The sequence below is a fragment of the Candidatus Doolittlea endobia genome, from assembly GCF_900039485.1.
GTDB lineage: Bacteria > Pseudomonadota > Gammaproteobacteria > Enterobacterales > Enterobacteriaceae > Doolittlea > Doolittlea endobia.
On sequence record NZ_LN999833.1, the window covers coordinates 634,385 to 692,055 of the forward strand.

The following is a 57,671-nucleotide window of genomic DNA, read 5'->3' on the forward strand; positions in this document are numbered from 1 at the left end:
GGCAAGATGCAAACCTTCGTTGAGCTGATCGTTGGCTTTGTCAACAACAGCATAAATGACGTGTTTCACAGGACAAGCAAGCTCATTGCGCCTCTGGCGCTGACTATCTTCGTCTGGATATTCCTGATTAATCTGATGGATTTGCTGCCTATCGATTTTCTACCTCACCTTGGCAAACACATTGCTAAGCCTACCAGCGCTACGCGGGGTTCCCTCGGCTGACATCAATATCACGCTATCGATGTCACTAGGTATATTTATACTAATATTATATTACAGCGTGATGATGAAGGGAGTTAGTGGCTTTATTATAGTCTAAACCAGTCTCGTTACGTCTTCGGTTGTTTGGCAACATGTATGCAAATGAGTTGATTTTCATTCTAATTTCTGGTTTGTTACCGTGGTGGTCGCAAGGATGCTGCATGTACCTTTGGCTATTTCCCATATCCTGATTATTACGCTGTAAGTTTTATCTTCATGATCCTGACGATTATTTATCTCGCGATGGCATCTGAAAAACATTGATTGTTATTCACTTTAATACTGCGTTTGACTGAAAGAAACTGGAGATTGTTATGGAAAAACTGAATATGGATCTTCTGTGCATAGCTGCCGCTGTAATGACGGGTCTGGCAGCAATCTGTGCTGCAATCGGTATCCTAGGTGGTAAATTTTTGGAAGGCGCCGCCCGTCAACCTGATCTGTGACCCCTTACTACGCACGCAGTTCTTTATCGTTATGGGTTTGGTTGACGCCATTCCTATGATCACTGTGGCCTAAGCTTGTATGTGATATTCGCCGTAGTACAAGGTATTACATATGCAAACTAACCAACATTAAACCGTTAACGTTACAAAAGGCATGGTACTGTGAATCTTGATTCAACAATTTTCAGACAGGCTATCGCGTTTATCTTATTTGTGCTGTTTTGTATGAAATATATATGGCCACCATTAATGGCTGCTATCGAGAAGCGTCAGAAAGAAATTGCTGACAGCTTAGCTTCCGCAGAACGCGCTAAAAAGATTGAGATATCGCCAAAGTCAAAGTAACAGATCATTTGAAACAAACAAAGATAAAAGCCCATACAATCATCGAAGGGGCTAACAAACGTAAAGCGCAAGTGATTCATGAAGCAAAAATCAAAGCAGAAGTAGAGCGCAAAAAAAATTTTGGCACAGGCGAAAAAGGGAATTATCGCCGAACGCAAACGAGCATGCGAAGAATTACGACAGTAGGTTGCCATGCTGGCTTTAGCGGGCACTACAAAAATCATCGAACGTTCCGTAGATGAAACTACCAATAGCGACATCGTCGATAAAATCGTAGCTAAACTGTAAGGTAAGAAAGGACAATGTCTGAACTAGTAACTATAGCCCGACTCTACGCGAAGGAGGCTTTTGACTTTGCCGTCGAGCACCAGTTTGTAGCGCACTGACAGACAATAATGCTGAGGTTTATGCTAAAGTGAGCTGCAATGAGCGGATCGCTGTATTATTGTCAAAAGCGGTTGCACCAGAAAAACTGGCGAAGGCATTTATCACGGTTTGTGACGAGGAACTTAATCTTGCCGGTCAGAACTTGATACGGGTGATGTCGGAAAATGGGCGCCTTACGGTTTTCCCGGACGGGCTAAAACAGTTCATCCTTTTACGTTCGGCGCAGGAAGTAACCGTAACCGTGGATGTTATTTACGCTAGTATATTGAAAGAAAAACAACTAGAAACAATTAGCTCCGCGATGAAACAACGTCTATCACGTAAAGTTAAGCTTAATTGCAAAATTGATAAAACTATCGTGGCCGGGATTATTATTCGTATAGGAAATATGCTGATAGACAGCAGTGTACGTGGTCGTCTGGAACGCTTGACAAGAAGCGTCTTGCAATTTTAAATGGATTGAAAATGCAATTGATTTCCACCGAAATCAGCACGCTGATCAAACAACGCATTGCTCAGTTTCATTTAGTAAGCGAACTTTATAATGAAGGTACGATTGTTTCTATCAGCGACGGGATCATCCGCGTACACGGTCTGACCAAAGTTATGCAGGGCGAAGTAACCCTGTTACCAGGCAACCCGTTCCGCCATTGCACTAAACTTAGAACGCGCTCCGTCTGGACAGTGTTTATGGAGCCGTGTTCTGATCTATCCGAAGGCATGAAAGTCAAATGCATCGGTCGTGGCTTGTTTGACCGCGTGGTGAACACTTTTGGTGCGCCTATCAATGGTAAAGGCCAGATAGAGCACAACGGTTTTTCCGCTGTTGAAGCGATTGCGCCGGATGTGATCGAGCGTTAATCGGTCGATAAGTCTGTACAGACCGGTCATAAATCCGTCGACACCATGATTCCTATTAGACGAGCTCAGCGTGCGCTTATTATTGGCGACCGTCAGACCGGTAAATCGACGATAGCGATCGATACCATCATTAATCAACGCAACAGTAGTATCAAATATATTTATGTCGCTATTGGCCAAAAAGCGTCGACTATCTTAAATATAGTGCGCAAGCTGGAAGCGCACAACGCGTTAGTGAAATACCATCGTCGTAGTCGCCACCGCGCATCAGAAGACGCTGCATTGCAGTATCTAGCGCCGTATGTCGGGTGCACCATGGGTGAATACTTCCGCGATCGCGGCGAAGATACGTTGATTATTTATGATGATCTCTCTAAGCAAGCTGTGGCGTATCGTCAAATCTCCCTTCTTCTCCGCCGGCCGCCTGGTCGTAAGCTTATCCAAGAGATATATTCTACCTGTATTCTTGTTTGCTAGAGCGGGCATCCTGCGTCAACGCGGAATACGTTGAAAAGTTCACTCATGGAGAGGTGAAAAGAAAAACCGGTTCGTTAATCGCGCTGCCTATCATTGAAACCCAAGCTAATGACGCTTCTTCGTTTGTTCCGACTAACGTGATTTCCATCACCGATGGTCAAATCTTCTTAGAATCGAGCCTGTTTAACGCTGGTATCCGTCCTGCCGTTAACCCGAGGATCTCGGTTTCCCGCGTCGGTGGCGCTGCTCAAACTAAGATCATGAAAAACTGTCCGGCGGTATTCATGCTGCTCTAGCGCAGTATCGTGAATTGGCCGCACTTCTCCCAGTTTGCTTCTGATTTAGATCACGTAACCTGCAAGCAGCTGGATCATTTTCAGAAAATAGCCGAGCTGCTGAAGCAGAAATAATATGCGCCGATGTCAGTCGCCCAGCAAGCGCTGGTACTGTTTTCGGCGAAACGCGGCTATTTAGAAGATTTCGAGCTTGAAAAAAATTGACGATTTTGAAGCCAGTTGATGACCTACGTGGACCACGAGCGTGCGAATTAATACAACAAATTAACCAAACCGGTACTTATAACAATGATATCGAAGATAAGCTTAAGGGCTTTCTCGATATAAGGGCTTTTCGATACTTTTAAGGCAACCCAATCCTGGAAACTCACTATAAGCCCGCGTGACTAGTTCATAAAGTAAGTGAGGTGAAGCAGAAATGGCCGGCGAAAAAGAAATGCGTAGTAAGATTACTAGTATTCAGAATGCACAAAAAATCACCAAAGTCATGGAAAGGATCGCTGTCTCTAAAATGCGTAAAACTCAGGCACGCATGGTGTCTAATCATCCTTATGCAGAAACGATACGCAAAGTGATTGCTCATCTTGCACTGGGAAATCTGGAATATAAACACCATTATTTAGACAGCATGACGTAAAGCGCGTAGGTTACTTAGTAATCTCAACCGACCACGGGATGGCAGGCAGTTTGAACATTAATTTATTCAGAAAACTACTACCTGACATGAAGGAGTGGCAAGGAAAAAGCGTAGCAACCGAACTGGCGCTAATTGGCATTAAAGCAGTTTCTTTTTTCAATTCGGCCTAGAGTACAGTGGTTGCTCAAGTAACGAGTATGGGGGACAACCCTACGCTGTCTGAACTAATTGGGCCGGTAAAAGTCATGTTACAAGCCTGTGATGAAAATGCTTAGATAAGCTTTATATTGTTAGCAACAAACTTGTTCATATCTTGTCTCAAGTACCGCAGATTCTGCAAATCCTGCTTCTGCCTCCTGCTGGAAAAGCAGATTTAAAAATTAAATCTTGGAATTATCTATATAAACCCGATCCACAAACGCTGCTAGATACTCTCTTGTGTTCGTTATGTAGAATCACAGGTTTATCATGGCGTCGTTGAAAACCTAGCTAGCGAACAGGCTGCGCGTATAGTCGCAATGAAAACTGCAATGGATAACGGCGGAACCTGATTAAGGAGATGCAACTTATTTACAATAAGGCTCGACAAACCAATGTCACTCAGGCTCTCATACGTAGAGGATGCAAAATGGCTACTGGAAATATTATCCAGGTTATCGGTGCCGTGGTTAATGTCGCATTCCCGCAAGACGCCGCCCCAACAGTATACAACGCGATTGAAGTAAAAAACGGTGATAAAAAATTGGTGATGAAGGTAGAACAACAGTTGGGCGGCGGTAGCGTTCGCTGCATCGCGGTCTTAAAGTCACTGACCTCAAACGCACTATCGAAGTACCGGTGGGTAAAGCTACCCTTAGTCGCATTATGAATGTACTTAGCGAACCAGTCGACATGAAAGGAGATATTGGAGAGAAAGAGCGCTGGTCCATTCACCGTCCGGCACCGAGCTATGATGAACTAGCCAGTTCTCAGAATTTACCGGAAACCGGTATCAAGGTGATCGATCTGATGTGTCCGTTTGCCAAAGGCAGTACAGTTGGTCTTTTCGGCGGTACTGGCGTGAGTAAAACTGTAAACATGATGGAGCTTATCTGCAACATCGCTATCGAACACTCAGCACACTCGTGAAGGTAATGATTTCTATCATGAAATGATCGATTCTAACGTTATTGATAAGGTGGCGTTGGTGTATGCTCAAATGAATGAGCCACCAGGCAACCATCTGCGGTAGGTTACCAACCGACCTTAGCGGAAGAAATGGGCGTGTTGCAAGAACGTATTACTTCCACCAAAACTGGGTCTATTACATCAGCGCAAGCTGTTTATGTTCCTGCAGATGACTTAACCGACCTTGCGCCTGCAACCACCTTTGCTCATCTTGACACGACTGTGGTTCTGAGCCGTCAAATTGCCTTACGGGGCATTACCCGGCGATTGATCCGCTTGACTTCACCAGCCGTCTGCTAGATTCGTTAGTAGTAGGCCAGGAGCATTATGATGTGGCCGCGGCGTGCAGTCGATTTTGCAGCACTATCAGGAATTAAAAGACATCATCGCTGCGCTGAAAGACACAATCCGTGGATTTAAGGTATCATAGACGGTGAATACGATCATCTGCCAGAACAGGCTTTCTACATGGTAGGTTCTATCGATGAAGCCGTGGAAGAAAGTAAGACAATGTAACAATTTGAGATGAGGGTGATATGGTTGAAAAACTTACCATCTGGATTTAGTCAGAGTTGAAAAACAAATGTTTTCTGGAATGGTTAAAAATTCAGGTGACGGCAGCGAAGGCGAACTGGGAATTTTCCCCGGTCATGCGCCCCTGCTCACCGCCATTAAATCTGGGATGATTCGTATCGTTGTTAAAGAGAACGGTGATGAAGAGTATATTTACCTATCCGGTAGTGTGCTCGAAGTTCAGCCAAGTACAGTTACCGTGCTAGCCGATACTGCCATTCGCGGTGAGGATTTGAACGCAGAAAAGCAATGGGGTCTAAGTGTAAATCAGAGAAGCATATCCACCATGCTCATGGTGATGTTGATTATGCCAAGGCTGCTGCTGAGCTTTCCAAAACGTTGGCGAAACTGCAAATTATCGAATTGACCAAAAGCTATGCAATTAATAAAACTATATAATTAATATAGTGAGCGCACGTTAAATTGTGACTTAACACCTTAGGCAAACGCTTGCTTATGTGTTATGAAATTATTCTGATATTCATAATCCTGACTTGAAAAGTTAACTAATAATGATGAAGCATCATGCGATGTCGTCACAAAATAAAAACATTAATAACATAATTAATAATATATTAATATCATATAATACACTTAGTATAAAGATATCATTCTACCTTTTGGGTTTCTCTGATCTTTGAAAAAACGTAGACGAAATGTTCATTTAATCCGCGGCGTATCCAGCTGTTGGTAAGGCACGCTGTCCAACCGGATTAATAGAACAGAAAATCAAAAATGCGCATAAAGTCGGCTAGAATGATAACCGACGGTAAGTATGGTCAATAGCTTCTATCTCATCGGCCGCGGGCGCCTAAGTCCACAGGTACCGGCGCGATGACTGATGACCACGGCGATCTAAACCGAAACCTTGCGTTGCTGACAAGCAACAATTAACGCTTGCAAATTGCGCCTGAAATCAGTACGACGGATTTCCACAATGGAATTACCTGATGCTCTCAGCGAGCTGCACGGCAACAACAACCATTTACATTACTGGCCTGCTGTAGGAAAAAGAAAAGCCACTAATGCGCTGCCAAGCGTTCATTGATATTTACACCTGCGTCTTTGTAATTAAGAGAACTTTTATCATCGCAAAACCTCTACGGAGGTAACTGTAGATTAAAAGCAAAGGTCGAAGAGAGTAAAAGTATAGTGAAGTGATATTAAGTATTTTCAAGCAGTATAATCAATTAGCCTCTCTTTCGAGAATGAGTAATCTGCTATCTTTCGCGATACAAAAAAGACAAAAGAAATTTCTGATCTCCACTTGGAGATGTCGTATCAATAATTAATCTACCCATTATCAAAATAATATCATAACCTTACATTTTACGATAATATTCCGTCAGGTGTACAGCTTCCTATGTGTCTTACCTAAAAAAGAAGAACTATTGTCTTTAACTCGTGATAACGTCTCTTATGCTGAAGTCATTATCTGCTGTGAAGCAGATGACGATCTTAGTATATGCTGGTATTCTAATAAAAAATGCGCTTTTATTTGTTTTTAGCCAGAGAAACGCACAGACATTACAGAAATTTATATGATATACAGTTTTGTTAGCTCCACTAGAATCATCTAGCAATCAAAAGTATACTATAACATAACTTAAATGTAGGCACTTACATTAAACGTCTTGTTCGTAAAAATGAAAATAGAAAAGCATAAATAGCCTGAGATGAAAAAATTTTATGCTGAAAGAAGAAACCTTGATACAGTCAAGCGTTTAGATTATAAAAAGGAGAAAACAGCCCTCTGATGGACCTCTCAATTTGGGCGGGATTGCTGACCCTGATCGTCTTGGAGATCGTGCTCGGCATAGACAACGTAGTTTTTATTGCGATCCTGGCAGACAAACTGCCGTTTAAAAAGCGCGATCGCGCGCGTGTGATAGGTCTCTTTATAGCGCTTATTATGCGTCTTGGCCTCCTGTCGTTAATATCCTGGATCGTTACTCTAAGGCAATCGTTGTTCACTCTGGGTGGATTTTCTTTTTCCGGTCGTGGCCTGATTTTACTGCTCGGCGGGGTTTTCCTGTTGTTCAAAGCTACCACAGAGCTGCATGAACGCCTGGAACACAAGGAACACGATAGCAGCACCACTCGTGGATATGCCAGCTTTTGGGCAGTGGTAGTGCAAATTGTTATCCTTGACGCAGTATTTTCTTTAGATGCAGTAATCACTGCGGTGGGAATGGTCAACAATCTACCAGTCATGATGACCGCTGTAGTTATCGCCATGGCAATAATGCTACTGGCGTCCCGCTCATTAACCCGTTTCGTTGACCGTCATCAAACCGTGGTAGTGTTGTGTCTTAGCTTCTTGCTGATGATAGGTCTTAGTTTGATTGCTGAAGGATTTGGCTTTCACATTCCGAAAGGCTATCTGTATGCCGCTATTGGTTTTTCGATTCTTATCGAAATGTTTAACCAAATAGCGCGCCGTAATTTCATTAAAAGTCAATCCGCCAAGCCGATGCGTGAACGTACGGCTGAGGCGATTATGCGGTTAATGGGCGGAAGGTCACAATGCGAAACCGGTGAGGATGATATGGCTGAAACTTTCAAACAACAGGCGCACTTTGCCGAAGAGGAACGGCATATGATTACCGGTGTGTTGTCGTTAGCTTCGCGGACGTTACGCAGTGTTATGACCCCGCGCAATGAAATTACCTGGCTAGATTGCCAACGGCCGGTTACAGAGTTGCGCGTAACATTAATGGACACACCGCACAACATGTTTCCAGTCTGTAACGGTGAGCTAGATCAGCTGATTGGCATAGTGCGTGCCAAAGATTTAATGGCGGCGGTTGATAACGGCGAGAAAGTCAAGGCTTACGCGGCCGCTAATCCGGCGATTGTTGTACCAGAAACTCTAGATGTGCTTAAGTTGTTGGAAGAATTGCGTAGAGCAAAAGGAAGCATGGTAATGGTATCCAACGAATTCGGTGTCGTACAGGGCTTAGTGACACCGCTGGACGTTCTGGAAGCAATTGCTGGTGAGTTTCCTGATGAGGATGAAACGCCAGAAATCGAGGTCCATGAGGACGGGTGGCTAGCGAAAGGCAGTACCGATCTGCACGCCTTACAGCTGGCGTTGGGCACCCAAGCGCTGGCGCGCGGGCGAGAAAACGTCGCCTCTTTAGCCGGATTGCTGCTATCACAGTGTGATCAAATTCCGGTGGAAGGGGATGTGCTAATCCTTGATGAGTGGCGGTTTACTATCCGTCAAATGGTCGAGTATCGCATTGAGCTTGTATGGATTGCGAGATTGGTGCCACAGCATAGGATGGATGCGAAAGAATAACTCTAAATGCTTACAGGGTTAATAATTTACTCATCAGTTACATGTACATTACGCCACTTCAAGGTCTAGGATTATGACTTAAAATCAGGTGTGATGTAAACGTGTAGTAAAAGAGGAAATCAAATCACGATTTGATTTCCTCTTTGCCGCCTTTTTCCTGCAGCCACTTTCGACGGTCTTCCGAACGTCTTTTTGTTAATAGCATGTCCATCATTGATAGCGTCTTCTGCATGTTGTCTGCATCGACCGTTAACTGCACTAATCGACGAGTATTGGGGTCAAACGTTGTTGCACGAAGCTGCAACGGGTTCATTTCACCTAAACCTTTAAAACGCTGTATATTGGGCTTGTCCTTTTTATACTTCAACTGCTCTAGTACATCTCTTTTTTCTTCCTCATCAAGAGCGTAATACACTTCTTTACCTAGATCGATACGGTAAAGCGGTGGCATCGCTATATAGACATGCCCCTCTTCCACTACTTTGCGAAAGTGTTGCATAAACAAAGCACATAGTAGCGTGGAAATATGCAGACCATCGGAATCAGCATCCGCCAGGATGCAGATTTTACCGTAACGTAGTTGACTCAAATCGTTACTATCTGGATCGATGCCTATCGCCACCGAAATATCATGTATTCCCTTGGAGGCTAACACTTTATCGGAAGAGACTTCCCAGGTATTAAGGATTTTCCCTTTTAGAGGCATGATTGCCTGATATTCGCGGTCTCTAGCCTGCTTAGCGGATCCACCGGCTGAATCTCCTTCTACTAGAAAAAGCTCCGTACGCACCAGATCTTGAGCATTACAGTCAGCCAGCTTGCCGGGCAGCGTCAACCCGTTAGTTAGCTTTTTACGTACCACTTTTTTTGCCGCACGCAGGCGCCGCTTGGCACTGATGATCGCTAGTTCTACCAGTTGTTCAGCCACTTGTATATTCTGGTTTAGCCATAGAATAGAGGCATCTTTAACCGCTCTAGAAACAAAGGCGGTGCTTCTCCGCGATGATAGGCGCTCTTTAGTCTGGCCAGCGAATTGCGGATCCTGCATTTTCACCGAGAGCACATAAGCACAGCGTTCAAAAATGTCGTCTGCCGATAGCTTGACGCCGCGCGGCAAAATATTACGGCACTCGCAAAACTTGCGCATCGCCTCTAATAATCCTTGACGTAGCCCGTTTACGTGCGTACCCCCTTGTGGGGTTGGGATCAGATTGACATAACTTTCTGTTAGAAGCTCTCCCCCTTCCGGTAGCCATAATAGCGCCCAATCCACCGTTTTAGTGTTGTCGCTAACCGCACCGACAAAGGGCGTCTCTGGCAACGTAATCATCCCGTTAATCGTTTGATGCAGGTAGTCAGTCAGACCTGCTTCGTAGCACCAGCGCTGCTCGGTTTGATTCAATCGATTTTGAAAAACAATTGTTACGCCAGGGCATAATGCCGCTTTTGCTTTCAACAAATGGGTCAAGTGCAACACCGAAAATCGGGGATTGTCGAAAAAGCGTTCGTCTGGCCAGAAATGCACACAGGTACCGGTATGAGAATTAGGACAGGTACCGATCACGCTCAGATCTTCGACTTTATTGCCGTTTTCAAACGCGATGCGGTATACATTGCCATTGCGGCACACCTTAACTTCGACCCGGGTTGATAGGGCATTGACGACCGAGATGCCCACGCCGTGCAGGCCACCGGAGAATTGATAGTTTTTGTTTGAGAATTTACTGCCAGTATGTAGCTGGCACAGAATTAGTTCTACCGCCGGTATACCTTCTTTAGGATGAATATCCACCGGCATACCTCGCCCGTCGTCGGTAATTTCCAACGACTGATCCGAGTGTAAAATCACATCGATACGCCGAGCGTAGCCAGCAAGCACCTCGTCGACACTGTTATCGATAACTTCTTGCCCAAGATGATTAGGTCGTGAGGTATCGGTATACATCCCAGGGTGACGACGAACTGATTCTAGTCCTCTGAGGACTTCTATCACGTCAGCGTTATAGCTTGATTGAGACATCTTTTAATCATATTTTGTGACAAATTGCTGACAATCCTACCGAAAAGGCCGGCTGGCTGGAAGCAAATATTCTGCAAATACCGGATTCGACGATCTGTAGATTGCCGACTTCCGATATCCGATATCTGCTAGTCTAGCATGTCAATCTTCATCACCTTTTCATTATAGATAAAGGTACAGGTATCTACACATGTATCTTGATATCTGTTATGACTTTGCAGAATGATTGCAACCTATCTTCTGGCATGACTTGAGAAGTACATGGTCATGTACGTTTTATGTGGACACTCAAATTCAAGTTAGAACTATATAAACAGGCTATATATTATGCATATAAAAATTATTTTATGTTACATACATAAGACCATTATTCTTCTGATTTAAAGCAGATAATGCTTTCAGCTTTAAGCTCTATGTTACCGCCACGTTCTTTAGTGGAATTTTTCATAGTAGTAAGCTGATATACTAGTGTAGTATTCCTATATTTAGGATCATTCATTACTATTTCGATGATAGTCGAGTGTATATTTTCTTGATTGCCGAGATAGAGAAAATAACGTGAAACAAACATCGCAATTATAAATTCGCACAGAACGCCATTGGATTTAATTACAAAGAGGGAAGATAATATCTATTTATATTAGATGAATTCTTTAAAAGAAGTGTTTAGAAAATTAATACATCTAAGTCACTACTCAAAGAGTAATCAAACTTCACTTAAAACTGTACCAACATGCCGAATGATCTGATTAAATCTAATGTGTACTTTTACCTGTTTTATTCGCTTGAAGCCTAAAAAGCATCATCAATGTTTATGCCGGTAGTGGGTATGTGCTTCTTGTAACGGCTCTTGATATGTTTGAAAGCCATTTCGTTTTATATGCTCTGTTTTTAACTTGATGAGGTTAAAATAATGATACCTGTCGTCGTGTTACTTGGGCGCCAGAATGTAGGAAAATCTACTCTCTTTAATCGACTAACGCGAACACGTGATGCATTAGTGGCGGATTTTCCTGGGCTGACACGTGACCGCAAGTATGGTCGTGTCGAATGGGAAGGCCATAAATTTATCTTTATTGATACAGGCGGTATTGATGGCACTGAAAAGGGGGTAGAAATCTGTATGACCAGTCAATCTTTGCTGGCGATTGATGAGGCAGATATTGTGTTATTCATGGTCGATGGACGTACTGGTCTGATGTCGGCCGATAAAGGTATTGCCAGGCATCTGCGTAGCCGAAAGAAAACCACGGTGATTATCGCCAATAAGATCGACGGAATTGATTCCGACAGTGCTGTAAGGGATTTTTATTCCCTAGGCATGGGAAAGATAATCCCTATTGCTGCTGCGCACGGGCGAGGCATCAATAACCTGTTAAAACAAGTTTTATTACCACTTGTGCGCAATGATTTGTCAGCAGAGGAAACAAATAACAAAGAGATATTTGCGCTCTGGCCTGACGATAAGACAGAGACCCTAACAGGGGAAGAAGAGCTTTGTGAGCTTCAAGCGCTGCCGATAAAGTTTGCTATTGTAGGGCGTCCCAACGTAGGTAAATCCACGCTCACCAACCGCATTCTCGGCAAAGAACGCATGGTGGTCTATAGTACGCCTGGTACAACCCGCGATAGCATTTATATCCCTATGATACGTGACAAAAGGGGATATATCTTGATTGATACCGCTGGCGTCCGCAAGTCTGACAAGGTCACGGAAATCGTGGAAAAATTTTCCGTCATCAAAACGCTACAGGCGATTGAAGACGCTAATGTCGTATTACTGCTTATCGATGCTCGTGAAGGTATTGCTGATCAAGATCTGTCTTTGCTTAACTTTATTCTCAACACCGGCCGCGCGCTGGTCATTGTGGTTAACAAATGGGATGGCCTGTCCAGCGAGATGCGTAATGAAATAAAAGACGCCATGACTCATCGTCTTAGTTTTATCGATTTTGCCCGTGTGCATTTCATCTCGGCCTTGCACGGCAGCGGCGTCGGCACTTTGCTTGAATCGGTGAATGAAGCCTACCAATGCGCTACAAAGCAGATCAACACTGCTCTATTGACACGCATCATGCACATGGCTGTTGATGAACATCAACCGCCACTTGTACGTGGTCGACGCGTTAAACTAAAATATGCCCATGCTGGTGGTTACAATCCTCCAATTGTGGTGATTCATGGCACACAGGTTAAAGATTTGCCGAATGCTTATAAGCGTTATTTAATGAATTATTTTCGTCGCTCGCTAGAGATTATGGGTACGCTGATTCGTATTCAGTTTAATGAAAACGTTAATCCTTTTGCCGGACGACGTAATACCTTAACGCCGACGCAGTTATGTAAGCGTAGGCGGCTAATGAGCCATGTCAAGAAAGTTAATTAATATTAAATATACGGGTGAGCTATTGCTAATAGCTACGGGTCACTGCACGCTACAGCGATGGCTGCGCTGAAAAAAACGGAGACGTCATCTTCTCATTACCGATTAAAGTCTGATTAGGCGACGACGGTGATTCACCATTACCGTGCGTCGGTTGTATCAGCAGTACTGTGGCGTTTTAGTGCTAAAGCCTCAAACAGAAAACTTCTGACCCGTTAACATAGGGTTAAAAGTGAAACTGTTATGTCGCGATAACGCAATCACTGCATGATTATTCAAAACAAGTCACCAGCCTATACAGGCTTCTTTTGGACGCGCAATATTTTTACGCCAATCCGATAATACATTTGTTTTTGCTGCTTAACGAATCGCAATGTTGATTTTCCTGAATCTGACTGTACGGTGAGTCAAGATTTCGCTGAGCTATTGCAACAACTGGATTAGTAGGTGACAATGTGCATTGAACACGCTCAAGTTGAGCGACTCGGGTTTCCATCCGGAGATGGCATTGCTATTTAACCCTTGGGGAATAGCGACCCAAGGGTTGCTGCAAATAATTATTAAGTTTTTTCGTAAGATGATTCGGCATGGCTTAGTATAATATATGATATTATTGGAGTCATAGTACTGTGTACTTCCTTATGTCCTGTAAGGTTACTTGATAAGACGAATTTCTTTGCAGGAAATTGACGTATACGTCAAGTACCTGAGAGCATGCAGAGTGGATATTATTTTATCAAGATCAAAGTAAACGATATTATTGCGCTGTAGTTCTTGCATTTTCAGAAGAGTTGCTCATCAGAATGGTAATTTTTAGTGCGCATATTTATCTATGTCAATTTTAGTATAAGTGCCATGGCACGCCATGATTGCGATTTCATGCAAATTACATGCAATAATCGTTATTACCGGCACCGCTATATTAGCCTTTTCAGTTTTTTGTTCAATTGCATTTTATATTCCTTTGCATTTTATATTCCTTATACAGTTTTCTATGTATATTACACATATATTATAGATACGGTGACTAGGCAAGAAGTTTACTTTGTTTATCGATTTCTGGAAACGTACTTTGAAAGTCCATTGATAGACGTTTCATCAGGATCTAGAAACTTGCCGTTCTAGCTAACGGCTGCAATTTTGATTCTGAGCATTTTTCAGGACAGACGCTGTGGCGTACTTCTTAATATTAATTTTATAAACCTGCGGACGACTACTTGGCTAGCACAGTATACGCCAGAATCTGGTTTCTTAGACCAGGTCGATCCGTATTATTACGGCGACTATTAATCATCTAATGAATCTACCATAACATATATAGGCTGCTGATTTGCGACAGCGCGAAGGTCAGTTTGATGCCGTACGGCGAGAAAGCAGGCGCTCTGTTATGTTGCGGAAAGCTCGCAATCTGGTGAATAATGTCGTTGTCCAGCCTTTGGATGACCAGCGCTGAGTAGCCGCTTAAAGGTATAGCACAGGAAACGCGCTACCGTCTGAAGACCGGCCGACATCGCAGTGACTGCAGTGAGCGGTGTACCAGTATCTGGTTATAACTGTTACAATCCGTGACGCAGGGTTCATGTGGATATTGGCCGATTGTTAGTCCGTATAGCATAAGCAATACAAGTACGGAAGGTGCCCTTAATATCGGTGGAAAAGGTTTTATCACTAGCGGTTTGAGCAATATAACGTAACCATTTTGCGAGACTTTGAACTGATTTTTCACTAGGACGCGCCGAATTGCCGGCAGCGTCCACTAATTGACAAGATATCCACTATCGGCGCTTGGATGCGTGTGCTCTACTATTACTGATATCGATACCAAGCCTGTTCAGGCGGCCGCCGTCTTCTGGATGCGGCGCCAGAGCACATCCAAACTACACCAATCGGCCTACCTGCATCCACTTCTTGGGTGATTTCAATGCACACTCCCGCATGAAGCTAGGAACCAATAACAAGGAAAGACCTAACACTATCGCAATGCCTGCTTCATTGTATCTCCCAACCAACGCCAAAACGGCGATTAACGTGTCAGGTTAAACAACACTATATCTCTATGCTGGGTTTAAATCTTAAATCTATTACATTTTGCTAAATAGCTTTACTAAAAGCGGTCGTCACGAATGTAGTGATTCTTTTTAGACAAACGCATAGAAAAATAGCTGTACATTTTGGGTTTGATTAGACTCCTCATCTTAACAATGGTAACAAAGCTGTAGAACCTCGTGTAAATCTTGGGTACCATAGTCGATATGAATGCAGTGACTAAGTGAATTCGCATCCTGACAAAGGTATTCGCCTTATTCGTCTTGTTACGCTAATCTTTTAAGATATAAGCTTTATTGTGAAAACCTTGATTATCTATTTAAGCCATGATGGCCAAACGCACAAAATTGCACGCGCGATTGGATCTTATTTTACCAATTGTTGTGAATGTGATGTAGTAGATCTGCGCCTCGCACAGGATCTTGATCTACAACGTTATCAACGGGTGATTGCGGGAGCATCTATACGCTATGGTCACTTTGCCGCAGATTTAGGCCGCTTCATCGTTCAGCACCTTGATTGGCTGCACAGTATTCCCAGCGCGTTTTATGCTGTCAATTTAACAGCGCGTAAACCTGATAAATGCACACCAAATACCAATGCTTATACTCGAAAATTTCTGGCGACAACACCCTGGCGTCCCGATCTCTGTGCTGTATTTGCGGGCGCACTATGTTATCCGCGCTATCGTTGGTTTGATCGGGTGATAATCCAAATGATCATGCGCATGACCGGAGGTGAGACCGATTGTACCAAAGAAGTAGAATATACGAATTGGGAGCAAGTTTCTGCCTTTGCCGGCGAAGTGGCGAAATTGACCGCCAAATAAGCGCCAACGTGCTCTTATCAAGCTGTTTCTGAAAGAAAATGGCAAGTCCGATGTTAACATCGGAGGCTCAGCACTACATTTACATAGATAATCAGATATACATAGATTATCATTAATAATATAATAAAATTTTGAATTTTGATCTTTGGAAAGATCAATCCATATACTTAAAATTTTAACATTATTAAAATAATGCAACACAACTTTTTACATAACTTATGCGTAGACTATTTATGATTGTCTTTTAGGACTAAGATCTACTCAGTTACAGTACGTTGATAGCATTTAGTTCTTTAAAAGCCATTTCTAGGCGCGTCCTCATAGAGGCTTGACCGGCCCGGATCCATAAGCGCGGATCGTAGAATTTCTTGTTTGGTTTATCAACGCCTTCCGGGTTGCCTAGCTGTGTCTGTAAGTAATCTTCGTTCTTATGATAATATTGCAAAACTCCTTCCCACGTGGCCCACTGAGTATCGGTATCAATATTCATTTTAACCACACCGTAGCTGATAGCTGCTTTAATTTCTTTTGGTGTAGAGCCTGAGCCGCCGTGGAAAACTAAATTCAGAAATTTTTCCGGTAAATTAAATTTTTCCGAAATATATTTCTGCAAAATATCCAGGATTTTTGGTGTTAACTGTACGTTACCTGCCTTGTAAACGCCGTGAACGTTGCCGAACGCGGCTGCAATAATAAAACTCGGGCTGATGGCATGCAGCTTTTCATAGGCATAAGCGACATGTTCCGGCTGAGTGTACAACGCGGAGTTATCTAGATGGTGATTGTTCACGCCGTCTTCTTCGCCGCCAGTGCAACCCAACTCAATTTCTAGCGTCATATTTAGTTTAGCCATACGCGTCAAATAGTTGGCGCTAATTTCGATATTCTCTTCTAACGACTCTTCAGATAAGTCTATCATATGAGAGGAAAACAGCGGTTTGCCAGTGGCAAGAGAGTATTTTTCGCCGGCGTCTAGTAGACCGTCAAGCCACGACAGTAGTTTTTTAGAACAATGATCAGTATGCAGAATAACTGGGATACCATAATGTTCGGCTACCTGATGTACATGTAGCGCGCCGGACACTGCGCCAAGAACAGCCGCAGTTTGGCCTTTAGTTTTTAAGCCTTTTCCCGCGATAAAAGCGGCACCGCCATTAGAAAATTGCACAATAATTGGCGCGCGCATCTTGGTAGCCGCTTCCAGTGCGGCATTAATGGAATCAGTACCTATACAGTTAACGGCGGGTATAGCAAAGTTATTTTCTTTCGCGACAGCGAACACTTTCTGAACTTCATCACCGGTAATGACACCTGGTTTAACAAAATCTAAAATTTTAGACATATTACTTTCCTATTTGTATGTCATTAAAATAGGCATTCTCACTGCGGTTTGACCAGCAGCTGCAGTGCCTCTTCAATACTTATTGTTTCGCGCGTTCTTCAAGCATGACCACCGCGGGCAGCTTTTTGCCTTCAACAAATTCAAGGAAAGCACCGCCGCCAGTTGAGATATAAGAGAGTTGATCAGCAATGCCAAACAAGTCAATGGCCGCTAGGGTATCTCCGCCGCCAGCGATTGAAAATGCTTCGCTATTGGCGATAGTACGGGCTATTATTTCGGTACCTTTACGGCAATTGGCGAACTCAAATACGCCAACCGGACCATTCCATAAAATGGTTTTGGCTTTTTTCAAAATTTTTGCTAAACGAGCAGTGGAAATATCGCCCAAATCTAGAATTTGTTCGTTGTCTTGAATTTCGCTAACGGATTTCAAGGTTACGGTCGCGGTTTCAGAAAATTCAGTAGCGACGCGAACATCGGTCGGTACAGGAATATCGTTATTTTCCAACAAGCGCTTGGCTTCTGAGATTAAGTCAGCTTCGTAGAGCGATTTACCGACATTATATCCCTGCGCCGAAATGAAGGTATTGGCAATACCGCCGCCTACAATAAGCTGATCGGCAATTTTTGCCAGCGAATCCAATATGGTTAACTTGGTGGAAATTTTTGAACCGCCAACGATGGCGACCATCGGTCTGGCTGGATTATTGAGCGCTTTGCTCAGCACTTGTAGTTCATTAAACAGCAGCGAACCGGCGCAAGCAATGGTTGCAAATTTACTTATTCCGTGTGTGGAGGCTTGGGCGCGATGAGCTGCCCCGAAAGCATCCATAACGAACACGTCGCACAACGCAGCATATTTTTTCGCTAGGGTTTCATCATCTTTTTTTTCACCTTTGTTGAATCGCACGTTTTCGAGAACCACTAATTCGCCCTCGGCGATATCTACGCCATTAAGATAATCTTTAACTAGACGCACGGGCGCAGAAACTTTGCCTTTAAGGTAATTTACTACCGGTTGCAGCGAAAACTTAGCATTATATTCCCCTTCTGTCGGGCGGCCGAGATGGGAACTCACCATAACGTAGGCGCCCTGTTTCAGGGCGGCTTCGATAGTAGGTAGAGAGGCGCGAATACGCGTATCGGACGTCACTCTACCGTTTTCAATCGGCACGTTCATATCGGAACGGATAAATACGCGTTTACCAGCCAGATCGGTCATTTTCATTATAGTCATGGCCAAGCCCTCTTGTTGAATATTTGCTAAATTGCCTAAGCGGTGGGGCAAAGCCCCATCAAACCGGATAAATAGTCGCTGTGCTCTATTTATTTAATAGCTTATGGCCCATCCCGTTTTTTGTTATCATTAGAGGGCTAGATATTATTTTTGCTTTGCGCACTGCAGCAGAAAGATCGTCTGTGGCTCACAAAACATGTGAGCCTAACTAACTATCTTATATTATCAACTATATCATGAAACAATACTAGTCTCACTTTTCTAATCTCTTGAGAGGTAAAGTCGTACCACCATAACTTGCCTGGTCACGGCTACAACGTTGGTTAAGATAATGAATGAATATAGAATAACTGTGTGTTGCATGATTTGTGATATAAATTTTTTAAATATCGTTTCGATTGGAAATAATAGGGACTGAGGCTGATGAGGACTAGCCGGTTTGAATGCCCGACTAAAACTCCTAGAGGATACCTCTGGATTATCGGCACCTCTCAAGGTTTCTTATGACATCGCAGTAAAAATATCGTTGAGAAATACCTCTGTACTCAAGACAGCATACTTAGTACTACGCTTATATCTCACGATGGAAACTAGCATTGCGCGTTAAAGCCAAGCATTCATTGCTCTTTCTAGGTAAAAAATTAGAAAGTCAAGCGTACATATTAATCGAACCCAATTGGGAGGTGTAAAATTCTAAATAATCTTCTACATGATTGATATGTGGCCCGTTTATAAAGTCTTTTGCGTTCAGCAAGTCGTATACTTAATAAAAAGTATATTCAGTGGATAACATCTTGTTCATACAACAATTTTACGAGATATGGTAGCTATACCCCTCGTGTTCTGTTGCTACAAGATGTCTGTTCGGATCGTAATAAATCAACTATGGATGCTTGGTAGAAAAAAGGACGTCAAATAAAATTGCAATTTCTTACACTACTTAATTTTCGGAAAAGATACAATCAATAATATGATGATTTGTGTAGAAAGCATTATTAAGCTTGCAAGCACGTTTTTTGTGTTTGCGCGGTGAAATTAGAGACTATGCCACTGTATTGGGCAATAATCTACAGTTAATTTTTTGAGTAATTTTGAAGCGACTTACTTGTACAATCAGCAATAGTATTAGATGTTAGCATTGCGCAATACACCGTATGCAGTCAGGTATAGTCTTTTATTAACATTTTTCATGTAAGTCATATTTATGAAAGTAAGATTTTCAAGAATTAGCGACAGTAGATATTTCAATAGGCGTAACCAGGTAGCAGGTTACTCCTGGGGAGAGCCAGTTCTTAAAATCTAAAGCACTGTACGCTCCATTTCTTTTACCGACAAAAAAGAACAACCAATGCCTGTCTTTAACTTGTCACGACGACTTTCATGACAGATTGTTTACGGCCCTCTGACCGTGATCCCCACTAATATTAATATAGTAGTCGACGCGATTAGGCAATATTCGATCTTACACAAAAAGGACCAGCATGATTAATACTAGTAGTACTGTAGCTACAAGTATCATCATGTGCAATCTGAACTGCTTAAACCTTACTGTTAAGCGAAATTTAAAAATGAAATATCACCACAGGGAATACCAGCGGTGTAGAGTACACCTGCGAATGGAAACGAGTATCGTTTCATCTTCCTCCTGTTAATTCTTCAGACGTGGGGCCTGAAGCTGTAACTTAATGGACTCCGCCAACTCATCCAGTGTCGGTTGCTCAGGATGGACGGAGAAGGATTCATAACCTAATTGTGCTTCCGCGAGATAGGCATGCACCGGTTTTCCCGCTTCATCTTCCATGACCACGTGATACCACGGGGCCGTACGTAAACTGTTGTCAGACGCAATATCCTCCAATGCAGGCTTCTCCATAGAATACTCCGGATCTATATCAATAATTACTCCAAGATATCCCAGTAGCTTATGCCTGACCTGTTGCCCTATGCCAAATTTGCTGGAAATCATAAAACCTCCAATAAAAGTATGCTACATATCTAATGTGGGGTGATCCTTGGAGAATTCAAGGTGTTAGAGCGCAATGTAACTGGTTTAATAAGATAGTCCTTTTAAGTCATGGCTATGAATTTTAGTATCAGGGTGTTGTTGAGCTGTTGTCAGCGTAGAACAATAATTGCCGAAAGAACAATTCGGTTGAGATCTGAAAACGCAGCAGACCTGTATGCAAAACAATCTCTCAGCATTCTGAGAAGAAGATGTCATTCTTAATTCCTGGATCGCAACGCAACCAACATGCTAAAGTGGAGGATAGATCGTGAAGGTTGAATTTTCGCTATAATCTCAATGTCATCAATAAGCTGCATATGCAGGACCATGCCTTCACCACAGAGGGCACGATATGATGAAACTTCTGGATGCTTAAATTTAGTTTCATAGAGCAGGATTCAAATCTATCGCTCCACCGCTCTTACCGAGAAGAAGTTTGCTATTCGTACGGTGTCAAGATAAACGGTCACGTCTATTACGCTGCTGTTGATGCTACGAAAAGGCGACCATCCTGTTGACCAGACTGCTTGTCATTCTAGATTTTATGATAGATACGATTAACGACGCCTACAACTGCCGGCACATGAGCATCTGAAATTGCCGGAGCAACATGTCAAGTTGAGCGGATTGTGTATTTTCTGTGTCTGCTATTCTACGTCCCGCGCGTCTTTCCGATGTAACTTGATAAGTTTATCTAGACCAGTGCAATGGCATCAGTTATCTATGTGTCGGCGCCGTTTTGCAAAGACTCGATACTGGAAGCTATCGACGTCGGTATTGAGCGCACCACAGAAAGCATTCCTACGCTGGATATGCTGACGGTGAAAGCCAAGCTCGAACAAAGCCGCGTGCGTATGATCTGGCGAACTAAGTAGGCATTGTATCTCACTCTAACACCTTGACTTATGAAGCGGTGTAACAAATCACTGATATCTCAGCCAGTCTAGCTTCATAAGCAGAGGAGGTGACCCAATCTCCAACTCAAATTTCATCAATGCTCGTCGATATATAATTGTTCAAAGCTTGCCATTTCCTCTAATGCAAAAATGTGTAGTATATGCCTTTTTGAGGATGTGTCTATACGTATCGGACACCTCTATTTTATTCATTGCCTGATTGCGGCACCAATTGTCGGTATGGTAGATTACATGTTCAAAGACATTATATCACCTAATGGAGGCTGGAATATTGGTAATACTCACCTTGCGCCGAGGTGAGGTGATGCGGTAATTCGCGTTTACGCATGGTACATAATTATCAACCTGATATCTGGGTGGTGTAAATTTCCGGTTGCGATCTTGCTGAGATGATATGCCGTTTCCTTCGTCAACGTGACAAATGCCGCGTAGCTAATTGATGATATCAATTGGACGATCTAACTAAGAAAGTGTACTTGTAAATTGACGGGCTCAGCGAAAATGCATACAGGATAGTCGCCAAATCACGATGTGATCTAATTATCTGCACGCTTGCCTGCTCAATAAACGAAATACGATAATTTTCTGGAAATTAAGCAGTGTGTTTTGATTTCAAAATGGAGATGTTAATAATCAAGAAAAGCCAAAGAAGTATGAATTATACCGTGGAGGAAATACTGGAAGATTCTAAATCTTCTAGGGGAGCCAGCGTTATTTAGATACGGCTTCCGTCGTTGCTGTTAGGCAAGTAAAACTCTTTTGATAAAAAGTATTAGAAAATTGCATCAAAGAAATTCCGGATCTCTCATAATCACGTATTCTGATTATTGTAGACGTATACCTATGACAAATAGTATAAATGCATCTTCAACGCCATAGAAGATGATAATGAACAAGTGTCGGCGTTGGAAGCATATTTTGTAAATCTTATGTAAAAAGAGCAGACAGAACTATGTTCGAACAACGCGTAAATTCTAACGTACTGACCATTTCTACTGTTAACTTTCAAAATCAGATAAAGCAAAAACCCCTACGTGATTCAGTAAAACAAGCACTGAAGAACTATTTTGCTCAACTGAACAGTCAGGACGCCAAGTGTCTCTATGAACTAGTGCTGGCTGAAATAGAACAGCCGTTGTTGGACATAGTCATGCAATACACCCGCGGTAATCAGACCCGCGCTGCGCAGTTACTGGGTATTAATCGTGGTACTCTACGTAAAAAATTAAAAAAATACTGTATGAACTGACATGAGCATTTATTTTATTACGTTTTTGTGAAGCGATTTTTATCGATGCTTATAAGATTATTTATACCTACTCTGTTGAACAATACTGGTTATATGATAACAACTGCACATTTAAACTCCGAAACGAAACAGGCTATTCCAATAAAGTACGGCAGTAATGTCGTTCTTTTCTTTTACTCACGACATGCTTGACTGGTTTTTACTTTGTCTGTTAAGAAAATGCTGGCGCCGTCGTTAACGTTGCCCAGATCGACAGTGAGTACGATATTCTCGGTTATTATTGGCTGACGTTCTTGCGTATTGATCCGAAGGCTATGTTGTTTACGATCCTTCATTTGCACGTGAGGTGTTTTGTTATGTTTTATCCCGATTACTTTGACGTCATTATTGTTGGTGGCGGCCATGCCGGCACAGAAGCAGCAATGGCGTCAGCACGGATGGGTTGTCAAACTCTGTTGCTGACGCATAATATTGATACGCTTGGACAAATGTCCTGTAATCCGGCGATTGGGGGTATCGGAAAGGGACATTTAGTTAAAGAAATCGATGCTATGGGCGGTCTGATGGCTCAAGCTATCGATAAGTCCGGTATCCAGTTTAGAATACTAAACGCTACCAAAGGACCTGCCGTTAGGGCTACTCGCGCACAGGCGGATCGTGTTCTATATAGACAAATAGTACGCAGCGCGCTGGAGAATCAGCCTAATCTGATGATTTTCCAACAAGCGGTTGAAGATCTAATTGTGGAAAACAATAAGAGAGTAGTCGGCGCTATCACACAAATGGGACTCAAATTTCGTGCCAGCACCATAGTACTAACGGTGGGTACTTTCCTTAATGGTAAGATCCATATCGGCATGGCTCATTATAGAGGCGGCCGGGCTGGCGATCCGGCTTCGGTTGCTCTATCTCGCCGTTTGCGCGAGTTGTCTTTTCGGGTTAACCGGTTAAAAACCGGTACACCGCCGCGTATAGATGCGCGTAGTATCGACTTCTCACGGCTAGTAACACAGTACGGAGACGAGCCACTGCCTGTTTTTTCCTTCCTAGGCTCAATTGATCAGCATCCGCGCCAAATCCCCTGTTATATTACTTATACCAACGATAAGACCCATGAGATAATCCGCCAGAATCTTCACCGTAGTCCTATATACGCTGGCCTTATTGAAGGCGTCGGGCCACGTTATTGTCCGTCAATTGAAGATAAGGTGATGCGATTTTCCGATCGCGCTGCCCATCAGATCTTTCTCGAGCCGGAAGGACTGACCAGCAACGAATTTTATCCTAACGGCATCTCAACCAGTATGCCGTTCGACGTACAAATAAAAATCGTCCATTCTATACATGGGCTTGAAAACGCGCGTATTATGCGGCCTGGCTATGCGATCGAATATGACTTTTTTGATCCGCGAGATCTTAAACTGACACTGGAAAGTAAGCTGATCGAAGGGCTTTTTTTCGCTGGTCAAATCAATGGTACTACCGGCTATGAAGAGGCCGCCGCACAAGGCATGCTCGCTGGTCTAAACGCAGCTCGGTTGGCTAAGGGAAAAGATTGTTGGTTCCCGCGACGTGATCAAGGTTATCTCGGAGTACTAGTAGATGACTTATGCACGCTTGGCACCACAGAACCCTACCGCATGTTTACCTCGCGCGCTGAATACCGACTGTTGTTACGGGAAGATAATGCTGACCTTCGTTTAACGGAAACCGGTCGACAGCTTGGTATAGTGAATGATGCGCGCTGGGCGCGCTTTTGTGCTAAGAAGGAGCAAATTGAGTGCGAGTGTCAACGCCTGCGTAATATCTTGGTACACCCAGGTAGCGACGACGTTGAGCATCTTAATCCGCTACTTAAAGCGTCTCTAACGCGTGAAACCAATGGTGAAGAACTTCTGCGTCGTCCGGAAATAAATTACGCGCATCTGACCCAACTGAAACGTTTTAGCCCGGCGCTGACTGACAACCAGGCGGCAGAGCAGGTCGAAATTCAGATCAAATACCAAGGCTATATCGCCCGTCAGCAGGAGGAGATTGCTCGCCAGATAGGCAATGAATATACCATGCTGCCAGCGGAGATGGATTTTAGCGTCGTATCTGGTCTATCCAACGAAGTGATCGCTAAACTTAATGATCATCAACCTAATTCTATTGGTCAGGCGTCACGCATTTCCGGTATTACGCCGGCGGCGATTTCTATCTTGCTGGTCTGGCTAAAAAAAAAGAGCTACTGCGCAGAAACATCTGATAACGATGAAAAGCATAAATGCTCAAGACGCTAGTATCCTTGCTGACGCAGTAGGATAGATCGTTGACCACCGTGCAAAAGGATGAGAGACTCCGTCGGCTTGTTTTCTAAACAGAGGCTTGTTCTCCATTCTTTTATTTATCGATAATAAAATGACGACCAGAAATTGGCCGTGCACTCTTAAGAAAAAATTTATCAGTGACGCCAGGATTTATAGCGATTGATCAGACCGTTAGTGGAACTGTCATGGGCATCAATTAGATTATCCTGTGCCAATTCTGGCAAAATGCGATTGGCGAGTTGTTTTCCCAACTCAACGCCCCACTGATCAAAGGTATAGATATTTAATATTACTCCTTGCGTGAAAATTTTATGTTCGTACAACGCAATCAGCGCGCCTAAACTGTAAGGGGTAATTTCTCGCATCAAGATAGAGTTACTTGGACGATTCCCTTGAAATATTTTAAACGGCGTAATATGCTGCATATGATCCGGTGATTTCCCAGCTAAGCTGAATTCCTTCTCTACCGCCTCGCGTGATTTGCCAAAAGCTAGCGCTTCGGTTTGAGCGAAGAAATTTGAGAGCAGCTTAGTGTGGTGATCAGCAAGTGGATTGTGACTGATGGCGGGCGCGATAAAGTCGCAAGGGACAATTTTAGTGCCTTGATGAATCAGTTGATAAAACGCATGCTGACCGTTAGTACCTGGTTCACCCCAAATAATAGGTCCGGTTTGATAGTTGACAGTATGACCTTCTCGATCGACATATTTCCCGTTTGATTCCATGTTTCCCTGTTGAAAATAAGCGGCAAAGCGGTGCATGTATTGATCGTAAGGTAAGATTGCTTCTGTCTCCATACCGAAGAAATTGTTATACCAAATGCCGATAAGCGCTAGCAGAACTGGTAAATTCTTATCCAGCGGCGTCAAAACGAAGTGGTGATCCATAGCATGTGCACCGTTGAGTAATTTTTCGAAATTGTCGAAGCCGATCGACAAAGCAATGGAGAGACCGATAGCTGACCAGAGCGAATAGCGGCCCCCTACCCAATCCCAAAACTTAAACATATTTTCAGTATCGATGCCAAATTCCGCTACCGCTTTTTCGTTAGTAGATAGCGCAGCAAAATGACGAGCGATATATTGTTTATCTCTAGCGGCTTTTAAGAACCAATTTCGAGCGCTGTGTGCGTTTGTCATAGTTTCCTGGGTAGTAAAGGTCTTAGACGCTACCAAAAATAACGTGGTGGCCGGATCCAAGTCTTTTACCGTTTCGGTAATATGCGTTCCATCCACGTTAGATACATAATGTATATTGAGGTGATTTTTATAAGACCGTAGCGCCTCAGTCACCATATATGGGCCAAGATCTGAACCGCCGATGCCGATATTAACGATATCAGTTATGATACGGCTGGTATATCCTTTCCATTCTCCGCTGATGATCCGAGCGCAAAATTGTTTCATTTTTATCAATACCGCATTAACGTCCAGCATGACATCTTTTCCGTCTACGTTAATTGGCGTATTACTGCGGTTGCGCAGTGCAACATGCAATACCGATCGATCTTCTGTACGGTTGATTTTCTCGCCGTTAAACATGGCGCCAATAGCCTCCTTGATCCCACACTCTTCCGCTAGCGCTAGCAAATAGGTCAATGTTTCAGCAGTGATGAGGTTTTTTGAGTAGTCTACTAGCATCTGATCGTCGAAAGTGGCTGAGAAAGAGGAAAAACGCTCAGGTTCTTTCGCAAAAAGGTCACTTATCTGCACGTATTTCATCGTCGTGAAATGTTGTTGCAACGCTTTCCAGGGCGCGGTATGAGTAGGATTGATATTTTTCATAAACAAAACTCTATATAGGTAAATAAATCGTTGAACGCTGTATAGCGCTTTCTTGTCTTGAATCAGATTCGCTACGTATACTGTGTTTAGTACACAAAACATTCTAATATCTGTCTGCTTAAGACTTCAGTAGCGCAAATGAAGATAAAATACACAGCTTCAATATAAAGAATTGAGCTTCCGATAGTGAATGAGAGTGATATCGCACCCCATCATCTTCACCGCAATGCGGTTAGATAACATCGAGCTTTTCATATAAATTTTTTAAAATGCAAGGATAAAATTAACACATTTAGACCATGCTTATCTGTAACAACAGCACTTCATACTGAAGTTTATTATTTACTGAGTCTGTGAAGTAGACAGTATATACGTAACAAGGCAATGCCCGCTGGCTGTTTTGTCATATTTTTCTCTGAGCAATACATGATGTTACATGAATTCTTCGTACCTATACAACATAGCCTATTAGTAACTAATGCATAACCATTTTAATGTTTTGTCTCAACAAGTCATGTAGAAAAAACATATTAAACGGATAGAGTTCGCCGCGTGACGAAAAACAGTTCGTTTCTGATGATTAAAAAAATATGGACATCATTGGCGTGTCTTTTGGCGTCGAGATGTTTTACGTGTATGTGTTGTTTATTCACCAGAGAAACATACTAGGCGACTGCAATTATTTTCCGAAAGCTCTAGTCAATTCCGAACTTACGGAAGCCTTAAACTGTTTGTGGTTAATTTTAAGGAAAACCAGATGCGGACCTTGTTGGAAAGATTCTGCTGGAATTTCATACGCCAAGAAAATGTTGCTGTTAATGCAACTGTTTGTGTCGCTGTAATCAATTAGGCGCTAGCCTGTATTAATGCAGCAACGGTGATAGCGACTAAATTATTGCAATAGTCGACGCTGAATCAGCGTTTAGTCGCTCTCGAAAAATTTTTAGACATTCAAGTGTTCAACTGGATGATATGAATTATACATAGACGCTATTTTTAGTTACACGGTGTCGCCGAATTTACCTGAACTATATATGATACACAATATATTCGCGGTGCTTCACATTACTATGCACTTACCTGTTATCGCAATAAACGCTCTAAGGTAAAAATACTAGTGAACTTGTGCAAAGGCACTACTAAAATATATGGGCGGCCTGTAACTATTACGCAAGGCTAGAGCATTGAAAAATTCCTTAAGTGTCTAGCAAGAAAAAATATTTAATGCGTTGAAACACTAGTGGCAATATAGCAACATACTGATAATTTTCACCCCAGCCAAATAGTCACTAAAGTACTATGCAACTGAATATCCCGACATGGCTTACACTGTTCCGTGTCGTTACGATACCGTTCTTTGTCTTGGCTTTTTATCTGCCTTTTACCTGGGCGCCATTGTGCTGCGCGTTAATTTTCATCCTGGCTTCGGTAACGGATTGGTTCGATGGTTTTTTAGCTCGTCGTTGGAAACAGACTACCCGCTTCGGTTCGTTCCTCGATCCTGTCGCGGATAAAGTAATGGTCGCTATAGCGTTAATACTAGTAGCGGAACATTTCCATGCATGGTGGATTACGCTACCAGCAGCGACGATAATCGCTCGAGAAATCACTATATCCGCCTTGCGCGAGTGGATGGCGGAAATAGGTAAACGCAGCAGCGTAGCGGTTTCCTGGATTGGTAAGATTAAAACTATAGCACAAATGCTCGCATTGGTGGCGCTATTATGGCGGCCAGACAATATCGTGTCTAGGATAGGTATTGCTGCGTTATATGTCGCGGTCGTGCTAACGTTTTGGTCCATGTTTCAATACTTGTATGCTGCCAGGCACGATTTGTTTGAACATTGAGAGAAAGCTTTATTTTATATTGAGTCATACTGTGAGATCACATTAGAGTACGGTACATCAAAAGCAACCGAGAACTTGCTAATAGCTATCGTCAATATGGGAAATGAGCGATCATGACGCATAATTTACTAGTATTTACTTAATGCCACCCATTATTTTCTCTTATGTTGATAGGGAGCTTGAAAATTCATAGCGAATCCCAATATAAATAACGTAAATGTCTTTTGATATGTATTAAAGGAGAATGTTATGACTTACCGTTCTTTCTCTCTAATGCCAACATTGAGCAATAGTCTGCTTACCGACCGTTTTACCCAGATGGATAATCTGTTTAGCCGATTGACAGGAGAAAAGCCGTTATCAGACACTCCCGCTTATAATCTGCTAAAGAATAATGAGCGGCATAGGTTGACAGTAAGCGTTCCGGGCTATACGCAGGATGAACTAGACGTATCCATCCTCAACAATCAGCTTATGGTTCGTGGAAAACCAAATGTCGAAAAAACTGACGAGTCAGAGGAAAAAGAAGGAATAAGATGGTTGCATCAGGGTATTAGGAAAAGTGAGTTTTCCTTAAGCTTTACCCTTGAACACCGAATAATTATTCAACAGGCTAATCTGGCTTATGGGCTTTTGACACTGAATTTTACCTACGATATCCCTGAACAGGAAAAACCGCAGCAAATTTCCATTGATGTTAAAAATCAATCAGAGCGTCTAACTGGACATAACGCAGTGTAATCCTAACGCCCAAATTAGGGGCGTTAGGGTCGCTAATCAAATAATCAATTTTTAATACTTGTATATTCGATTGTGACTTAAATTTATTGAATTTCTGTGCGCTTTTTTTAAAAGCGCATGGAAATACAATCTGTCCTTGTTGTAATGCGGTTGATGGCGTTCGATGTGATGACCATTTAGCTTGGGAGCGCGAATATGACAATAAATGATTTTGGATGGAAGAATATTGGCAGGGGCATTTAAAAAAAGCCTCATGCTATTCCAAAGCAAGTTGCTGATGTTACGAACTTCTACTGGCATAGGATAATCCTAAACTGCCAACAGTGCAGATGTTCAAAGCCCACAACATATTTGCATCAGGAAGAGGACGCTAAAATCCGCGCTTAGCAATTGCTTTGCTTCCACAGTCCCAGTAAGCATCTTTGAAATAAAGATTCGGCTCTAGTTTTATTTTGGTTGTATGTTTCGCTGTCCCAGTTGTTGTTCAATTCAATATGGTGGCAAGGCTTTAAGTAATTAGCTTTACTTCCCTGCTCGGTGGAATGAAGAGAATCGTACGGCAAACATGTTTTCTATCTGTTTGATGTGCCGTTACACGGCCGACTAGATAATAGTGTTGCACATTTAAAACCGCGTCCACATGTTACGGCATCGAATGCTTGGAACATCCGATAATCTAGGAATTTTATTTATTTCTTTCTGTCAACAGGGTATCCCTTTAAATTAAGCTATATTTTATAAGATTGCGTGCGAAACATTACTGTTGTGAAAATTGATTGATACTGGCGTCTACACAGTATTGTGAATAGGACAAGCTATGACGCAGAATAACTTGAAAAAACGGTTTGATTAGCCGCGATCAAATATGTTCGGTCGTGGACGATTATAGGCGTTGGAACCGGTTCTACCGCTTCGCGTTTTATCGACGCGCATTGAGTTTCCGTTAAACCAAAAATCAAAGGGGCGGTAGCCACAATTCTAAGTCATCGTCTGCTCAATTGAAAAACCTAGGCATTCTTCTGTTCGACTTGAATGAGGTGGAATCCCTGGATATTTATGTCGACAGCGCTGATGAGATTAACGGAAGCATGCAGATGATCAAAGGAAGCAGCTGCGCTAACTCATGAAAAATTATCTCCTCCGTAGCGCGTCAATTTATCTGCATTGCTGATTCTAGCAAGCTAGTGGACGCGCTCGGTGTCTTTCCACTTCCGGTGGAAGTGATCCTTATGGCACGCGTCTGGGTATCTGGTCATTCTAGACGCGATAGCGATAGAGGAGAAAATTAATAATATCCCAGGCTTCGCGCGCCGCGGCGCCGATATAGTTCTTATCAGTAGCGAGCATGGCGTCAAAATTTTTGATTAAAGCACTGAGTGTGGTTATAATTTATCATACTCATAATATCCTTCTAGTAAAATTATTTGCTTTGCAAAATTGACTGGTGAAAACTACCTGCACCATATCTTTCTATCTATTATTGGGGCATGTGTCATAGCTCTAGCTGTTTACCAGATTGCGGAGGATGGTTTATTTCATACTACTGGCTAGCGTGGTGACATTATGGCGAAACGCCGCTTCATAGGTGCCCGTTAATCCATTCGCTGAAGATAATGTTTCCGGATAAAGTTCGCCGCCGAGTTGGGCGCCACTGGCTTTAGCAATCTGTTTCACTAATCTTGGATTAGTTTGGTTCTCAATAAAATAAGTGGTAATATGCTCTTTTTTGATCTGATCGATCAATCTTGCCACATCATTAGCACTAGCTTCGGCTTCTGTGGACAAACCGACCGGAGAAAGGAATTGCACGCCATATTCAGCGCCAAAATAGCCGAAGGCATCGTGACTAGTTAATACTTTACGTTTCGCCTGCGGAATGGAAATAAATTTTGCTTTAGCCCATGCGTCGAGCTTTTCCAATTTCTGAATATAAGTTTCACCGTGCTCACGGAAATAATCTACGTCCTGGGGATCAATTGCTATCAGTGCCTGCATGATGTTACGGGCATATAGAGCTCCGTTGTGCGCGCTATTCCAAGCGTGTGGATCAGTCAGTGTTTTACCGTTTACTTCTATTTTGCGAGGACTGACTCCTGTAGAGACGGTGACAATTTTACTCTGAGAGCCAGAGGCAATGATCAGACGATCAATCCACCCTTCCAGTCCCAACCCACTGATAAACACCACGTCCGATTTTGCTATCGACTGACTGTCTTTTGGCGAAGGCTCAAAGACATGAGGATCACCATTGTCTCCAACTAATTCGGTGACCTTGACATGCTCGCCGCCAACATGTCGGACGATATCCGCTAGTACGGAAAAGCTGGCTACTACGCTGACAGTTTTCGCCAGCGCGGAATGACTAGCCATAATCAAAGCTATCGCGCATAACAATGTAAAACGCTTCATGTCTTTCCCTTGCTAATAACGACGCCTACGCCGGCGCAGCAGTAAAGCGATGCCGCCGCTTGGCCCTAATAATATCGAGAAAAAAAACACCAAACTAGCTGATAACACGATAGTCGGACCAGAAGGCAATGAAGTGTAAAAAGACCATAGCAACCCGCACCATGAACAGAACATACTGATGACCGTCGCCAGCACCAGCATTTTGGGTAAGCTGATCGTCCAGCAGCGCGCAGCCACAGATGGCAACATCATCAATCCGACCGACATTAGAGTGCCGAGCATTTGAAAACCGGCCACAAGGTTTAGCACCACTAGCGCCAAAAACAGTGTTTGGATAAGACGTGGGAAACCGCTGGAATTGACGCGTAAAAAATCGGCATCAAACGCTTCGATAATCAGTGCGCGATACATCAACGCCAAACTGACGAAGGTTATGCTGGCAATAGCACCGATGAAATGAATGGCATCGGCATCGACTGCTAGGATTGATCCAAAAAGTAAATGTAGCAAATCAAGGCTTGATCCGTGTAGCGATACCAACGTTACTCCTAGTGCTAGTGAACCTAGGTAAAAACCCGCAAAACTAGCGTCTTCTTTTAACTGAGTTATCGAACTGGCCCAGCTAGATAATACCGCTACTATTACACCGGCGATAAAACCACCAATCCCCATGGAAATTAGTGACATACCAGACAGCAGATAGCCGGTGGCGACACCAGGCAATATGGCATGTGATAACGCATCCCCGACTAGACTCATACGGCGCAGCAATAAGAATCCTCCCAGCGGCGTCGTACTTAAGGACAAAGCGAAACAGGCCACTAGCGCCCGTCGCATAAAGCCATAATGAAAAAAAGGCTCGAATAATACATGTAGCATTTTTAGATACTCTGCAATCTTAGAAAGACGTCTGCACTAGCAGAATTTAGGTAAGTTGCTAAAATACAAGTTTCCACGCGGGTTGTGCTGATGACAACACTAATGTCTGTGGAAAATGCTTTTCCACCAGCCGATTGTCGTGCAGTACTACAATAATTGTACGTCCCTGACGGTGTAGTTGCCCAATGATAGTCATCAGCAAACTACATGTAGGTTTATCGATACCGCTAAACGGCTCATCAAGCAGAATCAATGGTGATCCCTGCACTAAAAGTCGGGCGAACAGCATACGCTGAAACTGCCCGCCGGAAAGCGTGCTGATGACGCGATGGGCTAATGTTTCTAGGCCGACACGTGTCAGCGCCTGCCAAATAGTAGCCTGACCGACTTGAGTTATTCGGTGCAATAGGCCACTGACTGGCCAACAACCCATTGCCACGACGTCAAATACGGTTAAAGGAAATTGGCGATCCATTATCGCTTGCTGCGGTAAATAGCTAATACGCGGCCGGCCAGCTGAGCTAAAAGCTAGTGATCCTTGAACTGGTGGTAACAAGCCTGCTAAGGTTTTTAGCAAGGTAGATTTTCCGGCACCGTTGTCGCCTACGATGGCAGTCATACTGCCGTTGTCAAAACGACCGTCCAGCGGAACACTCATACCTCGCCCCTGATATCCCGTTACTAAAGCCTGCAAGGTTATCATGGTAGAATCACTGACCAGGCGATGGTACTCCATAGTACCAAGAGAATTAAAAACACTATTAGCGTCCGTATTAGACTAGAAGTAATAAACAACTTCCGCCCCATCGTCAAGCGCCGTAAAAAAGAATGTGAAGACATGATATGACCTAAAATAGTAAATGTTATAAGATAACATATCACGTTTTCAGATTTACCGATAAACTTTCTGCCTAACTTAAGGATTTTGTTTCTACACATAACTTACTCACCTTTGAGGCCGACGGATTGTATATGCAGTAACGTCGTTTTACTCAAACTCGATAGTATATGTCGTAAAAATCACTGTCTAAAATCTTTATTTTTACGACTAGGAATTATCGTCACAAGTAAAGACAAGTATCAGTTGTTCTTTTTTTTATCAAAATCAATAAAAAGCAACTTTACACCTTAAGTTTTACTATGCTGGTATAGTTTTGTATAAATTTAATTGCAGTATTTAATATATTGTTCTCGAATATTTTATTGTGGCTTGATTATTGTTACTGAGTTTCATAATGTATTTTGAATACACTACTCCCTTCTGCTAGGTGCCTTTATCTATCATGCATGATTAGATAGCATCTATCCCATGTTTTGATTCTTTCTTTTGGAAAAAAGAAACGGTTCTACAGAAAGGCATTCGATGTGGGTATATAACGTTATCCCGCTCTTTTTTAAGAATATTGTGTACTTACTTGTATGACTAGTTGAGTAAACAAGATTGTTATAAGCAGTCTATGCATCAGTCATATAAAAGGCTATATTAAAACGTTTATACATTTCTTTCTATTTGTCCCAGCATTCCACATCTAAAACCATTCTTTCCATATCGACGATAGTCCAATGTGTATCTGTTGAGGCCTCAATAGAAAAAATGAAACTGAAACGGTCCCAAACATAGGCTACAGATCATATCATCAACTTTCTATTCTGCAATGAGAGCAAATGACATTAATTTTTGCCATATGATTTTAAAAAATAAGAAAAATCAGTTAATTTAAGTCATAGCTTATTCTGCCTAAAAAAGAGCAACTAATGCTTGTATTTAATTCGTAAGGTAGAATAGCGGGTAAGCCTAATCTTTGATTGTTTTCCAAGGAGCTTCTATGCCAATAAGGGCACGTACTTTGTGCAACGACATGCTAAATTTTGCTCGTAATCAGTTTACTAATATCCTTCTATTAGCGCTGTTGACGGCACTGATCAGTATCGTGTTAAGCCATGTGCTATCGCCTGGCAGTGAACAACTAATAACCTTGAGCGACGGTCGTCATATAGACGATACTGCTAATATGAGTTTCCAGCAGCGTATACAACATATGTCAATGGAACAGCAACGAATATTGCTGAAAGCGTCCGCCGCCAATAGCTTGGCGGGTTTAATTGGCGATGTGTTGTTGGTCGGCGGGTTGCTGACTATGATTCGCCAGGTTTCCAACCGGCACTCCATAAGCGTATTACGCGCCATCTGCTTGTCGGCGCCGTTGTTTCCGCGCTTACTGTTGCTTATCTTTTTTACTACTTTACTGGTGCAACTAGGACTGCTGTTGATTGTTATACCAGGTATCATGCTGGCCATTGCCTTTAGTCTTTCACCGATCATTGTCACTAACGACAATCTGAGCGCAATTAAATCAATGCGCCTCAGCGCCAGCCTAGCGCTTGCTAATCTTCGTCTGTTAGCACCGGCGGTTTTGGTTTGGTTGCTAGCAAAGTCCGCGATACTTTTGCTAGCAACTCGGTTCGCTTTAGTGTCACCGTTTGTAACAGCGATATTATTGAATGGATTAAGTAATCTAATTACTATCCTGCTGCTCATTTATCTTTATCGCCTGTATATGTTCTTACGACAAGCATGATGGCTGGCCTTTACGCTCTTTACCAGTGGATTTTGTGTTATGAAGCACTTTCTAGATTTTTTACCCTTAGCGATGTTTTTTATTTTCTATAAGCTCTATCACATTTACTACGCATCTGGTGCGTTAATTGTTGCCTCTGCACTAGTATTGGCTTATACCTGGTTACGTTATCGCAAGGTTAAGAAAATCGACTTAATTACTTTTGTAGTGGTAGTAATTCTAAACTCGTTGACACTTTATTATCACAACGTGGAATTTCTCATGTGGAAGATAACGGTAATTTATGCTCTATTTTCTGCAGTGCTTCTAGTTAACCAATTTGTATTTGGCAAGCCACTTATCCATCATATGTTGCCTAAAAAGGCCCAACTCCCGACCCGGGTTTTGAATAACTTGAATATTGCCTGGTCACTTTTTTTCTTAACTTGTTGTGCAGCAAATATTTATGTTTCTTTCTGGTTATCGCAAAGCGCGTGGGTTAATTTTAAGGTTTTCGGTCTTACTGGCCTGACATTACTTGCTACAATGATCAGCGGCATTTATATCCACCGCTATATTGGTGGAAAGCAAGCAAAATAATCATATCCATTAGTCTTTCGCCTTCAGCGCGGGCATCATTAAGCTAGAGAATATAAATGTAAAACGCGGGAATAGTGGTGCACTGTCATGTACCATCTCATGATGTTGTCATGTATCGATTTTGATTTTGAAAAGTACATGGTCATCACCCATAAAGTTTAGATTACGAAAGAACCAATTAAAACCATATTACCGCTGTAATCATATCAACAACAGTAAACAGTTCAATCAGAAAAAATGCTTACATGGTTTGGCAGATGCCGAGCACTCACTGACCCAATTGATGCAAACGGTTTTTCCTGCGCGGTATCCTGAGGATTTTTTGGGCACATTGAGCACTTTGCTTTGCTTTGATTAGCGGATATGGCCGCTTTGAAACGACCTTCTAAGCATTGTCAAGGTAGTAATGTTGAATAGGTTGCATATCATCGTTGAATTTATACACTAACGGCACGCCTGTCGGAATATTTAGTTCCAAAATTTCCCCTGCGCTCAGATTTTCCAAAACTTTCACTATGGCGCGAATGGAATTACCGTGGGCAGCGATGATGATCCGCTCCCCGTTCCTCATGCGGGGAAGAATCCTTTCGTTCCAATAAGGCATCATACGATCGATAGTCAACGCCAAGCTTTCTGTTGTCGGCAACTCTGCGGTGCTCAAGTTGGCATAATGGGGAGCATAACCAGGGAAACGCTTATCTTCACGGGTGAGCGCCGGCGGTCTAATATCAAAACTGCGACGCCACTTTTCTACTTGCTCGTCACCGTATTTTTCTGCAGTTTCAGCTTTATTTAGCCCTTGTAATGCACCGTAATGACGCTCGTTCAAGCGCCAGGATTTTTCCACCGGGAGCCAGGCTTGATCTAGCTCGTCCAGAATGATCCAGAGAGTATGGATAGCGCGCTTTAATAGCGAAGTGTAAGCAAAATCAAAGAAATAACCATTCGTTTTCAGTATTTGGCCCGCTTGCTTCGCTTCAGTGCGCCCTTTATCAGATAGGTCTATATCCGTCCAGCCTGTAAAACGATTTTCATGGTTCCAGCGACTTTCGCCATGACGTATCAAAACCAGTGTAGTTATAGTCATTACATACCTCCTCAAATTCTTAAGAATTTCATGATAATTCTCTGCATTATATGGCTTACTTATATCAAGTGGCAACTAAGGAGTAGTTTCGACTTTAATGGATATTCTTATAAGATATAAGAATTAGAATTGGCGGTATCACAAAGAATAAAAAATTTATGAGTATTTAAAGTTTATTTTTAAAGCTGTTTGCTCTATATTTATTTTTTGTTTCAAACAAAAACTAGTACCTGTTTTAATTTGTGATAACAGTGCTAGGTCAATATCCTTGCGTTACCTGCTATTACAGGATGCAGGCTTGGCTCAAGGTCATCTCAAACGTTCCGTCGCTCTTCACAGTTGCAGTGAATTGCTTGCCTGGGTAAGAAGACCGGCGGCTACTTTTCCTTGGTGCTCGTCGGTTCGGATAAAAACTGCATTGAACATCTATTCCGACTGATACCGCTGACCTTCGGTATAAAGAACAGGGTAAATTACCACATACCCATTGTCTATTATGATAACTGTTAGATACAACTGGATATCCCTTTTATAAAGGCAGCGGTAAGCAAGCTAATAGCGACCAAGCAATAGTGTTTCACGTACTTGCGGCGCCGAAAGGGGTCATCCCATTTCACCCGTATTAAATTTAATCAGATTGCAGCATTCTCTATTCGCCTACAGCTTGCTGTCGTTAAGTAACATAAATAAATCGGACTAGCCTAGTTGTTTAAAGCTTTGCATAATGGAAAGATTACTTTGTTGATTCCATTACTGGAGCTGTTGTTGCAGCGCGATCAACGAATTCAATATATGCCATCGGTGCACTGTCGCCTGCACGGAAGCCATGCTTTAAAATGCGAGTATAGCCACCAGCGCGGCTTGCGAAACGTGGGCCAAGTTCATTAAACAGTTTTGCCACGATCTCGTTATCACGAGTGCGAGCAAATATTAGACGACGATTTACTACGCTGTTGGTTTTGGCAAGTGTAATTAACGGCTCAACGACGCGTCGCAGCTCTTTCGCTTTTGGGAGAGTGGTCTTGATAATTCCATGACGCACTAAAGAGCCAGCCATGTTACGGAACATAGCCTGACGGTGACTGCTATTACGGTTCAGTTGACGACCAATCTTACGATGGCGCATGATCTTTTCCTTTTCAGTAAAACCTTAACCTGTGATCGGATTATTCATCACTGATACTTGCCGGAGGCCAATTCTCAAGACGCATGCCCAAAGATAGTCCACGGGCAGCCAGCACGTCTTTGATCTCAGTAAGAGATTTTTTACCAAGATTGGGTGTTTTCAACAACTCAACCTCAGTGCGCTGTACTAGATCACCGATGTAGTGGATCGCCTCTGCCTTGAGACAGTTAGCAGAACGAACAGTCAATTCCAGATCGTCAACTGGGCTTAGTAGGATCGGATCGAATTCCGGCTTCTCTTCTTTCACTTCCGGCTGACGTACATCACGTAAATCAATAAAAGCTTCAAGTTGTTCAGCTAGAATGGTTGCTGCACGGCGGATCGCTTCTTCAGGATCAATGGTTCCATTGGTTTCCATTTCGATGATTAGCTTGTCTAGGTCTGTACGTTGCTCAACGCGCGCTGCTTCTACATTATAGACAATACGTTCTACGGGGCTATAGCATGCGTCTAGTAGAAGACGGCCGATCGGGTGCTCATCTTCAGAATGAATTCGGGCAGAAGCTGGAACATAGCCACGCCCACGCTGAACTTTAATGCGCATACTGATAGTAGCATTTACATCGGTTAGATGACATAAGACATGCTTCGGTTTAATAATTTCAACACCCATATCGTGAGTGATGTCAGCTGCAGTTACAGGTCCGATACCGGATTTATTCAGGGTTAAGATAACGCTATCCTTACCCTTAATTTTCACCGCTAGCTCTTTCAAATTTAGTAGAACATCTAAAATATCTTCTTGTATACCTTCTTTAGTGCTGTACTCGTGCAGCACACCATCCATTTCAACCTCGGTCACCGCGTAACCCGGCATCGATGAAAGTAAAATACGACGCAACGCGTTTCCTAAAGTGTGGCCAAAACCACGCTCTAAAGGCTCAAGGGTCACCTTAGCGTGCGTCACGCTAACTTGTTCGATATTTACTAGGCGCGGTTTTAAAAATTCTGTCACAGAACCCTGCATTGTATCCTCTCTTTGCTACTCAGCTTTACTTGGAGTAAAGCTCGACGATCAGGTGTTCATTAATTTCAGCAGATAGATCGCTGCGTTCTGGAGTACGCTTGAACACTCCTTCCATCTTAGCAGTGTCAACGTTAAGCCAGATCGGCTTTTCACGCTGCTCAGCTAATTCCAAAGAAGCACGAACACGAGATTGCTTTTTCGCTTTTTCACGGATGCTAACAACATCATTTGGAGCAACCTGGTAAGAAGCGACATTAACAACACGGCCGTTCACCATAATCGCCTTATGGCTGACCAACTGGCGCGATTCAGCACGGGTAGAACCAAAGCCCATGCGGTAAACAACGTTGTCGAGACGTCTTTCCAGTAACCGTAACAGATTTTCACCGGTATTGCCTGTCAGGCGCGCTGCTTCCTTATAATAATTGCGAAACTGACATTCTAAAACACCATAGATACGACGAACTTTTTGTTTTTCGCGCAACTGTACGCCATAATCGGATAAACGCGATTTACGCGCACCGTGCTGACCGGGTGGTTGCGCAATCTTGCACTTGGAATCGATCTCACGAACACCAGATTTTAAGAAAAGGTCTGTGCCTTCACGACGGCTTAACTTAAGCTTAGGACCAAGATATTTTGTCATTTTTTTCTCCAACTAACCTTAAAGCGACTTTATACTCGGCGCTTTTTAGGTGGACGACAACCGTTATGGGGGATCGGAGTCACATCAGTAATGTTCGTGATGCGGAAACCAGCCGCATTTAACGCGCGAACAGTAGACTCGCGACCTGGACCTGGTCCTTTGACCATAACTTCTAAATTCTTGATACCATATTCTTTCACGGCTTCGGCACAACGTTCTGCTGTAACTTGTGCGGCAAAAGGAGTAGATTTACGAGAACCACGAAAACCGGAACTACCGGAGGTTGCCCAACCCAACGCATTACCCTGACGATCTGTAATAGTTACGATGGTATTGTTGAAAAACGCATGGATATGAGCCACCCCATCTGAAACTTGTTTTTTAACACGCTTACGCACACGAATAAGTGTCTTAGCCATTATTTACTCACCCCCAATTATTTTTTGGTCGGTTTACGCGGACCTTTACGGGTACGGGCATTAGTTTTGGTACGCTGACCGTGAACTGGAAGACCACGACGATGACGCAAACCACGATAAGTACTCAGGTCTATCAGACGCTTGATATTTAGGGTGACTTCACGGCGTAGATCGCCTTCGACAACAAATTTGGAAACTGCTTCACGCAGCGTGTCAAGCTGCTCTTCAGATAACTCACTGATCTTGACATGTTCAGCAATGCCCGTAGCTACGCAGATATGCTGCGAGCGGGTTTTGCCAATTCCGTATATTGACGTTAGGGCAATAACAGTATGTTTATGATCAGGAATGTTAATGCCTGCCATACGAGCCACTATGCACTCCTAAAATTTTTTAACGGCAACACTGTTCTAAAAAGTCCGTTCCAGGATACATAAACAATGTTGCGGCCACATATAAAAGATCAGCTGGCTAATCTAGCCATCTCAATCCAGGTTTGCAAGAAAAATGCCGAAATATTATCCTTGGCGTTGTTTATGTTTAGGCTCAGCATTGCAAATCACACGAACAACACCTTTACGTTTAATAATTTTACAGTTACGACATAATTTCTTGACGGAAGCACGAACCTTCATTTTTACTCTCCGTAATTTTCAAGCATACAGAATTAGCGGTTATAGTTTTTCAGATTTGCTTTCTTTAACGCGGACTCGTATTGACTTGATATCATCAGGGTCTGTGCTTGAGCAATAAAATCCATAATAACCACAACGACGATCAATAAAGACGTGCCTCCAAAATAGAAGGGAACGTTCATTGCATCACGCATAAACTCCGGGATTAGGCAAATGAAAGTAATGTACATGGATCCGACCAACGTCAGGCGGGTCATCACTTTATCAATGTACCGTGCCGTTTGCTCTCCCGGACGCATACCTGGTACAAATGCACCGGACTTTTTCAAGTTATCTGCTGTCTCACGCGGATTGAATACCAATGACGTATAAAAGAAACAAAAGAATATAATTGCAGACGCATACAGTAATACATAAAGCGGTTGACCAGGTTGTAAATAAAGCGCAATCGCAGTCAGCCAGTCCAAACCAGCTCCTTCTCCGAACCAGGATGCGATCGTGGCCGGTAGCAGAATGATACTGGAAGCGAAAATTGCTGGGATCACTCCGGCAATATTCACTTTCAGCGGTAAATGCGTGCTCTGGGCCGCATAAATGCGGCGTCCTTGTTGACGCTTAGCGTAGTTAACAGTGATACGACGTTGACCCCGTTCAACGAACACCACGAAAAACGTTACTGCAAACACCAGAATTGTAACAAATAGCAACACGAGAAAGTGCATATCGCCTTGTCGAATTTGTTCAATAGTGTGGCCGATGGCGGGTGGTAGACCAGCCACGATACCCGCGAAGATAATGATAGAGATACCATTACCGATACCCCGTGCAGTAATTTGCTCGCCCAGCCACATCAGGAAAATTGTCCCGCAAACTAGGCTTACTATGGCAGTAAAATAAAACGCAAAACTCGGATTAATCACCAGACCTTGCATTCCAGGTATATTTTGTAAACCTGTAGCAATACCAATTGATTGAAATATCGCCAATGCTAACGTGCCATAGCGCGTATATTGGCTAATTTTAAGTCTGCCAGCTTCACCTTCTTTTTTTATTTCGACCAGCGTTGGGTGAACCACCGTCAGCAGCTGAATGATGATCGACGCTGAAATATACGGCATGATCCCCAACGCGAAGATAGAAGCACGGCTGAGCGCACCACCAGAGAACATATTAAACATTTCAATGATGGTGCTGTGCTGTTGCTCGAGTAATTTCGCAAGTACGGTTGTATCAATTCCAGGGATAGGAATAAAAGAGCCAATTCGGAAAACAATAAGTGCCTCAATAACAAAAAAAAGTCTGCGTTTCAATTCATCTAAACTGCCTTTGGCACTCAGAAAGCCTGATCCCAGTTCTTTAGCCATCTCCTACTTATTCCTCAATTTTACCGCCAGCAGCTTCGATTGCAGCACGCGCGCCTTTGCTAACACGCAGATCGCATATGGTTAATGCACGTTTAACTTTTCCGGATAGCATAATTTTAGCGTATTCAGTCTGAATACCAACGATATTAGCAGCTTTCAACGTATTTAGATTCACCACATTGCCTTCTATGTGTACCAAATTGGACAAACGAATTTCCGCGGTGACAATGGATTTGCGTGACGTAAAGCCGAATTTCGGCAAACGCCGATACAGAGGCATCTGGCCGCCTTCAAACCCGCAACGCACCGCACCACCAGAGCGAGATTTTTGCCCCTTGTGACCTCGACCGCAAGTTTTGCCTAAGCCAGAACCAATACCGCGGCCTGAACGCTTAGAGGCGCGTCTAGAGCCCGCAGCCGGAGATAAAGTATTTAAACGCATCTATTGATCCTCAACTTTGACCATATAGGCGATCAAATTGATCATACCGCGGATAGCAGGTGTATCATTCCGCTTCACAGCGTGGCCAATATGGCGCAGCCCCAAACTAATCAGCGTTGCCTTATGCTTCGGTAGACAACCGATAGAACTACGAGTTTGAGTAATTTTGATAGTATGTATCATGGTTAATTATCTAAGAATTTCTTCAACGAATTTACCACGTTTCGCGGCAACCATTTCAGGAGACTTCATATGGCCAAGCGCGTCGATAGTTGCACGCACCACGTTTATCGGATTAGTAGAACCATAGGCTTTCGCCAGTACGTTGTGAACTCCTGCGACTCCCAGAACAGCGCGCATTGCACCACCGGCGATAATACCAGTACCTTTAGAAGCCGGCTGCATGTATACACGAGAGCCCGTGTGTACACCTTTTATCGGGTGCTGAAGGGTGCCGCTGTTCAGTGCGACACGCATCATGTTGCGACGAGCTTTTTCTATCGCTTTTTGGATTGCTGCCGGAACTTCACGTGCTTTCCCGTAGCCAAAGCCAAAGCGACCATTACCGTCACCGACAACCGTCAGTGCGCTAAAGCTGAAAATACGGCCACCTTTTACGGTCTTAGATACGCGGTTTACCGCGATCAGCTTTTCTTGAAGCTCGCCAGATTGTTTTTCGGTATGTGTCATTTTACACCTCTGCCTTAAAACTGAAGGCCAGCTTTACGGGCAGCATCTGCCAGTGCCTGGACTCGACCATGATATTGAAAACCGGAACGGTCAAAGGACACATTTTTGATCCCTTTTTTTAACGCCCGCTCGGCAATAGTTATACCTATTGCGGCGGCAGCATCCTTGTTGCCAGTACTCTTTAATTTCTCCGCAATAGCCTTTTCTACTGTAGAAGCAGCCACTAAGACCTCAGAACCGTTTGGTGCAATAACTTGTGCGTAAATATGACGCGGAGTACGGTGTAATACTAGGCGGATAGCACCTAATGCCTGTAGCTTGCGACGTGTTCGAGTTGCTCGTCGGATACGAGCTGTTTTCTTATCCATAGTGTTCCTTACTTCTTCTTAGCCTCTTTGGTACGCACGATTTCGTCGGCGTAAGGAACACCCTTACCTTTATAAGACTCCGGACGACGATAGGCACGTAGACTTGCCGCAACCTGGCCAATAACTTGCTTATCAGCGCCTTTCAATACGATTTCAATTTGGCTCGGGCATTCTGCGATAACACCTTCCGGCAGTCGATGATCAATAAGGTGAGAAAAGCCCAAAGATAAATTTATCATATTCCCTTTCACTTCCGCACGGTAACCTATACCTACTAACTGTAATTTTTTGACGAAGCCGTCGGTTACACCAATTACCATACTGTTCAGTAGCGCGCGTGTAGTTCCTGCAAGTGCCCAACCGTTAGCATACCCTTTTCGAGGAGAAACAGTCAGCTGATTATCAGTATGTTGAACATTAACAGCTGTGTGAATAGTACGACTTAGCTCACCATTTTTACCCTTAAGAGAAATAATCTGACTGTTCAGTTTTACCTCTACACCGAAAGGTATGACAACAGGTATTTTAGCAACACGAGACATTCTTACCTCACAATTACGCTACGTAGCAGATAATCTCGCCACCCAGCCCACCTTGGCGAGCTGTACGATCAGCCATAATACCTTTAGATGTAGAAATTATCGCTATACCCATACCTGCCATAACTTTCGGTAACGCATCTTTTTTCTTATAAATACGCAAGCCTGGGCGGCTAATACGTTGAATGATTTCTATTACCGGTTTGCCTTTAAAGTACTTTAGCACCACCTCTAATATCGGCTTGATATCGTCTGAAATTTTATAATCTTTAATAAAGCCTTCTTCTTTCAGTAAGTTAGCAATAGCCATTTTAAGCTTAGAAGAAGGCATGAAGACCGCGGTTTTATTCGCAGTCTGACCGTTTCGAATACGTGTCAGCATATCTGCAATAGGATCTTGCATGCTCATCTGTCTTTACTCCCGTGATTCGATTCATAACAATTTACCAGCTAGCTTTTCTCAAACCCGGGATTTCACCGCGCATAGCGGCTTCACGGACTTTGATACGGCTTAAGCCGAATTTTCGCAAGAAAGCGTGCGGACGACCTGTTTGGCGGCAGCGGTTTCGCTGACGAGACGGGCTGGAATCACGCGGCAGAGTCTGCAGCTTGAGCACCGCATCCCAACGGTCTTCATCGGAAGAATTCACATCGGAAATTATAGTTTTAAGCTCGATGCGTTTGGTGAATAATTTATTAGTTAATTTCACACGTTTTACTTCGCGCGCTTTCATTGATTGTTTAGCCATTAGTCACCCTACCTTATTTTCGGATTGGGAAATTAAAAGCGGTCAACAGCGCACAGCCTTCATCATCGGATTTCGCAGTGGTAGTAATGGTAATATCCATGCCACGAAGGCGATCAATTTTGTCGTAGTTAATTTCCGGGAAGATGCTTTGTTCATGTACGCCCATGCTGTAGTTGCCATTGCCGTCAAATGATTTAACGGATAAACCACGGAAATCACGGATACGTGGTACAGCAATGGAAATCAGGCGCTCAAAGAATTCCCACATACGTTCGCCACGCAGGGTTACTTTACAACCGATCGAATAGTCTCGACGGATTTTGAAGCTAGCAACAGATTTACGTGCTTTTGTGATAAGCGGCTTTTGACCTGAAATCACGGACAAATCAGCTGAAGCGTTATCCAACAGCTTTTTGTCGGAAATGGCCTTACCGACACCCATATTCAGGGTGATCTTCTCAACCCGAGGGACTTGCATGACAGAGCTATAACCAAACTGTTTCATCAGTTGAAAAACTACTTTGTTTTTGTAGTAATCATGCAGTTTCGCCATCGTACTACTCCAAATTACTTAATAATTTCGCCGTTAGATTTGAAGAAACGTACCTTTTTGCCGTCTTCAATTTTAAAGCCAACACGGTCAGCTTTACTGGTCGCTGTATTAAAAATTGCAATGTTGGAAAGAGAGATGGCTGCTTCTTTTTCGAAGATACCACACTGTTGCTTCATAGCCGGTACTGATTTTTGATGTTTCTTGACCAGATTAATCCCTTCAACAATAACCCTGTCTGAAGACAGGACAAGTTTTACTTTACCTCGCTTCCCTTTATCTTTTCCGGTCCGCACGATGACTTCGTCATCACGACGGATTTTCGCTGCCATGACTTGCTCCTTATGCTCCTTAAAGTACTTCAGGCGCTAAAGAAATGATCTTTATAAATTTTTCTGTACGTAGTTCACGAGTCACCGGCCCAAAAATACGCGTACCGATAGGTTGTTCACTATTATTGTTTAACAAAACACAAGCATTACTATCGAAACGAACGACAGAACCGTCAAGGCGACGAATGCTATTCTTGGTGCGTACCACTACTGCTTTCAGGACATCACCTTTTTTAACTTTGCCACGAGGAATGGCTTCCTTAATGGTAATTTTGATAACGTCGCCGACGCCTGCGTAGTGACGGCGCGAGCCACCTAAAACCTTGATACACATTACGCGACGTGCACCAGAGTTGTCGGCCACGGTCAGCATAGTCTGTTCTTGGATCATATTAGTGCTCCGCACATATCAACTACTTCTTCTTCAAGAAGAACCATAATACAGCATTCGGCATTGTAACACCGCTCCTGGCGTATGGGTAGAAAAATTAAATGGATCAATATTTAAAGCGCAATTACTGTTTTACAGGATCGCTTTTTCTACAACACGAACCAGTGTCCAAGACTTAGTTTTGGAAATCGGACGACATTCGCTGATTTCAACGATATCGCCAATATTACTATCATTATTCTCGTCATGTACGTGGAGTGTAGTTGTTCGTTTAATAAACTTGCCGTAGATTGGGTGTTTCACAAAGCGTTCAATGGCGACAACAATAGATTTCTCCATTTTATCGCTGACTACACGCCCTTGTAGGGCACGGATTTTATCATTCATTATACACCGCCTTCTCAGCCAATAACGTCTTTACACGCGCAATATCGCATCGTACCTTCTTTAATAAGTGGGTCTGCTGCAGTTGGCCATTGGCTGCCTGTATACGTAAGTTGAATTGTTCGCGCAACAGATCCAAAAGTGCCGTGTTCAATTCTTTAGCGTTTTTTTCACGCAGCTTATTTGCTTGCATTATATCACCGTCTTAGTTACAAAGGTGGTTTTAATCGGCAGTTTTGCCGCTGCTAGCTTGCAAGCTTCACGGGCAAGCTTTTCCGGAATACCGTCCATTTCGTACAGGACTTTACCTGGCTGAACCAAGGCAACCCAGTATTCTACGTTACCTTTACCTTTACCCATACGCACCTCAAGCGGCTTTTCTGTAATCGGTTTGTCAGGAAAAATCCGGATCCAGATTTTTCCTTGACGCTTAACTGCGCGTGTTATTGCACGACGTGCTGATTCGATTTGACGAGCGGTCAAACGACCACGGCCAACAGCTTTCAGACCAAAAGTACCGAAGCTAACATCCATACCTGCTGCCAGACCACGGTTGCGACCTTTGTGCATCTTACGGAATTTTGTACACTTTGGTTGTAACATCAGCGACTCCCTTTACTTTCGGACTTTACGCTGCTGCTTTTTAGGTTGAGCAGCCGGTTCTGATTGTTCGACGGCAGTTATACTACCTAAGATCTCACCTTTAAAGATCCATACTTTGACGCCGATGACACCATAAGTGGTATGCGCTTTAGATGTGTTATAGTCGATATCTGCACGCAGGGTGTGCAATGGAACACGACCTTCGCGATACCATTCAGTACGTGCGATTTCAGCACCTCCCAGACGGCCGCTGACTTCAACTTTAATCCCCTTGGCGCCAAGACGCAGAGCGTTCTGCACAGCAGACTTCATCGCACGACGGAACATAACACGACGTTCTAGCTGCGAAGAGATGCTGTCGGCAGTCAGCTTGGCGTCTAATTCCGGCTTACGGATTTCAGCGATATTAATCTGCGCCGGAACGCCAGCAATATTCGCTACGACTTTACGCAGTTTTTCGACGTCTTCGCCTTTCTTACCGATTACAATTCCAGGACGAGCGGTGTAAATAGTCACACGGATGCTCTTGGCAGGACGTTCGATCACCACGCGGGAAACCGAAGCTTTCGACACTTTTTTTGTTAGAAATCGACGAACTTTAAAGTCGCTGTCCAGGTTGTCAGCAAATTCTTTTGTATTTGCATACCAGGTAGAATTCCAAGGTTTAACAATACCTAATCGAATACTATTTGGATGTACTTTCTGACCCATTGCTAGCCTCCACAGTTTCAGCGATCGGACACAACCACAGTAATATGGCTAGTGCGCTTCAAAATATGATCCGCACGACCTCTAGCGCGCGGCATAATGCGCTTTATGTTCGGGCCCACGTCGACGAAAATCTTCGCGACTTTTAGATCATCGATATCTGCGCCATCGTTATGTTCAGCGTTAGCAATAGCAGACTTTAGTACTTTCTTCACTAGACCAGAAGCTTTCTTATTGGTGTAAGTAAGAACTTTTAGAGCTTGCGACACTTTCTTACCGCGAATTAGATCGGCTACCAAGCGAACCTTTTGAGCAGAAGAACGAGCGTGGCGATGTTGAGCGATAGTTTCCATCTCTTCCTCCTACTTTATCGCTTTTTAGCTTTTTTGTCGGCCGCATGGCCGCGATAAGTACGCGTCGGTGCGAATTCACCTAGTTTGTGACCGACCATTTCATCAGCGACAAAAACGGGTACGTGCTGACGTCCATTATGGACAGCAATAGTCAAACCGATCATTGTTGGAAAGATCGTTGAACGACGGGACCAAGTGCGAATAGACTTCTTGTTACCGCTTTCCACTGCTTTTTCTACCTTCTTCAGCAAGTGCAGGTCAATAAATGGACCTTTCTTGAGAGAACGTGGCATGGTTTATCCTCTAATATTATTTGCTACGACGACGCACGATAAATTTATCGGTACGTTTATTGCTACGTGTCTTCTTCCCTTTGGTCTGCATGCCCCACGGGGTTACCGGGTGCTTACCAAAATTACGACCCTCGCCACCACCGTGCGGGTGGTCAACCGGGTTCATCGCCGTACCGCGAACGGTTGGACGAATGCCACGCCAGCGATTAGCGCCAGCCTTACCTAATACACGCAGCATATGTTCAGCGTTACCAACTGTCCCTAAGGTCGCGCGGCATGAGGACTGAATTTTACGAATTTCACCTGAACGCAAACGTAGTGTAACATAAGCGCTATCACGAGCTACAATCTGAACATAGGCACCTGCGGAACGCGCTAGCTGACCGCCTTTGCCCGGTTTCATTTCTACGTTATGTACGGTTGAACCAACCGGAATATTGCGCATTGGTAGAGCGTTTCCGGCTTTGATTGCTGCATCAACGCCAGATTGAAGCTGGTCACCAGCCTTCAAGCCTTTCGGTGCTAGGATATAACGACGCTCACCATCTTTATACAAAACCAGCGCGATGTTAGCGGAACGGTTAGGATCATGCTCTAGCCGTTCTATCACTGCCGGAATACCGTCTTTATTGCGCTTAAAGTCAATTAAACGATAGCGTTGTTTATGACCACCGCCGATATGGCGCGTAGTGATACGGCCATTGTTGTTACGGCCACCGGATTTGCTGAAACTTTCCAACAACGGGGTGTAAGGTTTACCTTTATGCAACTCAGGATGGACCACTTGAACAACGTGGCGACGACCCGGAGATGTCGGTTTACATTTAACAATTGCCATTATTCTTACTCCTCCGACCTACTCTTTTCCGCCGATGAAGTCCAAGTTTTGGCCTTTTGTCAGTGTGACGTAAGCTTTTTTCCAATCGTTACGACGTCCGATACACTGTCTGTGACGTTTGGTTTTTCCTTTTATGACTAGGGTGCGCACGTTATTGACTTCGACTTTAAACAGTTTATGCACAGCGGCTTTGATTTCTGCTTTAGTTGCATCTTTAGTTACTTTAAGTACAATAGTATTGTGTCGTTCCATCTCGGTAGATGCTTTTTCAGAAACATGCGGTGCGCGTAATACTTTTAATAGACGCTCTTCACTACTCATGCCAACATCTCCTCAACTCTTTTAACAGCATTAGCTGTTAAAAGAACTTTGTCGAAAGTTATCAGGCTAACTGGATCGATATTATTAGCATCACGTACTTCTACTTTATAGAGATTACGCGCCGCTAAGAATAAATTTTCATCTAGTTCTCTGGTAATGATCAGCACATTTTCTAAATCCATGTCTTTCAATTTCTGTGCCAGCAGTTTGGTTTTTGGCGATTCGACAAAAAATTTTTCAACAACGATCAAACGATCCTGACGTGTCAGTTCAGACAAGATGCTTTTCAGCGCTCCACGATACATCTTTTTATTTACTTTTTGACTGTAATTCTGCATCTTAGCGGCAAAAGCAATGCCACCAGAACGCCAGATTGGGCTCTTCAGGCTACCGGAACGCGCACGGCCCGTACCCTTCTGACGCCAGGGTTTTTTGCCGGAACCACTGACTTCAGCACGGGTTTTCTGACCGCGTGTCCCTTGACGGGCATTTGCTGTATAAGCTACAACAACCTGGTGAACTAATGCTTCATTGAAGTCACGTCCAAAAGTAGTTTCGGAAACAGTCAGCGCGTTTTGCGCGTCTTTCAATACCAATTCCATGCCTATCTCCTCGACGTTACGCCTTAACAGCCGGTTTAACGATCAGGTTACCACCGGTTGCTCCTGGGACGGCGCCTTTGACTAGCAGGAAATTGCGTTCCACGTCAATACGTACCACGTCCAGGCTTTGGACGGTTACGCGTTCGTTGCCCAGCTGGCCAGCCATTTTCTTGCCCTTAAATACTTTTCCCGGGCTCTGATTCTGACCAATAGAACCTGGAACGCGGTGGGATAAAGAGTTACCGTGGCTAGCATCTTGTGTACGAAAATTCCAACGCTTTATAGTTCCGGCAAATCCTTTTCCTTTTGAGAGACCAGTAACGTCGACTTTTTTTACATTAGTAAACAATTCTACCGTGATACTTTGGCCAACGGTGACTTCTTCGCTGTTTTCTACGCAGAATTCCCATAGACCACGGCCGGCTTCAATTCCTGCCTTAGCAAAATGACCGGCTTCTGGTTTGGTTACGCGATTAGTTTTTTTAGTACCGGCGGTAACCTGAATAGCGCGATATCCATCGTTTTCTAGAGTTTTAACCTGGGTGATGCGGTTTTCTGTAATTTCGATAACGGTGACGGGAATAGAAACACCATCTTCTGTGAAGATACGAGTCATGCCTATTTTACGTCCGATTAAACCTTGCATGGTTTTAACCTCTCAATCATTCTACAACCTGATTAACCCAGGCTGATTTGCACGTCTACACCAGAAGCCAGATCTAGACGCATCAGAGCATCAACGGTTTTTTCAGTTGGTTCAACGATGTCAACTAGACGTTTGTGAGTACGGATTTCATACTGATCACGCGCATCTTTATTAACGTGCGGAGAGATCAAAATGGTAAAGCGTTCTTTACGAGTCGGCAGCGGGATCGGACCACGTACCTGAGCGCCGGTACGTTTGGCTGTCTCGACGATTTCCACGGTTGATTGATCAATCAAACGATGATCAAACGCTTTTAAACGGATACGGATTCTTTGGTTCTGCATGAGACCAGAGCTCCAATTATTTATAAAAGCAAAACTACCCTCACTCCCATTTCGTGATGGGGGAGTGTAATCGTTCAGTGTTATCCCTCAATTGGGGATGTTGTCATCCGACTTACCGCCTATAAGGTTAATGCGGCTCCAATGAGCGAGTTAACTTATCACAGTAACACCTACAAAACAAGTGTATAGATTGTACATAAATTTGTACAGAAAATAAACACAACAGTAAAAAAGGGAAAGCATAGAGGAGGAAAAGCTCGCTGTTTTAGATACATTGTCATAAATACTGTTGACTATTTTGAGTGATGACAACAAGAGGAAAACGCCGAAAAGAAAAGAGATTAGATGCTAAGTAGACAGTGTGGATGCACTAATGATTGCGCTCCGTGCAAATCGACCGTTTAACGGTCGCACCTAAACTAACTTTGCCGCTGCAGATCATCTTGGAGACCGATATATCTATAGGATTTTCTTCGTCAGTTAAAATTACGATCAGATATATCGTCGTCGCTTATCGAACCTATTAGTCGACGTATCATTATCAATATCAATCATCATCTTTCGACGTCTCACTGATATTCAACCAATTGATATCCTAGAGTTTTTCAACCCTTCTAAGAAGAGGATATATACGATATGGTATGGTGTTGTTATATTTAATTTTAAAAGCAATTGTTTTACGAAGACTCTTAATGAAAGCAGGGACATTCCAGTTATGCGGTTCTGTCCGAAGAGTATATTTTGCTTACTACATGATTGGCCGAATCCAATTTCCGGACAATCGTAGGATAATACGTTTCTTTGTCCTTGCTAGTCAGCTGTAAAGTTGGGCAGGTGTTTAATTATTGTTACAAAATTAGGTTTTTAATAAATCTAAAATAGCTAAACTTTTAATTATTTTATTTCCACCACTATGTATCATTAATAGTATGTTTGTAAAAGCGTACCGTAACGGGGTTGTGCTTTTATTCGCGTATTTACAGTCCCTTTGATAAATTTACTTTTCAATAAAAGTTAACACTTCTTAATATTAACCAATATTTTATGTTTTAACTCTGATGTCTTTATTGGGAAAGATGCGTCGGTTAATTAATATATTGAATAGATGTGTTTATCTGCTACAAGAGTGTTTTTAGATCGAAGGGAGTCATTGAGGTCTCCTCTCGCTACCTATAATCTAGGCGACCTAAATAAGCATTTGAAAATAATACTCCACCTAACATGCAATATGTTTATCTCGTAGCAACATCATTAACCCACTTTCATAACTGCAATATATTCGTAACAATTGGTTATTTTAATGTAGTAATTTTTCAGGTATTTTGTTGCTGTTTAGTCCGTTTGTTAGTCAAGTCGATCAGGAAGTATTCTAGAGGCTAACGCAGACAATAGCAGGAAGAACAGCGTCTGTTTCAGACGTGCTACTTTCGATCTGTAAATGCTAAATAAGCTTGACTACTGTTTTTGATTGAACAGTGCCTCTCTATTTATTAGGACATGAGCGAGTGCGTTACCTACATTCTGATATAGAAACAATAGAGCGAGTGTAACGATTTTGCATTTAACATCCTGGTTGCTATTTGCCGCATGAAAGACCAGATGTGCCAAAAAATATTGTTAGTAGCGATATTGGAAATTAGATGCAGTACGCATGTTCAGAATCAGGATGTGATGCAAGCCATGTTTGAAGATATTGTAACTTCATTTTACCAGCGAGTTAACTAAGTATATATTCATCACAATATGGCAATACATAGTTCCATATGTAGGAATACTGCTCTAAGGCATTTTAAACATTACATTAAAGCAAGTTATCGATAACTTAGAGTTTAATATTGAAGTCGTTAGACGAACAATGCTTTTCTTTTATATACCTACAAAAATAATCATCAGCACAAAAACCTTGCTTTGGAGGAAAGTAAGGCAACATAGTTCTTTATATGACTGACGCATAGCTCATCTATAAGATCTCATTAGACATCGATCAGTCGTGTAATAAGTAAACAGTGAATTTGAATCACTTTACCTTACATTACAGAGAATATGACATCTGAAATATAAGAGCCGTTCAACACTTAGTGGCGAGACGGACGCGGATGCACAGGGGTTGGACCAGCGATTTTGCCAAGGGACTATTGAGTCTACTAGTACTTAGTGTTACGAGTTGAAGACAGGCATTAAATATTTTTTAAACAAAATAAGGAAACAGATAACCGTATACCTTGTATGATTAAAGCACTTAATTATCCTAATATATTTCTGGATAAATTTTAAGCAAGAGTTGAATCTTAAATATATCGTTCTTAATCCTCTTATCAAGACAGCCTTTAATAGCTGTGGATAGAGAAGAGGCCTTGCCGGGGGAGGATACATAGAGCTTATCAAGCTGAAATCATGGTATGGTCGAAAATCCATGTTTTTCTGTACGTTATTATTGATGTCGCAGGCCCACAGCGCTAATGTTCGACTGCAAGTGCAAGGGCTGAGCGGTGATCTGCAACGAAACGTACGTGCGTGCTTGTCAACTATTGGCACGGACGGAGTAACGATCGATGCGAAGTTCCAAAGTCAGGTGGATAATGTGGTTCGCAAGGGACTACGGGCGCATGGTTATTATTCCCCTACAATTGATTTCGTTTTCAAGCCGGTGATGAACGGCGATCGTGGTGTACTTATCGCCCACGTCAAGCCGGGCAAGGCAGTGAAAATCGCCGGCGTTCATATTATCTTGCGCGGTGACGTCAGGCAAGATAACGATTATCGGCAATGGATCACCAACGATAAACCCGCGCTAGGCACAGTGTTAAACCACGAAGCATACGATAGGTTCAAAAATGGCTTTTCTAACCTAGCGCTGCGCAAGGGATATTTCGACGCTGAATTTCGTAAAAGCCAATTGAGTGTCTCTCCGACACGTTACGAGGCCTACTTGGATATCGATTTTGATAGCGGCCAACGTTATCGTTTCGGCAAGCTCCGTTTTCACGGCGCGAAAATCCGAGAGGATTATTTGCAAAACCTTGCTAAAGTGCGTGAAGGTGAGTTCTACAGCGATGAATTGCTGGCGAAGCTTAATCGCCGGTTTGTAGCCACTAACTGGTTTAATACAGTGGTCATTTCTCCGTGTTTTACCATTGCTAAGCAGAGCAGAATTCTGCCTCTAGATGCAATCATGACGCCGCATACTCGCAATAGCATTGAGATTGGCGCTGGCTACGCGACCGACATAGGACCGCGTGTGAAAACCACCTGGAATAAACCCTGGCTAAATTCGCGCGGGCATAGCCTGCGAACCGGTCTAAACTTGTCGGCGCAGGAACAATCGACCGATATCAGCTATAAAATCCCGTTGCTCAATGATCCCCTGGAGCAATATTGTCTCCTGCAAGGAGGCTTTAAACGTGAAGATCTCAACGACACTTTGGTAGATTCAACAACGCTGAATATAGCGCGCTATTGGGATCTATCTAGCGACTGGCAGCGCACTCTCAATCTCCGCTGGAGTTTGGATCACTTCACACAGGCTAACGTTACTGATACGACTATGCTGATTTATCCCGGCGTCAGTATTAATCGTACTCGCCAGCGCGGCGGCTTAATACCAACTTGGGGCGATAGCCAGCGCTATTCCGTCGATGTTTCCAGTCTCTTCTGGGGATCAGATATCGATTTCGTCATTTTTCAGGCACAAAACGTTTGGATCCGTACACTGGCGGGAAAACACCGTTTTGTAGCTCGTGGCAATCTTGGTTGGATTACAACCAATGATTTTTCACGTGTCCCACCGTCGTTGCGCTTTTTTGCCGGTGGCGATCGCAGTATCCGTGGCTATAAATATAAATCTTTGTCGCCTCGAGACGATGCGGGCAAACTGATTGGCGCTTCTAAATTAATGACCGGATCGCTTGAGTATCAATATAATGTCACCGGCAAATGGTGGGGTGCTGTATTTATCGACAGCGGTGAGGTAATCAAGGGCATTAAAGAAAACAACATTAAAACCGGCGCTGGCATCGGCGTGTGCTGGCAGTCGCCTGTCGGTCCAATCAAATTGGATATTGCTACTCCAGTTGCGAATGAACATGAACACGGCGTGCAGTTCTACATTGGATTTGGGCCGGAATTATGAGCTTTGTTAAGAAAATTTTTCTGACTGTTGTGTTGTTGGTGGTGCTGCTGCTCAGCGCACTAGCTTATCTCAGCATTACTACCAGCGGTCTGCATTTATTACTGAGTGGCTTGGCTCGATGGATGCCAGAATTGGAAATTGGTTCAGCCAACGGAAATTGGCGCGATCTAACCATTAAACAGCTGCGTTATCACATGCCTGGTGTGACAGTCAGCGCCGGCGAATGCCATTTAGCGCTGGATTTTAGCTACTTGCGCCAACGCCAATTGTGCATTCATAATCTCGCCCTGCGAGATGTATTAATCGATGTGAATACCCTTAAATTAAGCCAGCCAATGGCGTCGGACAGCAGTCCACTATCTACATTTTACCCGCTTATTCTACGTCATCTAGCGCTGGATAATGTCCAGATCAAAGTAGATAACACACGTATCATCCTTGATAAATTCACGACCGGCTTTCGATTCGAGGGGAACAATCTAACAGTAACGCCGACACATATAACTGGTCTTTTAATAATGCTACCGACGGGGACGCAGTTAGTTTCATGTAAAACAGATACCGTCTCTGTAGAGACGGTCACACCTGACTTGCGTATCCAGGAGAAAAAACGCGCTAGTGAAGCGGCAGTGAGTGATGAATTGCGGTTAGCAGAGATGTTGCGTGACTTCTTCGCTAAGCCGTTATTATCTCCGTTGCCATCGTTTACTTTGCCGTTAAATTTGATACTGGCAAGCGTTGATATAGAAAATTTGCACTTGACTGGTAATGCCGATCTGCTTATTACTCGTTTACGCCTGCAAGCGGTAAGCCAGGATCAGCGTGTCGAGCTGGTGTTGCTAGATATCAACTCGCCTCATGGATTACTCAATGCTTCCGGCTATGCCGAGATGAGTAAGAGCTGGCCGGTAGCAATAACGATCAACGCGACCTTGAATAGCACGCCGTTAAAAGGTGAAAAAATCCAATTTTCAGTGAATGGAAAGCTACGCGACGAAATACGTGCCGGGCTTCATCTTTCAGGTCCGCTTACCGCGAACCTGATCCTAAAAGCACGACTAGCGCAAGCAGGTCTGCCGCTGACGCTGACGTTCGACAGCCAGTCTTTGAAATGGCCGTTGATTGGAACATCGCAATATCAAGCACGCGATGTGGACTTACGGCTAAGCGGGGAAGCACGAAATTATCGGCTGGCACTGCAAGCGGTGCTTAGCGGGAAGGGGCTACCCCCGGCAGATGTCACTCTGGAAGCTCAAACTAACACCAATAGTTTTACTTTATCGCGCCTACGACTGTCAGCGTTGCAGGGCAATATCGATCTGAGTGCAGCCGTGGACTGGCAACGTGACATTAGCTGGCGCAGTGAACTGGCGTTAAGGGGCATTAATACTGCTCGCCAGTGGCCGGACTGGCCGATATGCCTAGAGGGGAAAGTCACCAGCCATGGTGGCTTATGCGGTGACAACTGGCAATTACAAGTGCCTACATTAGAGCTGTACGGTCACATTCGCCAAAACGTGCTGACCGCCAAAGGATCATTTCGCGGTAATGCCGCTGGTCAGTGGCATGTCCCGAAACTACTGCTGGCGTTAGGTCGCAATCAATTGACAGTGACAGGCGATCTAAATAATGCCTTTGCGCTGGATGCCGCGCTTAATGCACCGGCACTAGCCGGCGCGCTGCCGGACCTGAGCGGTCGGGCAATAGGGAAAATTAAGCTGCGTGGTACTTTCCAGTCGCCGAAGTTGCTGATGGATTTTAATGCACATTCTCTGCGCTGGAGAGAAATGAGCATTGCGCGTATTGCGTTGAAGGGGTGTGTATTCTTTAGTGATATTGTCCGTGGTAATATGCAGTTGCAGCTGGATCGTTTGCAAAAAGGGGCGTTATCTATCGCACAATTGACTTTGGATACGAGCGGTGATGAAAAAGGGCATCGACTGATGCTGGCAATGCAAAGTAAGCCAGTATCCGCTCAACTACAGCTGAACGGGAGTTTCGACAGGCAGCAAAAACGTTGGCAAGGTATGCTGAGCCAAATTTACTTTGATACGCCGGTTGGTAAATTCGGACTGATTCGTGCCATGACCCTGGATTACCGGGTCGCAACGCAAAAGCTAATCATAGGGCCACACTGTTGGAAAAATTCTAATGCACAAATCTGTGCACCGCGGA

The 57,671-nt window shown here is 43.5% G+C and carries 51 protein-coding genes and 11 pseudogenes (2 of these 62 running past the window's edge); 24 read left to right on the forward strand and 38 right to left on the reverse strand.

Translation table 11 applies throughout. The features are described from left to right. The 11 genes and pseudogenes from A4A68_RS02295 to A4A68_RS02335 form a co-directional block, all read left to right on the forward strand. Window positions 1-525, forward strand: a pseudogene (locus A4A68_RS02295) (FoF1 ATP synthase subunit A) (it extends 245 nt beyond the left edge of the window). A 50-nt stretch (window positions 526-575) separates the two neighbouring features. Continuing rightward, a pseudogene (atpE, locus tag A4A68_RS02300) lies at window positions 576-830 on the forward strand (F0F1 ATP synthase subunit C). Window positions 831-869: 39 nt separating this feature from the next. Further along, window positions 870-1,340: pseudogene (atpF, locus tag A4A68_RS02305) on the forward strand (F0F1 ATP synthase subunit B). Between the two features lie 14 nt (window positions 1,341-1,354). Then, window positions 1,355-1,893: pseudogene (gene atpH, locus A4A68_RS02310) on the forward strand (F0F1 ATP synthase subunit delta). An 11-nt stretch (window positions 1,894-1,904) separates the two neighbouring features. After that, a complete protein-coding gene (locus A4A68_RS03910) occupies window positions 1,905-2,300 on the forward strand; it encodes a F0F1 ATP synthase subunit alpha (protein ID WP_408605371.1) in 396 nt (131 codons plus the stop codon). A 45-nt stretch (window positions 2,301-2,345) separates the two neighbouring features. Next, window positions 2,346-3,073: pseudogene (locus A4A68_RS03915) on the forward strand (hypothetical protein). A gap of 9 nt (window positions 3,074-3,082) precedes the next feature. Next, window positions 3,083-3,187, forward strand: coding sequence for a hypothetical protein (locus A4A68_RS03920; protein WP_408605372.1), 105 nt, complete (start codon window positions 3,083-3,085; stop codon window positions 3,185-3,187). 304 nt (window positions 3,188-3,491) lie between these two features. Continuing rightward, window positions 3,492-4,320 (forward strand): annotated as a pseudogene (gene atpG, locus A4A68_RS02320) (F0F1 ATP synthase subunit gamma); the annotation flags it as partial. Window positions 4,321-4,338: 18 nt separating this feature from the next. Next, window positions 4,339-5,393, forward strand: a pseudogene (locus A4A68_RS02325) (F0F1 ATP synthase subunit beta). A 67-nt stretch (window positions 5,394-5,460) separates the two neighbouring features. Continuing rightward, a pseudogene (gene atpC, locus A4A68_RS02330) lies at window positions 5,461-5,849 on the forward strand (ATP synthase F1 subunit epsilon). A gap of 1,357 nt (window positions 5,850-7,206) precedes the next feature. Beyond that, window positions 7,207-8,754, forward strand: a complete 1,548-nt coding sequence (locus A4A68_RS02335) for a TerC family protein (RefSeq protein ID WP_067566125.1) — start codon at window positions 7,207-7,209, stop codon at window positions 8,752-8,754. Window positions 8,755-8,878: 124 nt separating this feature from the next. Here the strand turns inward: A4A68_RS02335 and parE are convergent, their stop codons facing one another. Continuing rightward, entirely contained in the window at window positions 8,879-10,774 is a 1,896-nt protein-coding gene (parE, locus tag A4A68_RS02340) for a DNA topoisomerase IV subunit B (RefSeq protein ID WP_067566127.1), read from the reverse strand. A gap of 913 nt (window positions 10,775-11,687) precedes the next feature. Here parE and der point away from each other — a divergent pair. Together der and hemG are read left to right on the forward strand one after the other, a co-directional pair. Continuing rightward, window positions 11,688-13,160 carry a ribosome biogenesis GTPase Der gene (gene der / locus A4A68_RS02350; protein ID WP_067566131.1) on the forward strand — a complete coding sequence of 491 codons (1,473 nt, stop codon included), beginning with the start codon at window positions 11,688-11,690 and terminating at the stop codon, window positions 13,158-13,160. Window positions 13,161-15,501: 2,341 nt separating this feature from the next. Beyond that, on the forward strand, window positions 15,502-16,032 hold the full coding sequence (gene hemG / locus A4A68_RS02355) for a menaquinone-dependent protoporphyrinogen IX dehydrogenase (RefSeq protein ID WP_067566133.1): 531 nt from the start codon (window positions 15,502-15,504) through the stop codon (window positions 16,030-16,032). A gap of 265 nt (window positions 16,033-16,297) precedes the next feature. On the opposite strand, the gene fbaA is transcribed toward hemG, so the two are convergent. From fbaA to hspQ, 3 genes are all read right to left on the reverse strand, one after another. Further along, window positions 16,298-17,374, reverse strand: coding sequence for a class II fructose-bisphosphate aldolase (gene fbaA, locus A4A68_RS02360; protein WP_067566135.1), 1,077 nt, complete (start codon window positions 17,372-17,374; stop codon window positions 16,298-16,300). Window positions 17,375-17,453: 79 nt separating this feature from the next. Next, complete coding sequence (gene pgk / locus A4A68_RS02365; protein ID WP_067566137.1) at window positions 17,454-18,611, reverse strand: phosphoglycerate kinase; 1,158 nt, start codon at window positions 18,609-18,611, stop codon at window positions 17,454-17,456. A gap of 1,648 nt (window positions 18,612-20,259) precedes the next feature. Then, on the reverse strand, window positions 20,260-20,577 hold the full coding sequence (gene hspQ / locus A4A68_RS02370) for a heat shock protein HspQ (protein ID WP_067566139.1): 318 nt from the start codon (window positions 20,575-20,577) through the stop codon (window positions 20,260-20,262). Window positions 20,578-21,314: 737 nt separating this feature from the next. Between hspQ and A4A68_RS03235 the strand changes: the two are divergent. From A4A68_RS03235 to fis, 3 genes and pseudogenes are all read left to right on the forward strand, one after another. Beyond that, window positions 21,315-21,612, forward strand: a pseudogene (locus A4A68_RS03235) (succinate--CoA ligase subunit alpha); the annotation flags it as partial. A gap of 77 nt (window positions 21,613-21,689) precedes the next feature. Beyond that, window positions 21,690-21,833, forward strand: a complete 144-nt coding sequence (locus A4A68_RS03735) for a hypothetical protein (protein WP_231938055.1) — start codon at window positions 21,690-21,692, stop codon at window positions 21,831-21,833. 652 nt (window positions 21,834-22,485) lie between these two features. Continuing rightward, window positions 22,486-22,782, forward strand: a complete 297-nt coding sequence (fis, locus tag A4A68_RS02375) for a DNA-binding transcriptional regulator Fis (RefSeq protein ID WP_067566141.1) — start codon at window positions 22,486-22,488, stop codon at window positions 22,780-22,782. A 173-nt stretch (window positions 22,783-22,955) separates the two neighbouring features. Here fis and A4A68_RS03500 read toward each other — a convergent pair whose 3' ends face one another. After that, a complete protein-coding gene (locus A4A68_RS03500; RefSeq protein WP_158648178.1) occupies window positions 22,956-23,117 on the reverse strand; it encodes a hypothetical protein in 162 nt (53 codons plus the stop codon). Between the two features lie 21 nt (window positions 23,118-23,138). Between A4A68_RS03500 and mnmG the strand changes: the two genes are divergently transcribed. Beyond that, on the forward strand, window positions 23,139-25,064 hold the full coding sequence (gene mnmG, locus A4A68_RS02380; protein WP_067566143.1) for a tRNA uridine-5-carboxymethylaminomethyl(34) synthesis enzyme MnmG: 1,926 nt from the start codon (window positions 23,139-23,141) through the stop codon (window positions 25,062-25,064). 161 nt (window positions 25,065-25,225) lie between these two features. Here mnmG and pgi read toward each other — a convergent pair whose 3' ends face one another. After that, window positions 25,226-26,875 carry a glucose-6-phosphate isomerase gene (pgi, locus tag A4A68_RS02385; RefSeq protein ID WP_067566570.1) on the reverse strand — a complete coding sequence of 550 codons (1,650 nt, stop codon included), beginning with the start codon at window positions 26,873-26,875 and terminating at the stop codon, window positions 25,226-25,228. Between the two features lie 1,299 nt (window positions 26,876-28,174). On the opposite strand from pgi, the gene pgsA reads away from it, so the two are divergent. The 3 genes and pseudogenes from pgsA to A4A68_RS03925 all read left to right on the forward strand — a co-directional run bounded on the left by pgsA (window position 28,175) and on the right by A4A68_RS03925 (window position 30,753). Then, window positions 28,175-28,723: a CDP-diacylglycerol--glycerol-3-phosphate 3-phosphatidyltransferase gene (gene pgsA / locus A4A68_RS02390; RefSeq protein ID WP_067566145.1), complete on the forward strand. Its 549-nt coding sequence runs from the start codon at window positions 28,175-28,177 to the stop codon at window positions 28,721-28,723. Window positions 28,724-28,972: 249 nt separating this feature from the next. Beyond that, window positions 28,973-29,464, forward strand: coding sequence for an Hsp20 family protein (locus A4A68_RS02395; RefSeq protein ID WP_067566147.1), 492 nt, complete (start codon window positions 28,973-28,975; stop codon window positions 29,462-29,464). A 1,037-nt stretch (window positions 29,465-30,501) separates the two neighbouring features. Further along, window positions 30,502-30,753: pseudogene (locus A4A68_RS03925) on the forward strand (ribose-5-phosphate isomerase A). Between the two features lie 241 nt (window positions 30,754-30,994). Here A4A68_RS03925 and A4A68_RS02400 read toward each other — a convergent pair. The 3 genes from A4A68_RS02400 to A4A68_RS02410 are packed head-to-tail and all read right to left on the reverse strand — an operon-like array spanning window position 30,995 to window position 33,488. Next, on the reverse strand, window positions 30,995-31,873 hold the full coding sequence (locus A4A68_RS02400; RefSeq protein ID WP_067566149.1) for a metal ABC transporter substrate-binding protein: 879 nt from the start codon (window positions 31,871-31,873) through the stop codon (window positions 30,995-30,997). A 12-nt stretch (window positions 31,874-31,885) separates the two neighbouring features. Beyond that, on the reverse strand, window positions 31,886-32,752 hold the full coding sequence (locus tag A4A68_RS02405; protein ID WP_067566151.1) for a metal ABC transporter permease: 867 nt from the start codon (window positions 32,750-32,752) through the stop codon (window positions 31,886-31,888). Between the two features lie 58 nt (window positions 32,753-32,810). After that, window positions 32,811-33,488 (reverse strand): metal ABC transporter ATP-binding protein, encoded by a 678-nt coding sequence (locus A4A68_RS02410; RefSeq protein WP_231938057.1) that lies wholly within the window; start codon window positions 33,486-33,488, stop codon window positions 32,811-32,813. Window positions 33,489-34,578: 1,090 nt separating this feature from the next. Between A4A68_RS02410 and A4A68_RS02415 the strand changes: the two genes are divergently transcribed. Both A4A68_RS02415 and A4A68_RS02420 read left to right on the forward strand, forming a co-directional pair. Next, window positions 34,579-35,331 carry a YciC family protein gene (locus A4A68_RS02415; RefSeq protein WP_067566153.1) on the forward strand — a complete coding sequence of 251 codons (753 nt, stop codon included), beginning with the start codon at window positions 34,579-34,581 and terminating at the stop codon, window positions 35,329-35,331. 39 nt (window positions 35,332-35,370) lie between these two features. Next, window positions 35,371-35,910 carry a septation protein A gene (locus tag A4A68_RS02420; protein ID WP_067566155.1) on the forward strand — a complete coding sequence of 180 codons (540 nt, stop codon included), beginning with the start codon at window positions 35,371-35,373 and terminating at the stop codon, window positions 35,908-35,910. A gap of 338 nt (window positions 35,911-36,248) precedes the next feature. Here A4A68_RS02420 and gpmA read toward each other — a convergent pair. From gpmA to rpsJ, 29 genes and pseudogenes are all read right to left on the reverse strand, one after another. Beyond that, window positions 36,249-36,997 (reverse strand): annotated as a pseudogene (gene gpmA, locus A4A68_RS02425) (2,3-diphosphoglycerate-dependent phosphoglycerate mutase); the annotation flags it as partial. A gap of 733 nt (window positions 36,998-37,730) precedes the next feature. After that, the gene (gene rplQ, locus A4A68_RS02430; protein WP_067566159.1) at window positions 37,731-38,123 is read right to left on the reverse strand and encodes a 50S ribosomal protein L17; all 393 of its coding nucleotides are present in this window, start codon (window positions 38,121-38,123) and stop codon (window positions 37,731-37,733) included. Between the two features lie 40 nt (window positions 38,124-38,163). Continuing rightward, complete coding sequence (locus A4A68_RS02435) at window positions 38,164-39,150, reverse strand: DNA-directed RNA polymerase subunit alpha (protein ID WP_067566161.1); 987 nt, start codon at window positions 39,148-39,150, stop codon at window positions 38,164-38,166. Window positions 39,151-39,175: 25 nt separating this feature from the next. Further along, a complete protein-coding gene (rpsD, locus tag A4A68_RS02440; RefSeq protein WP_067566163.1) occupies window positions 39,176-39,796 on the reverse strand; it encodes a 30S ribosomal protein S4 in 621 nt (206 codons plus the stop codon). Between the two features lie 29 nt (window positions 39,797-39,825). Further along, window positions 39,826-40,215 (reverse strand): 30S ribosomal protein S11, encoded by a 390-nt coding sequence (gene rpsK / locus A4A68_RS02445; RefSeq protein ID WP_067566165.1) that lies wholly within the window; start codon window positions 40,213-40,215, stop codon window positions 39,826-39,828. 17 nt (window positions 40,216-40,232) lie between these two features. Continuing rightward, a complete protein-coding gene (gene rpsM, locus A4A68_RS02450) occupies window positions 40,233-40,589 on the reverse strand; it encodes a 30S ribosomal protein S13 (protein ID WP_067566167.1) in 357 nt (118 codons plus the stop codon). A gap of 144 nt (window positions 40,590-40,733) precedes the next feature. Next, the gene (gene rpmJ, locus A4A68_RS03250; RefSeq protein ID WP_082800156.1) at window positions 40,734-40,850 is read right to left on the reverse strand and encodes a 50S ribosomal protein L36; all 117 of its coding nucleotides are present in this window, start codon (window positions 40,848-40,850) and stop codon (window positions 40,734-40,736) included. Window positions 40,851-40,882: 32 nt separating this feature from the next. Next, complete coding sequence (secY, locus tag A4A68_RS02455; protein WP_067566169.1) at window positions 40,883-42,214, reverse strand: preprotein translocase subunit SecY; 1,332 nt, start codon at window positions 42,212-42,214, stop codon at window positions 40,883-40,885. Between the two features lie 7 nt (window positions 42,215-42,221). Next, complete coding sequence (rplO, locus tag A4A68_RS02460) at window positions 42,222-42,656, reverse strand: 50S ribosomal protein L15 (protein WP_067566172.1); 435 nt, start codon at window positions 42,654-42,656, stop codon at window positions 42,222-42,224. Beyond that, window positions 42,657-42,839, reverse strand: a complete 183-nt coding sequence (gene rpmD / locus A4A68_RS02465) for a 50S ribosomal protein L30 (protein ID WP_067566175.1) — start codon at window positions 42,837-42,839, stop codon at window positions 42,657-42,659. Between the two features lie 6 nt (window positions 42,840-42,845). Continuing rightward, window positions 42,846-43,346 (reverse strand): 30S ribosomal protein S5, encoded by a 501-nt coding sequence (gene rpsE / locus A4A68_RS02470; protein ID WP_067566178.1) that lies wholly within the window; start codon window positions 43,344-43,346, stop codon window positions 42,846-42,848. Window positions 43,347-43,360: 14 nt separating this feature from the next. Continuing rightward, complete coding sequence (gene rplR / locus A4A68_RS02475) at window positions 43,361-43,714, reverse strand: 50S ribosomal protein L18 (protein WP_067566180.1); 354 nt, start codon at window positions 43,712-43,714, stop codon at window positions 43,361-43,363. A gap of 8 nt (window positions 43,715-43,722) precedes the next feature. Continuing rightward, the gene (gene rplF, locus A4A68_RS02480) at window positions 43,723-44,256 is read right to left on the reverse strand and encodes a 50S ribosomal protein L6 (RefSeq protein WP_067566184.1); all 534 of its coding nucleotides are present in this window, start codon (window positions 44,254-44,256) and stop codon (window positions 43,723-43,725) included. A gap of 13 nt (window positions 44,257-44,269) precedes the next feature. After that, the gene (gene rpsH / locus A4A68_RS02485) at window positions 44,270-44,662 is read right to left on the reverse strand and encodes a 30S ribosomal protein S8 (protein WP_067566187.1); all 393 of its coding nucleotides are present in this window, start codon (window positions 44,660-44,662) and stop codon (window positions 44,270-44,272) included. Window positions 44,663-44,696: 34 nt separating this feature from the next. Then, window positions 44,697-45,002 (reverse strand): 30S ribosomal protein S14, encoded by a 306-nt coding sequence (gene rpsN / locus A4A68_RS02490; protein WP_067566190.1) that lies wholly within the window; start codon window positions 45,000-45,002, stop codon window positions 44,697-44,699. 13 nt (window positions 45,003-45,015) lie between these two features. Continuing rightward, window positions 45,016-45,555, reverse strand: coding sequence for a 50S ribosomal protein L5 (gene rplE / locus A4A68_RS02495; RefSeq protein WP_067566194.1), 540 nt, complete (start codon window positions 45,553-45,555; stop codon window positions 45,016-45,018). 14 nt (window positions 45,556-45,569) lie between these two features. Continuing rightward, entirely contained in the window at window positions 45,570-45,884 is a 315-nt protein-coding gene (gene rplX, locus A4A68_RS02500) for a 50S ribosomal protein L24 (protein WP_067566196.1), read from the reverse strand. 19 nt (window positions 45,885-45,903) lie between these two features. Then, complete coding sequence (gene rplN / locus A4A68_RS02505; protein WP_067566199.1) at window positions 45,904-46,275, reverse strand: 50S ribosomal protein L14; 372 nt, start codon at window positions 46,273-46,275, stop codon at window positions 45,904-45,906. Between the two features lie 132 nt (window positions 46,276-46,407). Then, the gene (gene rpsQ / locus A4A68_RS02510) at window positions 46,408-46,662 is read right to left on the reverse strand and encodes a 30S ribosomal protein S17 (RefSeq protein WP_067566202.1); all 255 of its coding nucleotides are present in this window, start codon (window positions 46,660-46,662) and stop codon (window positions 46,408-46,410) included. Beyond that, the gene (gene rpmC / locus A4A68_RS02515; RefSeq protein WP_067566205.1) at window positions 46,655-46,852 is read right to left on the reverse strand and encodes a 50S ribosomal protein L29; all 198 of its coding nucleotides are present in this window, start codon (window positions 46,850-46,852) and stop codon (window positions 46,655-46,657) included. Before rpmC ends, rpsQ begins: the two co-directional genes overlap by 8 nt. Next, window positions 46,852-47,262 (reverse strand): 50S ribosomal protein L16, encoded by a 411-nt coding sequence (gene rplP, locus A4A68_RS02520; protein WP_067566208.1) that lies wholly within the window; start codon window positions 47,260-47,262, stop codon window positions 46,852-46,854. Before rplP ends, rpmC begins: the two co-directional genes overlap by 1 nt. A gap of 12 nt (window positions 47,263-47,274) precedes the next feature. Beyond that, window positions 47,275-47,973, reverse strand: a complete 699-nt coding sequence (gene rpsC / locus A4A68_RS02525) for a 30S ribosomal protein S3 (protein ID WP_067566211.1) — start codon at window positions 47,971-47,973, stop codon at window positions 47,275-47,277. A 17-nt stretch (window positions 47,974-47,990) separates the two neighbouring features. After that, on the reverse strand, window positions 47,991-48,323 hold the full coding sequence (gene rplV, locus A4A68_RS02530) for a 50S ribosomal protein L22 (protein WP_067566214.1): 333 nt from the start codon (window positions 48,321-48,323) through the stop codon (window positions 47,991-47,993). 14 nt (window positions 48,324-48,337) lie between these two features. After that, a complete protein-coding gene (rpsS, locus tag A4A68_RS02535; RefSeq protein WP_067566217.1) occupies window positions 48,338-48,616 on the reverse strand; it encodes a 30S ribosomal protein S19 in 279 nt (92 codons plus the stop codon). A 16-nt stretch (window positions 48,617-48,632) separates the two neighbouring features. Further along, complete coding sequence (gene rplB / locus A4A68_RS02540; RefSeq protein WP_067566220.1) at window positions 48,633-49,454, reverse strand: 50S ribosomal protein L2; 822 nt, start codon at window positions 49,452-49,454, stop codon at window positions 48,633-48,635. Window positions 49,455-49,472: 18 nt separating this feature from the next. After that, window positions 49,473-49,775 carry a 50S ribosomal protein L23 gene (gene rplW / locus A4A68_RS02545; protein ID WP_067566223.1) on the reverse strand — a complete coding sequence of 101 codons (303 nt, stop codon included), beginning with the start codon at window positions 49,773-49,775 and terminating at the stop codon, window positions 49,473-49,475. Continuing rightward, on the reverse strand, window positions 49,772-50,377 hold the full coding sequence (rplD, locus tag A4A68_RS02550) for a 50S ribosomal protein L4 (RefSeq protein ID WP_067566226.1): 606 nt from the start codon (window positions 50,375-50,377) through the stop codon (window positions 49,772-49,774). Before rplD ends, rplW begins: the two co-directional genes overlap by 4 nt. A gap of 16 nt (window positions 50,378-50,393) precedes the next feature. Beyond that, window positions 50,394-51,023: a 50S ribosomal protein L3 gene (gene rplC, locus A4A68_RS02555; RefSeq protein ID WP_067566229.1), complete on the reverse strand. Its 630-nt coding sequence runs from the start codon at window positions 51,021-51,023 to the stop codon at window positions 50,394-50,396. Window positions 51,024-51,055: 32 nt separating this feature from the next. Continuing rightward, window positions 51,056-51,367, reverse strand: coding sequence for a 30S ribosomal protein S10 (gene rpsJ / locus A4A68_RS02560; RefSeq protein WP_067566232.1), 312 nt, complete (start codon window positions 51,365-51,367; stop codon window positions 51,056-51,058). A gap of 2,413 nt (window positions 51,368-53,780) precedes the next feature. Here rpsJ and tamA point away from each other — a divergent pair. Then, on the forward strand, window positions 53,781-55,496 hold the full coding sequence (gene tamA, locus A4A68_RS02565; protein ID WP_067566235.1) for an autotransporter assembly complex protein TamA: 1,716 nt from the start codon (window positions 53,781-53,783) through the stop codon (window positions 55,494-55,496). Continuing rightward, window positions 55,493-57,671, forward strand: the 5' portion of a protein-coding gene (gene tamB, locus A4A68_RS02570) for an autotransporter assembly complex protein TamB (RefSeq protein ID WP_067566239.1). 1,628 nt of this gene lie beyond the right edge of the window; the window shows 2,179 of its 3,807 coding nt (coding positions 1-2,179); its start codon is at window positions 55,493-55,495; the stop codon falls past the right edge of the window. The genes tamA and tamB overlap by 4 nt, the downstream gene beginning before the upstream one ends.

What these genes read in the sequence shown, in the direction of transcription:
- A4A68_RS03910 (WP_408605371.1), top strand. Translation starts at nt 1,905, where the DNA reads ATGCAATTGATTTCCACCGAAATCAGCACGCTGATCAAACAACGCATT.
- A4A68_RS02335 (WP_067566125.1), top strand. Translation starts at nt 7,207, where the DNA reads ATGGACCTCTCAATTTGGGCGGGATTGCTGACCCTGATCGTCTTGGAG.
- parE (WP_067566127.1), bottom strand. Translation starts at nt 10,774, where the DNA reads ATGTCTCAATCAAGCTATAACGCTGACGTGATAGAAGTCCTCAGAGGA.
- der (WP_067566131.1), top strand. Translation starts at nt 11,688, where the DNA reads ATGATACCTGTCGTCGTGTTACTTGGGCGCCAGAATGTAGGAAAATCT.
- fbaA (WP_067566135.1), bottom strand. Translation starts at nt 17,374, where the DNA reads ATGTCTAAAATTTTAGATTTTGTTAAACCAGGTGTCATTACCGGTGAT.
- pgk (WP_067566137.1), bottom strand. Translation starts at nt 18,611, where the DNA reads ATGACTATAATGAAAATGACCGATCTGGCTGGTAAACGCGTATTTATC.
- hspQ (WP_067566139.1), bottom strand. Translation starts at nt 20,577, where the DNA reads ATGATTTCCAGCAAATTTGGCATAGGGCAACAGGTCAGGCATAAGCTA.
- fis (WP_067566141.1), top strand. Translation starts at nt 22,486, where the DNA reads ATGTTCGAACAACGCGTAAATTCTAACGTACTGACCATTTCTACTGTT.
- A4A68_RS03500 (WP_158648178.1), bottom strand. Translation starts at nt 23,117, where the DNA reads ATGAAGGATCGTAAACAACATAGCCTTCGGATCAATACGCAAGAACGT.
- mnmG (WP_067566143.1), top strand. Translation starts at nt 23,139, where the DNA reads ATGTTTTATCCCGATTACTTTGACGTCATTATTGTTGGTGGCGGCCAT.
- pgi (WP_067566570.1), bottom strand. Translation starts at nt 26,875, where the DNA reads ATGAAAAATATCAATCCTACTCATACCGCGCCCTGGAAAGCGTTGCAA.
- pgsA (WP_067566145.1), top strand. Translation starts at nt 28,175, where the DNA reads ATGCAACTGAATATCCCGACATGGCTTACACTGTTCCGTGTCGTTACG.
- A4A68_RS02395 (WP_067566147.1), top strand. Translation starts at nt 28,973, where the DNA reads ATGACTTACCGTTCTTTCTCTCTAATGCCAACATTGAGCAATAGTCTG.
- A4A68_RS02400 (WP_067566149.1), bottom strand. Translation starts at nt 31,873, where the DNA reads ATGAAGCGTTTTACATTGTTATGCGCGATAGCTTTGATTATGGCTAGT.
- A4A68_RS02405 (WP_067566151.1), bottom strand. Translation starts at nt 32,752, where the DNA reads ATGCTACATGTATTATTCGAGCCTTTTTTTCATTATGGCTTTATGCGA.
- A4A68_RS02410 (WP_231938057.1), bottom strand. Translation starts at nt 33,488, where the DNA reads ATGGAGTACCATCGCCTGGTCAGTGATTCTACCATGATAACCTTGCAG.
- A4A68_RS02415 (WP_067566153.1), top strand. Translation starts at nt 34,579, where the DNA reads ATGCCAATAAGGGCACGTACTTTGTGCAACGACATGCTAAATTTTGCT.
- A4A68_RS02420 (WP_067566155.1), top strand. Translation starts at nt 35,371, where the DNA reads ATGAAGCACTTTCTAGATTTTTTACCCTTAGCGATGTTTTTTATTTTC.
- rplQ (WP_067566159.1), bottom strand. Translation starts at nt 38,123, where the DNA reads ATGCGCCATCGTAAGATTGGTCGTCAACTGAACCGTAATAGCAGTCAC.
- A4A68_RS02435 (WP_067566161.1), bottom strand. Translation starts at nt 39,150, where the DNA reads ATGCAGGGTTCTGTGACAGAATTTTTAAAACCGCGCCTAGTAAATATC.
- rpsD (WP_067566163.1), bottom strand. Translation starts at nt 39,796, where the DNA reads ATGACAAAATATCTTGGTCCTAAGCTTAAGTTAAGCCGTCGTGAAGGC.
- rpsK (WP_067566165.1), bottom strand. Translation starts at nt 40,215, where the DNA reads ATGGCTAAGACACTTATTCGTGTGCGTAAGCGTGTTAAAAAACAAGTT.
- rpmJ (WP_082800156.1), bottom strand. Translation starts at nt 40,850, where the DNA reads ATGAAGGTTCGTGCTTCCGTCAAGAAATTATGTCGTAACTGTAAAATT.
- secY (WP_067566169.1), bottom strand. Translation starts at nt 42,214, where the DNA reads ATGGCTAAAGAACTGGGATCAGGCTTTCTGAGTGCCAAAGGCAGTTTA.
- rplO (WP_067566172.1), bottom strand. Translation starts at nt 42,656, where the DNA reads ATGCGTTTAAATACTTTATCTCCGGCTGCGGGCTCTAGACGCGCCTCT.
- rpmD (WP_067566175.1), bottom strand. Translation starts at nt 42,839, where the DNA reads ATGATACATACTATCAAAATTACTCAAACTCGTAGTTCTATCGGTTGT.
- rpsE (WP_067566178.1), bottom strand. Translation starts at nt 43,346, where the DNA reads ATGACACATACCGAAAAACAATCTGGCGAGCTTCAAGAAAAGCTGATC.
- rplR (WP_067566180.1), bottom strand. Translation starts at nt 43,714, where the DNA reads ATGGATAAGAAAACAGCTCGTATCCGACGAGCAACTCGAACACGTCGC.
- rplF (WP_067566184.1), bottom strand. Translation starts at nt 44,256, where the DNA reads ATGTCTCGTGTTGCTAAAATACCTGTTGTCATACCTTTCGGTGTAGAG.
- rpsH (WP_067566187.1), bottom strand. Translation starts at nt 44,662, where the DNA reads ATGAGCATGCAAGATCCTATTGCAGATATGCTGACACGTATTCGAAAC.
- rpsN (WP_067566190.1), bottom strand. Translation starts at nt 45,002, where the DNA reads ATGGCTAAACAATCAATGAAAGCGCGCGAAGTAAAACGTGTGAAATTA.
- rplE (WP_067566194.1), bottom strand. Translation starts at nt 45,555, where the DNA reads ATGGCGAAACTGCATGATTACTACAAAAACAAAGTAGTTTTTCAACTG.
- rplX (WP_067566196.1), bottom strand. Translation starts at nt 45,884, where the DNA reads ATGGCAGCGAAAATCCGTCGTGATGACGAAGTCATCGTGCGGACCGGA.
- rplN (WP_067566199.1), bottom strand. Translation starts at nt 46,275, where the DNA reads ATGATCCAAGAACAGACTATGCTGACCGTGGCCGACAACTCTGGTGCA.
- rpsQ (WP_067566202.1), bottom strand. Translation starts at nt 46,662, where the DNA reads ATGAATGATAAAATCCGTGCCCTACAAGGGCGTGTAGTCAGCGATAAA.
- rpmC (WP_067566205.1), bottom strand. Translation starts at nt 46,852, where the DNA reads ATGCAAGCAAATAAGCTGCGTGAAAAAAACGCTAAAGAATTGAACACG.
- rplP (WP_067566208.1), bottom strand. Translation starts at nt 47,262, where the DNA reads ATGTTACAACCAAAGTGTACAAAATTCCGTAAGATGCACAAAGGTCGC.
- rpsC (WP_067566211.1), bottom strand. Translation starts at nt 47,973, where the DNA reads ATGGGTCAGAAAGTACATCCAAATAGTATTCGATTAGGTATTGTTAAA.
- rplV (WP_067566214.1), bottom strand. Translation starts at nt 48,323, where the DNA reads ATGGAAACTATCGCTCAACATCGCCACGCTCGTTCTTCTGCTCAAAAG.
- rpsS (WP_067566217.1), bottom strand. Translation starts at nt 48,616, where the DNA reads ATGCCACGTTCTCTCAAGAAAGGTCCATTTATTGACCTGCACTTGCTG.
- rplB (WP_067566220.1), bottom strand. Translation starts at nt 49,454, where the DNA reads ATGGCAATTGTTAAATGTAAACCGACATCTCCGGGTCGTCGCCACGTT.
- rplW (WP_067566223.1), bottom strand. Translation starts at nt 49,775, where the DNA reads ATGAGTAGTGAAGAGCGTCTATTAAAAGTATTACGCGCACCGCATGTT.
- rplD (WP_067566226.1), bottom strand. Translation starts at nt 50,377, where the DNA reads ATGGAATTGGTATTGAAAGACGCGCAAAACGCGCTGACTGTTTCCGAA.
- rplC (WP_067566229.1), bottom strand. Translation starts at nt 51,023, where the DNA reads ATGCAAGGTTTAATCGGACGTAAAATAGGCATGACTCGTATCTTCACA.
- rpsJ (WP_067566232.1), bottom strand. Translation starts at nt 51,367, where the DNA reads ATGCAGAACCAAAGAATCCGTATCCGTTTAAAAGCGTTTGATCATCGT.
- tamA (WP_067566235.1), top strand. Translation starts at nt 53,781, where the DNA reads ATGTTTTTCTGTACGTTATTATTGATGTCGCAGGCCCACAGCGCTAAT.